At 72.5% G+C, this 56,623-nt stretch carries 47 protein-coding genes and 4 pseudogenes (1 of these 51 cut by a window edge); 20 read left to right on the top strand and 31 right to left on the bottom strand.

Going from position 1 to position 56,623, the window contains the following annotated elements:
* Window positions 1–19 precede the first annotated feature (19 nt).
* Window positions 20–1,594 (top strand): PQQ-binding-like beta-propeller repeat protein, encoded by a 1,575-nt coding sequence (locus DRB89_RS30300; protein ID WP_112452578.1) that lies wholly within the window; start codon window positions 20–22, stop codon window positions 1,592–1,594.
* 43 nt (window positions 1,595–1,637) lie between these two features.
* Here DRB89_RS30300 and DRB89_RS30295 read toward each other — a convergent pair whose 3' ends face one another.
* Window positions 1,638–3,215, bottom strand: coding sequence for a PfkB family carbohydrate kinase (locus DRB89_RS30295; RefSeq protein WP_112452579.1), 1,578 nt, complete (start codon window positions 3,213–3,215; stop codon window positions 1,638–1,640).
* A complete protein-coding gene (locus DRB89_RS30290) occupies window positions 3,205–4,779 on the bottom strand; it encodes a carbohydrate kinase family protein (RefSeq protein ID WP_112452580.1) in 1,575 nt (524 codons plus the stop codon). The genes DRB89_RS30295 and DRB89_RS30290 overlap by 11 nt, the downstream gene beginning before the upstream one ends.
* A gap of 170 nt (window positions 4,780–4,949) precedes the next feature.
* On the opposite strand from DRB89_RS30290, the gene DRB89_RS30285 reads away from it, so the two are divergent.
* Complete coding sequence (locus DRB89_RS30285; RefSeq protein ID WP_112452348.1) at window positions 4,950–5,273, top strand: putative quinol monooxygenase; 324 nt, start codon at window positions 4,950–4,952, stop codon at window positions 5,271–5,273.
* 26 nt (window positions 5,274–5,299) lie between these two features.
* Here DRB89_RS30285 and DRB89_RS30280 read toward each other — a convergent pair whose 3' ends face one another.
* The 3 genes from DRB89_RS30280 to DRB89_RS30270 form a co-directional block, all read right to left on the bottom strand.
* The gene (locus tag DRB89_RS30280; RefSeq protein ID WP_112452347.1) at window positions 5,300–5,743 is read right to left on the bottom strand and encodes a CBS domain-containing protein; all 444 of its coding nucleotides are present in this window, start codon (window positions 5,741–5,743) and stop codon (window positions 5,300–5,302) included.
* Window positions 5,744–5,891: 148 nt separating this feature from the next.
* Entirely contained in the window at window positions 5,892–6,305 is a 414-nt protein-coding gene (locus DRB89_RS30275; RefSeq protein ID WP_112452346.1) for an SsgA family sporulation/cell division regulator, read from the bottom strand.
* Between the two features lie 118 nt (window positions 6,306–6,423).
* Complete coding sequence (locus tag DRB89_RS30270) at window positions 6,424–7,032, bottom strand: TetR/AcrR family transcriptional regulator (RefSeq protein ID WP_112454208.1); 609 nt, start codon at window positions 7,030–7,032, stop codon at window positions 6,424–6,426.
* Window positions 7,033–7,148: 116 nt separating this feature from the next.
* Between DRB89_RS30270 and DRB89_RS30265 the strand changes: the two genes are divergently transcribed.
* Window positions 7,149–7,778 carry an NAD(P)H-dependent oxidoreductase gene (locus DRB89_RS30265; protein WP_112452345.1) on the top strand — a complete coding sequence of 210 codons (630 nt, stop codon included), beginning with the start codon at window positions 7,149–7,151 and terminating at the stop codon, window positions 7,776–7,778.
* A 378-nt stretch (window positions 7,779–8,156) separates the two neighbouring features.
* Entirely contained in the window at window positions 8,157–8,378 is a 222-nt protein-coding gene (locus tag DRB89_RS30260) for a DUF6243 family protein (protein WP_112452344.1), read from the top strand.
* A gap of 94 nt (window positions 8,379–8,472) precedes the next feature.
* Here DRB89_RS30260 and DRB89_RS30255 read toward each other — a convergent pair whose 3' ends face one another.
* Window positions 8,473–9,036 carry a winged helix-turn-helix domain-containing protein gene (locus DRB89_RS30255; RefSeq protein WP_239516398.1) on the bottom strand — a complete coding sequence of 188 codons (564 nt, stop codon included), beginning with the start codon at window positions 9,034–9,036 and terminating at the stop codon, window positions 8,473–8,475.
* Between the two features lie 756 nt (window positions 9,037–9,792).
* Between DRB89_RS30255 and DRB89_RS30250 the strand changes: the two genes are divergently transcribed.
* The 4 genes from DRB89_RS30250 (at window position 9,793) to DRB89_RS30235 (ending at window position 13,383) form a co-directional block, all read left to right on the top strand.
* Window positions 9,793–10,995 carry an acyl-CoA dehydrogenase gene (locus tag DRB89_RS30250; RefSeq protein ID WP_112452343.1) on the top strand — a complete coding sequence of 401 codons (1,203 nt, stop codon included), beginning with the start codon at window positions 9,793–9,795 and terminating at the stop codon, window positions 10,993–10,995.
* A 49-nt stretch (window positions 10,996–11,044) separates the two neighbouring features.
* Window positions 11,045–11,503: an Rrf2 family transcriptional regulator gene (locus DRB89_RS30245; RefSeq protein WP_112452342.1), complete on the top strand. Its 459-nt coding sequence runs from the start codon at window positions 11,045–11,047 to the stop codon at window positions 11,501–11,503.
* A gap of 159 nt (window positions 11,504–11,662) precedes the next feature.
* Window positions 11,663–12,622 (top strand): ABC transporter substrate-binding protein, encoded by a 960-nt coding sequence (locus DRB89_RS30240; protein WP_112451457.1) that lies wholly within the window; start codon window positions 11,663–11,665, stop codon window positions 12,620–12,622.
* A gap of 8 nt (window positions 12,623–12,630) precedes the next feature.
* Entirely contained in the window at window positions 12,631–13,383 is a 753-nt protein-coding gene (locus DRB89_RS30235) for an amino acid ABC transporter ATP-binding protein (RefSeq protein ID WP_162689006.1), read from the top strand.
* Between the two features lie 91 nt (window positions 13,384–13,474).
* Here DRB89_RS30235 and DRB89_RS30230 read toward each other — a convergent pair whose 3' ends face one another.
* Window positions 13,475–14,659, bottom strand: a complete 1,185-nt coding sequence (locus tag DRB89_RS30230) for a cytochrome P450 (RefSeq protein WP_112451455.1) — start codon at window positions 14,657–14,659, stop codon at window positions 13,475–13,477.
* The gene (locus DRB89_RS30225; protein ID WP_112451454.1) at window positions 14,649–15,389 is read right to left on the bottom strand and encodes a tRNA-dependent cyclodipeptide synthase; all 741 of its coding nucleotides are present in this window, start codon (window positions 15,387–15,389) and stop codon (window positions 14,649–14,651) included. Before DRB89_RS30225 ends, DRB89_RS30230 begins: the two co-directional genes overlap by 11 nt.
* Before the next feature lie 265 nt (window positions 15,390–15,654).
* Here DRB89_RS30225 and DRB89_RS30220 point away from each other — a divergent pair.
* Window positions 15,655–16,088 (top strand): annotated as a pseudogene (locus DRB89_RS30220) (hypothetical protein).
* Window positions 16,089–16,179: 91 nt separating this feature from the next.
* Here DRB89_RS30220 and trpS read toward each other — a convergent pair.
* The 4 genes and pseudogenes from trpS to DRB89_RS30200 form a co-directional block, all read right to left on the bottom strand.
* On the bottom strand, window positions 16,180–17,253 hold the full coding sequence (trpS, locus tag DRB89_RS30215; protein ID WP_112451453.1) for a tryptophan--tRNA ligase: 1,074 nt from the start codon (window positions 17,251–17,253) through the stop codon (window positions 16,180–16,182).
* Between the two features lie 227 nt (window positions 17,254–17,480).
* Window positions 17,481–18,230 (bottom strand): GntR family transcriptional regulator, encoded by a 750-nt coding sequence (locus DRB89_RS30210; protein WP_112451452.1) that lies wholly within the window; start codon window positions 18,228–18,230, stop codon window positions 17,481–17,483.
* 62 nt (window positions 18,231–18,292) lie between these two features.
* Window positions 18,293–18,622 (bottom strand): hypothetical protein, encoded by a 330-nt coding sequence (locus tag DRB89_RS43850; protein ID WP_204357853.1) that lies wholly within the window; start codon window positions 18,620–18,622, stop codon window positions 18,293–18,295.
* A gap of 101 nt (window positions 18,623–18,723) precedes the next feature.
* Window positions 18,724–19,008: pseudogene (locus tag DRB89_RS30200) on the bottom strand (glycosyltransferase family 2 protein); the annotation flags it as partial.
* Between the two features lie 123 nt (window positions 19,009–19,131).
* Here DRB89_RS30200 and DRB89_RS30195 point away from each other — a divergent pair.
* Window positions 19,132–19,932 carry a response regulator transcription factor gene (locus DRB89_RS30195; RefSeq protein ID WP_112451451.1) on the top strand — a complete coding sequence of 267 codons (801 nt, stop codon included), beginning with the start codon at window positions 19,132–19,134 and terminating at the stop codon, window positions 19,930–19,932.
* Entirely contained in the window at window positions 19,925–21,034 is a 1,110-nt protein-coding gene (locus DRB89_RS30190; protein WP_112451450.1) for a HAMP domain-containing sensor histidine kinase, read from the top strand. The genes DRB89_RS30195 and DRB89_RS30190 overlap by 8 nt, the downstream gene beginning before the upstream one ends.
* Before the next feature lie 42 nt (window positions 21,035–21,076).
* Here DRB89_RS30190 and DRB89_RS30185 read toward each other — a convergent pair whose 3' ends face one another.
* The 4 genes from DRB89_RS30185 to DRB89_RS30170 all read right to left on the bottom strand — a co-directional run bounded on the left by DRB89_RS30185 (window position 21,077) and on the right by DRB89_RS30170 (window position 24,389).
* Window positions 21,077–22,141 carry an NAD-dependent epimerase/dehydratase family protein gene (locus DRB89_RS30185; protein WP_112451449.1) on the bottom strand — a complete coding sequence of 355 codons (1,065 nt, stop codon included), beginning with the start codon at window positions 22,139–22,141 and terminating at the stop codon, window positions 21,077–21,079.
* 105 nt (window positions 22,142–22,246) lie between these two features.
* The gene (locus tag DRB89_RS30180; RefSeq protein WP_239516887.1) at window positions 22,247–22,840 is read right to left on the bottom strand and encodes a DM13 domain-containing protein; all 594 of its coding nucleotides are present in this window, start codon (window positions 22,838–22,840) and stop codon (window positions 22,247–22,249) included.
* Between the two features lie 126 nt (window positions 22,841–22,966).
* On the bottom strand, window positions 22,967–23,470 hold the full coding sequence (locus DRB89_RS30175) for a VOC family protein (protein WP_112451447.1): 504 nt from the start codon (window positions 23,468–23,470) through the stop codon (window positions 22,967–22,969).
* A 133-nt stretch (window positions 23,471–23,603) separates the two neighbouring features.
* Window positions 23,604–24,389, bottom strand: a complete 786-nt coding sequence (locus DRB89_RS30170; RefSeq protein WP_162688786.1) for a hypothetical protein — start codon at window positions 24,387–24,389, stop codon at window positions 23,604–23,606.
* 217 nt (window positions 24,390–24,606) lie between these two features.
* Here DRB89_RS30170 and DRB89_RS30165 point away from each other — a divergent pair, with 217 nt between their 5' ends.
* Window positions 24,607–26,331 (top strand): acyl-CoA dehydrogenase family protein, encoded by a 1,725-nt coding sequence (locus tag DRB89_RS30165; RefSeq protein ID WP_112453906.1) that lies wholly within the window; start codon window positions 24,607–24,609, stop codon window positions 26,329–26,331.
* Between the two features lie 79 nt (window positions 26,332–26,410).
* Here the strand turns inward: DRB89_RS30165 and DRB89_RS30160 are convergent, their stop codons facing one another.
* The 5 genes from DRB89_RS30160 to DRB89_RS30140 all read right to left on the bottom strand — a co-directional run bounded on the left by DRB89_RS30160 (window position 26,411) and on the right by DRB89_RS30140 (window position 34,159).
* Window positions 26,411–27,523 carry a substrate-binding domain-containing protein gene (locus DRB89_RS30160; protein WP_239516886.1) on the bottom strand — a complete coding sequence of 371 codons (1,113 nt, stop codon included), beginning with the start codon at window positions 27,521–27,523 and terminating at the stop codon, window positions 26,411–26,413.
* A gap of 110 nt (window positions 27,524–27,633) precedes the next feature.
* A complete protein-coding gene (locus DRB89_RS30155) occupies window positions 27,634–28,677 on the bottom strand; it encodes an ABC transporter permease (RefSeq protein ID WP_239516396.1) in 1,044 nt (347 codons plus the stop codon).
* Window positions 28,674–30,308, bottom strand: a complete 1,635-nt coding sequence (locus DRB89_RS30150) for a sugar ABC transporter ATP-binding protein (protein ID WP_239516395.1) — start codon at window positions 30,306–30,308, stop codon at window positions 28,674–28,676. The genes DRB89_RS30155 and DRB89_RS30150 overlap by 4 nt, the downstream gene beginning before the upstream one ends.
* A gap of 97 nt (window positions 30,309–30,405) precedes the next feature.
* Window positions 30,406–33,123: a SpoIIE family protein phosphatase gene (locus DRB89_RS30145; RefSeq protein ID WP_112463898.1), complete on the bottom strand. Its 2,718-nt coding sequence runs from the start codon at window positions 33,121–33,123 to the stop codon at window positions 30,406–30,408.
* 94 nt (window positions 33,124–33,217) lie between these two features.
* Window positions 33,218–34,159, bottom strand: coding sequence for a cyclase family protein (locus DRB89_RS30140; RefSeq protein ID WP_112451435.1), 942 nt, complete (start codon window positions 34,157–34,159; stop codon window positions 33,218–33,220).
* Window positions 34,160–34,315: 156 nt separating this feature from the next.
* On the opposite strand from DRB89_RS30140, the gene DRB89_RS30135 reads away from it, so the two are divergent.
* Window positions 34,316–35,545: a PP2C family protein-serine/threonine phosphatase gene (locus DRB89_RS30135; RefSeq protein ID WP_112451434.1), complete on the top strand. Its 1,230-nt coding sequence runs from the start codon at window positions 34,316–34,318 to the stop codon at window positions 35,543–35,545.
* Here the strand turns inward: DRB89_RS30135 and DRB89_RS30130 are convergent.
* Complete coding sequence (locus DRB89_RS30130) at window positions 35,493–36,878, bottom strand: MFS transporter (RefSeq protein WP_162688785.1); 1,386 nt, start codon at window positions 36,876–36,878, stop codon at window positions 35,493–35,495. The two genes, DRB89_RS30135 and DRB89_RS30130, sit on opposite strands and share 53 nt — an antisense overlap.
* Before the next feature lie 309 nt (window positions 36,879–37,187).
* Between DRB89_RS30130 and DRB89_RS45055 the strand changes: the two genes are divergently transcribed.
* Complete coding sequence (locus DRB89_RS45055; RefSeq protein ID WP_239516394.1) at window positions 37,188–37,343, top strand: hypothetical protein; 156 nt, start codon at window positions 37,188–37,190, stop codon at window positions 37,341–37,343.
* Window positions 37,344–37,577: 234 nt separating this feature from the next.
* Here DRB89_RS45055 and DRB89_RS30120 read toward each other — a convergent pair whose 3' ends face one another.
* Window positions 37,578–38,624, bottom strand: a complete 1,047-nt coding sequence (locus tag DRB89_RS30120) for a mechanosensitive ion channel domain-containing protein (protein ID WP_239516393.1) — start codon at window positions 38,622–38,624, stop codon at window positions 37,578–37,580.
* A gap of 51 nt (window positions 38,625–38,675) precedes the next feature.
* On the opposite strand from DRB89_RS30120, the gene DRB89_RS30115 reads away from it, so the two are divergent.
* On the top strand, window positions 38,676–39,245 hold the full coding sequence (locus DRB89_RS30115; protein WP_112452253.1) for a dienelactone hydrolase family protein: 570 nt from the start codon (window positions 38,676–38,678) through the stop codon (window positions 39,243–39,245).
* 91 nt (window positions 39,246–39,336) lie between these two features.
* Here the strand turns inward: DRB89_RS30115 and DRB89_RS30110 are convergent, their stop codons facing one another.
* The 5 genes from DRB89_RS30110 to DRB89_RS30090 all read right to left on the bottom strand — a co-directional run bounded on the left by DRB89_RS30110 (window position 39,337) and on the right by DRB89_RS30090 (window position 45,373).
* Window positions 39,337–40,257 carry a zinc metalloprotease gene (locus tag DRB89_RS30110; RefSeq protein ID WP_112452252.1) on the bottom strand — a complete coding sequence of 307 codons (921 nt, stop codon included), beginning with the start codon at window positions 40,255–40,257 and terminating at the stop codon, window positions 39,337–39,339.
* Between the two features lie 253 nt (window positions 40,258–40,510).
* A complete protein-coding gene (locus DRB89_RS30105; protein WP_239516392.1) occupies window positions 40,511–42,190 on the bottom strand; it encodes an alkaline phosphatase D family protein in 1,680 nt (559 codons plus the stop codon).
* Between the two features lie 153 nt (window positions 42,191–42,343).
* Complete coding sequence (locus DRB89_RS30100; RefSeq protein ID WP_112452251.1) at window positions 42,344–43,141, bottom strand: DsbA family protein; 798 nt, start codon at window positions 43,139–43,141, stop codon at window positions 42,344–42,346.
* 65 nt (window positions 43,142–43,206) lie between these two features.
* The gene (locus DRB89_RS30095) at window positions 43,207–43,902 is read right to left on the bottom strand and encodes a hypothetical protein (RefSeq protein ID WP_112452250.1); all 696 of its coding nucleotides are present in this window, start codon (window positions 43,900–43,902) and stop codon (window positions 43,207–43,209) included.
* Window positions 43,903–44,047: 145 nt separating this feature from the next.
* Window positions 44,048–45,373, bottom strand: coding sequence for a DUF2252 domain-containing protein (locus tag DRB89_RS30090; protein ID WP_112452249.1), 1,326 nt, complete (start codon window positions 45,371–45,373; stop codon window positions 44,048–44,050).
* A gap of 221 nt (window positions 45,374–45,594) precedes the next feature.
* Between DRB89_RS30090 and dnaE the strand changes: the two genes are divergently transcribed.
* Window positions 45,595–49,140 carry a DNA polymerase III subunit alpha gene (dnaE, locus tag DRB89_RS30085; protein WP_112463490.1) on the top strand — a complete coding sequence of 1,182 codons (3,546 nt, stop codon included), beginning with the start codon at window positions 45,595–45,597 and terminating at the stop codon, window positions 49,138–49,140.
* 67 nt (window positions 49,141–49,207) lie between these two features.
* Here dnaE and DRB89_RS43845 read toward each other — a convergent pair whose 3' ends face one another.
* Window positions 49,208–49,372, bottom strand: a complete 165-nt coding sequence (locus DRB89_RS43845) for a hypothetical protein (protein ID WP_204357925.1) — start codon at window positions 49,370–49,372, stop codon at window positions 49,208–49,210.
* 233 nt (window positions 49,373–49,605) lie between these two features.
* Between DRB89_RS43845 and DRB89_RS30080 the strand changes: the two are divergent.
* A pseudogene (locus DRB89_RS30080) lies at window positions 49,606–50,238 on the top strand (NYN domain-containing protein); the annotation flags it as partial.
* Window positions 50,239–50,565: 327 nt separating this feature from the next.
* On the opposite strand, the pseudogene DRB89_RS30075 reads toward DRB89_RS30080, so the two are convergent.
* Window positions 50,566–51,081 (bottom strand): annotated as a pseudogene (locus tag DRB89_RS30075) (helix-turn-helix domain-containing protein); the annotation flags it as partial.
* Window positions 51,082–51,218: 137 nt separating this feature from the next.
* Here DRB89_RS30075 and DRB89_RS30070 point away from each other — a divergent pair.
* On the top strand, window positions 51,219–51,590 hold the full coding sequence (locus tag DRB89_RS30070; RefSeq protein WP_112451416.1) for a hypothetical protein: 372 nt from the start codon (window positions 51,219–51,221) through the stop codon (window positions 51,588–51,590).
* Between the two features lie 33 nt (window positions 51,591–51,623).
* Here DRB89_RS30070 and DRB89_RS30065 read toward each other — a convergent pair whose 3' ends face one another.
* Window positions 51,624–53,561 carry a pentapeptide repeat-containing protein gene (locus DRB89_RS30065; RefSeq protein WP_112453892.1) on the bottom strand — a complete coding sequence of 646 codons (1,938 nt, stop codon included), beginning with the start codon at window positions 53,559–53,561 and terminating at the stop codon, window positions 51,624–51,626.
* A gap of 141 nt (window positions 53,562–53,702) precedes the next feature.
* Between DRB89_RS30065 and DRB89_RS30060 the strand changes: the two genes are divergently transcribed.
* Together DRB89_RS30060 and DRB89_RS30055 are read left to right on the top strand one after the other, a co-directional pair.
* The gene (locus DRB89_RS30060; protein WP_112451417.1) at window positions 53,703–55,847 is read left to right on the top strand and encodes an acyl-CoA dehydrogenase family protein; all 2,145 of its coding nucleotides are present in this window, start codon (window positions 53,703–53,705) and stop codon (window positions 55,845–55,847) included.
* 12 nt (window positions 55,848–55,859) lie between these two features.
* Window positions 55,860–56,623, top strand: the 5' portion of a protein-coding gene (locus DRB89_RS30055; RefSeq protein ID WP_112451418.1) for a lipid-transfer protein. It continues 424 nt past the right edge of the window; the window shows 764 of its 1,188 coding nt (coding positions 1–764); its start codon is at window positions 55,860–55,862; its stop codon lies beyond the right edge, outside the window.

Genomic DNA, 56,623 nt, shown 5'->3' with positions numbered 1-56,623 from the left:
GTCTCCGGAGGGTCCCTGTATGACTGCCGTACCCACTGTCCTGCGCGTTTTCGGCGACGGTCCGTTCGCCGAGGCGGGCGAGCCGGGCGCGGCCGTCACCGACGAGCGCTCGGGGCTGGTCGCGGTGGGCGGCGACGTGGGACGGCTCCGGTGGAACGGCCACGGCAGCGGAGAGCGGCGGTGGACCGAGCACCGGATCGGCGTGTACGAGCGGGACGGCCTGCGGTGCCGACATCTGGTGCCGTCCCGCCACCGGGTGAACTGCCTCGCCTTCCATCCCGTCCTGCCCCTCCTCGCGGTCGGCACCGGCTCGTACGACGGCGGCTGCCATTTCACCGGCGAGCTGCTGCTCGTCCACCTGGACACCGGCGAGACCGTGTCCGCGCTGGAGCACCCGCGCGAGGTGGTCCGGATGGAGTGGCGGAGCGCGACCGCGCTGAGTCTGGCCGTGGCGCCCGCGGACGACTGGGAGGACCCGCTGGCGCACGAACGGGCGCACCCGGCCGTGATCGAGCGCGCCGACTGGTCCGCTGTCGGGCACCAAGGCGTCTCCGCGGTGGAACTGGCGGCTCCGGCTGAGGAGTTCGACCGGGCGGACCCCGGCGCGGACGCCTCCTGGCTGCTCCTCGGCCTCGCGGGCTCCGCGGGCCGGGACTGGAGCCCGCGCACCCGGGTGCGGGCCGTCGAGGCCCTGCCGGACGGCCGGGTCCTGGCCGCACTGGACGGCGTACTGGCCGAGGCGTGGCTGCCGTCGGGCGAACGGCAGTGGGCCGTCGAGGACGAGGAGGGCGGCCGCGAGCTGCTCCTCGCCCCGGACGCGGCATCGGTGTGGGCCAACGCGGAACGCCCGCGCCGTCCCCACCGCACGGCACGTCCCGCCCCGCGGGTCGCCCGTCTCTCCGCCGACGACGGGCGCGTCCTGGAGAACCTGCCGGTGGAGGACGCGGTGACCCTGCTGAGCGGCGGCGGCCGTACGCTCCTGCGCGCCCTGGAGGGATACCGGGGCACCCGGCCGCTGACGGTCCTGGGCCCCGACGGCCTTGCGCAGGGGCCGGCCGTCACCGGTTTCGACCCGCTCAACCACGCCTTTCCCGTCCGCCACGCGAGCGCGCCGTACCTTCTGGTGGGCGCCGACCCGCACAAGCCGCATGCGGACAAGTGGATCGCGACGGTCGACGCGGACGGCACGCTCCGCCGGATCTGCCCGCATTCCCCGGAGCCCGGGGAGCACCACTTCGGCGGTCCGGCCGCCGAGACCGGCGGATCCCTGGTGTACGCGGGCACCGTCTTCCCCGAGGACGGGTCCTACGTCGTGCGCCGCTCCCTGGCCGACGGGGCCGTGCGGTGGCGGTTCCGGTCGGAGGTGCCCGCGACCGCTCTGGACACCGACGGGGAAGTGGTTCACGTCGCCGGCGCCGACGGCACGCTGCTGGCACTCGACGCCTCCGACGGCTCGGTGCGGTGGCGTACGCAGCTGCGGGTCCACGGCGCGGCGACCGTCGCGCTGTCGCTGGCGGCGGCCCCCGGCGGAGGACTGCTCGCCGGAACCGCCGACGGCCGGATCCTGCACCTCGCCGACCGGCCACGGCCCTGAATTCCGGCGCCGGCGGGCGGTGAACGGGCAGGCCGGCCCCCGGTCAGATGTGGGAGAATCCCTGGTTCTGAAGCGCCCGGTCCAAGTACCAGAACGTGCGGTCGATGGCGTGCCTGGGGAAGGTGCTCGTGTACGGCTCGGCGGGGAGCGGGACCGATTCGCATCCGTCCTCGGCCAGGACGATCACCCGGTCGAACCCGTAGTGGCCCTGGAACAGGCCGATCTCGTGGATCACGTTCTGGCGCGCGACGAGCTGGCCGTCGCCCGTCGCGTCCTCCGCGGTCAGCACGCAGATCGCGAAACTGCAGCGCTGCAGGTAGTCGGTGAGCGCCTCGGTGACCGGCCTGCTCCCCCAGGAGTCCGACTCGAACGAGTACACCGGCAGGCCGAACCGGCGCTCCACGAAGGACTTCACGGCGAGCCACTCGGGGCTGCGGCCGTGGGCGATGAAGACTCCCGCGGGAAGGGCCGCCGCGCGCCGGGCCGCGTCGTGGGAGCGGATGAAGTCCTTGGTGACGGCGGCCAGTCCGCCGTGGCCGTGACTGCCGACGTAGCGCAGCTTGTGCCGGGCCAGGGTCATGCCGAGCAGGGAGCCGAGCTCCACTTGCAGCCGGTCGCTCGTCAGGACCGCGAGCAGGCCGGCGGCGAACACGTCGCCCGCCCCGGTGGCGTCCTCGATCTGGTCGTCGGCCAGGACGATCTGCGGGTGGAAGTCCTCCACCGCCTTGCCGTTCTCGCTGCGCCAGACGTGGATCCCGGTGCGCCGCTTGACGACGATGACGCTCCTGTCGTTCGCGAGGCCCTGGAGGAGGTGCCCGGCGATGTCCTCGTCCGTGTCGCCGCCGTTCCTCCTGCCGAGCTCGTGGAACTCGCGGTGGTTGAGCATGAGGTACGCGGTCAGCCCGCAGATCCCGAGGACCTCCTCGGTCGGCAGGGTGCACCAGACGTGCCCGGGATCGAAGCTGATCAGTGTGGCGGGGCTGGCTTCCTTGACCGCGCGCAGGGTGGCGAGGAGGGCGGCGGGCGTGCGGTCGTCGAGGAACGAGGTGACGTGGACGACCCGGGCGGTGGCGAGGTACGCGACGACCTCGTCGAAGGAGCGCGCCAGGTGGTCGGCCATGGCGCTGTTGGCGCCGGCGTGGGTGAGGAGCGTCCGGTCGCCGTCCTCCGTCAGGGAGAAGCAGATGCCGCAGAGGTGGTCGTCGTCCCTGAAGACGAACGGGTGGTCCACACCGAGGCCGCGCAGTTGGTCGATCGCCGACAGCCCGGGGCCGGGTACCCGGCCGGCGACCCCGACGTAGCCCAGGTTCAGGCCCAGTTGGAGCTGGGCGAGCACGTTGACCGCGTTGTAGGCGGAGCCGCCCAGGGACGTCTGCAGCGTGGACGTGTTGATCGCTTCGAGCGCCGCGAAGACCGTGGCCTCGTCCACCGCGGTCTCCGTACCCCATTCGGGGACGGGTGCCTCGCCGTCGAGCAGTTCGGCGATCCGCGTGGTGAGCGGCCGGCGGTCCGGGCTCGCGTTCCTGTCGACATGGGTGATGTAGTCGAGGTTGAGCGCCCCGATCCCGACGACGTCCAGGGCGAAGCCGGACCGCGGTCGGTTCGTCGGATCAGCGGTCATGCGGATGTCCTCCCCGGGCCAGGATCCGTTCCCTGACCAGCATGCGTTCCAGTTCCACGAAGGTTGCGCCGATGCGGCCGGGAGCGAAGTCCAGGCGGATCAGGCCGGCGTTGTTGGAGAACTCCTCGCATCCTTCCTCCGCCAGGATGGCGACCTTGCCGAAACCGTAGTAGCCCTGGAAGACGCCCACCTGGTGAACGGCGCTCTCGCTGGCGCGCCGTTGACCGGCGGCCATCACCCGGGAGGCCGACAGGACGCAGATCGCGAACGCGCAGCGGCCCAGTTGTTCGCGCATCACCTGCGGGTGGCGGGCGTCCTGGCCGCGCGGGTGGTTGAGGGTGTGGACCGTCAGCCGGCAGTCGTCTTCCAGGAACGTCCGCAGGGCGTCCCACTGGGCGTCCTCGTCGTGGGCCACGAGGACGGCCCCGGGGCGGGTGCCGGGCGCCGTGAGCGCTTCGGTCGACTGGAGGAAGCCCTCCCGGCCGAGCACCGGCAGCGCGGACGTGCCGGTGTGCGCCTGGACGGCCCGCAGGCGCGAGAGGCTCAGGCCGAGGAAGGATCCGAGCTCGGCTTGGAGCCGGGTGGAGGCGAGCGCGGCGATGACCGACGCCGAGAACACGTCGCCGGCCCCGGTCGCGTCCTCGATGGCGCCCTCCCGGACCGGTCGGCGCAGTTGGAACCGCTGGGCGAGCACCCCCGTCGGCGCGGTCCGGAAGACCTCCACGCTGTCGTACCGCTTGGTGACGAACACGGTGCAGCTCGGGCCGCACCTGGCCAGCACCCGCTGGGAGAGGACCTCGTCCGACTCCCCCAGTGCGTACTCGCCCAAGGCCTTGAACTCCCTGTGGTTGACGAACAGCAGGTCGCTGAGGGCCAGGATGCCGTCCACCGCCCCGCTCCGGTTCTCCGCCCACGCGAAGCCCGGGTCGAAGCTCAGCAGCAGGGCCGGATTGATCCGGCGTGCCCGGCAGAGCACTTCGAGCAGCACCGGCGGGGTCAGCTCGTCCAGGAACGACGTGACGTGGACGATCCGGGCCTGCGCCAGGTAGTGGGCGATCTGCTCGCCGTTGCGCGTCAGGTGCTCGGCCATGAGGTAGTTCGCACCGGGATGGGTGAGCATCACCCTCTCGACGTCCTCCAGGTACGACAGGCAGACGCCGGCGAGCCGTTGCGGCCTGCGGGCGACCCAGCGCCGGTCGATGCCGAAGAGGTCCATCTGCCGTACGAAGGACAGCCCGGGCGTCTCGATCCGCCCGGCGACTCCCACGTAGCCCAGGGTCAGGCCCAGCCGCATCTGGGCGAGGGTGAAGGTGGTCAGCCACGCCGAGCCGCCCAGGGAGGCGTCCAGCGACGCGGCGCCGAGCCTGCCGATCGCCTTGGAGATCGCGATCTCGTCGATGGGGCCCTCGGTGTTCCACTCGAAGCGCGCGGTGGACTCGGAGACCCGGTCGGCCATGTGCGCCGACAGCCGCGAAACGCTCGCGATGTAGTCGACGTTGAGCGCCCCCACCCCGACGATCTCCGGACCGTGCCGCCTTGCGTCGGAGCGACTCGCAGCGTCCATGGCACCCCCATGCCGACCGGCCCACCGAATCCGTGGCGGAGACATACCCCGTCGGCGTGCGTCTCTCACCCGCGCGGGGCGGCGACGTCCGGGGGAGGGTGCGGCGACGTCTGGGGGAGGGTGCGGCGGCGACCGGGAAGCGGTGCGGCGGCCGCGCCTACAATGGCCGAATGATCTTCATTGTGGTCAAATTCCCCGTCAAGCCCGAGTACGTCGAGCAGTGGCCCCGGAAGGTCGCGGCCTTTACCGACGCCACCCGCGCCGAACCGGGCAACCTGTGGTTCGAGTGGTCCCGGAGCCTGGAGGAGCCGGACACCTACGTCCTGGTCGAGGCGTTCCAGGACGACGCGGCGGAGGCGCACGTCACCTCCGACCACTTCCGTGCGGCGCTGGAGACCATGCGCCCGCTGGTCACCCGTACGCCGGAGATCGTCAGCACCACCATCGAGGGCGCGACCGGCTGGAGCCGGATGGGCGAGCTGCAGGTCGACTGACCCTCACCGCTTTCACCGCTCGCCCCTCACCGCTCGCCCCCCTCCGACTCCGACTCCGCCGCCGCTGCCGCGATGGAGGCGAGCGGGGAGCCCGGATCCCGTTCCACTTCCAGGTCGCCCAGGGTGACTATGCCGACGAGCTCGCCGCTCTCGGTGCGCACCGGCAGGCGGCGCAGCGCGTGCCGGCGCATGAGGTCGACGGCCTGGTCGACAAGGTCGTCGGGCCCGACCGTGAGCGGATCGGTGCTGCATATCGCGCGCACGGTCGTCTCGGCGGGATCACGGTCCTCGGCCAAGGCCCGGATGACGAGGTCGCGGTCCGTGAGGATGCCGCGGAGCCGGCCCTGGTCGACGACCAGTACGTCCCCGATTCCGGCGTCGCGCATCACGCGCGCGGCCTCTGCCAGTGAGGTCAGCTGGTCGACCGTCACGGGGTTGCGCGTCATGACCTCGTGGACTCGTCGGGTCATCGCTCCTCCTGGTGCTGGAGGCGGCAGGGCGCCCGCCATGCGGCGCCTACCCTCCCCCGGGCGGCGCAAACCCGGTCGGGGCGACCCTGAGTCCCGGCGGCGATCGGCCGCTGACCTGCGGGTACGGGCGCCGGCGCGGTCGTGGATGTCAGCGGGCCAGGAACTCCTCAAGGAGCCTGTCGAGGTCGAGGGACTCCTCTCCTACGTCGGTGATCGCGTACGTCTGCTCCAGGAAGCCCGAGAGCGCGCGGGCCTCCACGAAGAGGACGGCGTTCCGCTCGCCGTCGGCACTGGGGCCCCGCAGGGCGACGCGGAGTTCGTCGTCGCCGCCGGGTGCCCGGTGGGGGCTGAAGGCGACGTCCCCCTCACCCACCGGGGTGTGGAGTCCCTCGGCCAGCATCTGCCGGTCGAAGTGCCAGCGGGCCAGGACGGTGGGCCCGTCGAAGAAGACCGCCTGGACCACGTACGGGTCTTCGCCGTCGTAGGAGAAACGGGCGCGGAGCGGTACACGGCACCGCTCCGCGTCGAGGCGGACAACGGTCTGGGCAGACACAAAGGACATCTACGGCCTCCGGGGTGGGATGCGCGGTGGCACGCGTGTGCCCCGCTTCACCCTTGTCACGCAGGTCCGATCGGGGGACCCGCCCGGCCGGGGGCCGCCTTCAGTGCGCCGGGGCCGGTCAGGCCCGACAGACGCGCTCGACCAGGTCCTGCCAGGCCCGGGCCATCCGGTCGACGTGGTCGGTGGGTTCCTCGTCCCGGGCGGCCGCCAGGTACAGCAGGAAGGGGCCTTCGAGGGCGGCGGTGAGCTGCACCGCCAGCATGTCGAGGTCCGCGCCGGGGAGGGGAGCCTGGCCGAGGAGCACGCGGATGTGGATCCTCGACATGCTGCGCTCTCCCGCCGGTACCGGCAGGGAGCCGTCGAGAGCGGCCCGGGCGATGGCGTGGTGCCGCAGCTGGAAGGCGATCCGGGCCCGGCCGTAGGCGACCAGCCGCTCCACCGGATCCGCCCCCGGCCCGAGCGGCTCGGGGCCCGACAACACCTCCTCCTGGAGGGCGCGTTCGGCGTCGTCCAGCAAGGCGTGGAAGATGCCCGCGCGGCTGCCGAACCTCCGGAACACCGTCCCCTTGCCCAGGCCCGCCCGCTCGGCCAGGGCGTCCATCGTCAGCTTCTCCACGCCGCGCTCGGCGATCATCTCGCGGGCGGTGGACAGCAGCAGCACGCGGTTGCGGACGGCGTCGGCGCGCTCGGCTCGGGGCGCTCCCACTGGCAGGACGGGTCGATTCACGAGGTCCACGCTACAGCGGGACTTCTAAACGGGGTAAAGTCCGTTTATGCTGGCTGACGGAGCCACCACCGGCCGACCATCCGGGACCTGCATCCCGCTGACCTGCGGAGACACCCATGACCTTGCTGCGTCTTGATTTCAGCCTCTTCCCCGACACCTCGGCCGGCGCCGAGATCGCCGACGTCGTGGAAGCCGAATGGACCGCCGCCCACCCCGGCGAGCCGGTCGTACGCCGCCACCTGGGGACCGACCCCCTTCCGGCCGACGCCTGGGCGCTGGCCACCGTGGCCGGGTTCACACCCGAACCCGCCCGCACCGACGCCCAGCGCGGAGCCCTCGCCCTGGCCGGCGCACTCACGGAGGAGCTCGCGGGCGCCGACGCACTGGTGCTCGCCGTCCCGCTGTACAACTACGGCGTGTCCCAGCACTTCAAGACCTGGGCCGACCTCGTCATCACGGGAGCGGGCGGCCCCACTCCGATCCTGGAGGGCAAGCCGGCCGTACTGGCCACCGTGCGCGGCGGCGGCTACGGCCCCGGCACCCCCCGCGACGGCTGGGACCACTCCACCCCCTACCTCAGGCGCATCCTCGCCGACGTCTGGCAGGCCGACCTCACCGTCATCGAGCGCGAACTCACCCTCGCCGCCACCACCCCGGGCATGGAAGGCCTCCGCGACCAGGCCTCCGAGCTCCACGCGCAAGCCCTGAAAGCCGCCCGCGACACGAACCTCGCCCCGGCCAGCTAGTGCTGTGACCGGAAAGGTCCACCGGGTCGCGGCGCCCGGCACGGCACCTCGCCGCGTTGTCGGACCACACCGGTACGGCCAGTACGAGGCGTGGTCCTCCGCCTTGCGATGCACCGCACCGGACACCACGACCCGGCAAACCTTCCCGGCCACAGCACTAGAGATCATCCCGGGGCGGCGAACGGGTTGGTGTGCGGAGCCGACGGAACCGGGTAACGTCTTTGTCATGTTCTTCCAGTTCTTCCAGGCGCCGATTTACGAGTGAGAGCGTGATGGGCTCCTGCTGACGTCCCTCGACGTCCTGACGTCCTTCGACGTCGCTGCCCGTCCCCCACCGATGAATCCGTAGATCACTTCACATCATTTCCGGGAGAACCCGTGACCGTCAGCAAGAACATCAACAACCCCGTGGGCATGGGCGGCGGCCAGCGCAAGAGGCTGTCCCGCGCCGAACGGCAGAACAACGGTCCGCACCGCAACCTCGACCGCAAGGGTGCCGCCGACCAGAAGGCGGAGCTGGTGCGCAAGATGCGCGAGAAGGCCGACGCGGCCGAGGGCGCCGGGCAGGCGGGCGACGCGGCCGACGCCGCACAGAGCTGACGCACAGCCGCCGCAGGGCGGCACCGCACGGAGCAGGGCCCGGACCGCGACGCGCGGTCCGGGCCCTGCTGCCGTTCGCGCACTTCCGCTCCGCTCACCGGTGATCGGGCACGTACTTGTAGCCGACCCGGCGCACCGTGGAGATGCGGTCCCGGTGGGCGGGACCGAGCTTGCGGCGGAGCCGGGCCACGTGGACGTCGACGGTTCGGCCGTCACCGATGTGCCCGTACCCCCAGATGCCGGAGATCAGGGCCTCCCGCGCGTGCACCGTGTACGGGTGGCTCACGAGGTGGGCCAGGAGGCTGAACTCCAGGTAGGTCAGGTCCAGTTCACGGCCGTCGACCTCGATCATCCGCCGGGCGTGGTCCACCCGGATGGCGTCGTCGGAGCGGACGGGCCCGAGCGGCAGGGCCGGTTCGGGTTCCGGTGCGGGAGCCGGAGCCTGCCCGGTCTCGAAGGGCTGGACCTCCGGGCGTATGCCGTGCGCGTTCATCAGGGCCACCGGATCGACGTTCGCCGGCAGGAACACGAGGTACCCGACGCGGCCGTCGCCCGTCCCGGCGGCGGGGTAGCCGGGCAGGCGGTCGCCGACCAGTTGGAGGCGGGGGGCCGGAGAACGGCGCAGGGCGGGTACGGGAACGGGAAGCGCGGTGGTCACGATGAGCCCCTTCGGCTGCACGGAGTGGGGTACGGATGCCGGATGTCCGGCCACGACGGGGCATGGGGGGCTCCGTGACGGGCCGACCGGGACGGCCGGCGCGCCGCACACACCGGGCGGGCCCGCACGGCACAGAGGGGCCGGGGTGCGGGGAAGCGCGGCACACGGAGGAGGACCGCGACCGGAACGCCGGTGCGCGTCGGAGGAATGCCCTGCGAAGAAGCCCTAGAAGAGTCGGCAGACGGCGCTGGCTACGCGACGGAAGTCAACGTGCCTGCGGCGTACCAACAACGGCTGCGACGGGGACATGGCCACATCGTGAGGTGCGCGACGGGCGCGCGTCAAGACTTCCCTACTAAGAAGATAGGAAATGATGGATGTTCACCGAAGCTGACGCACCGACCGGTACCGATAATGCGGTCAAACCCTCCTGAATGGGTCGTCGCACACCCTTTTGACTCTCCGTCATCTTTCATCCCAAGACGGAAGCGTCCACCATGCGGTCACACCCTTGCCCGGAGGGCCACTTGGGGCGAGTATCCCTATCAATCCGATGGGAAAGGTGGGAATGCGACCGGCACCCCCGCCCGTGCCCGTCACCTCACCCGTGACCACCGGCCGACGCCCGCCGACGCCCGCCGACGCCCGCCGACAACGTTCCGGAGTATCCGACATGACCACCGCCATCCCGCATGGCACCGCCGTCCGCCCGGTCCCCGCGCCACTCACCCGCACCCGGGCCTGTCGGTGACGCCGGTGCCGACGACACCGAGCACCGCCGGCCGCCGGCCCGCCGACGAGCGGCGCCGCACGCTCCTGCGGACCGCGCGCGATGTGGCGGACGACCTCGCCGCCGACGCCATCGCCCGTGACCAGGCGGGCGATTCGCCGACCGACGAGTTGGCCCGGATCCGCGAGGCCGGCCTGCTGGCAGCCCTCACCCCGCCCGGGCCGGGCCGCGGGACGGACTGGCGCACCGGATGCGCCGTCATCCGGAAGATCGCCACGGCGGACAGCTCCATCGGCGACGTACTCGCCCGCCACTACGTCCACGCCTGGAGCGGACGCTTCTACGGGAGCCACCAGGACCCGGCCGCCTTCGAAGAGGAGTCGGTGCGCGAGCAGTGGCTGTGGACCGGCGCGATCCGCACCCCCGCGCCCGACGACGTCACCGACGGACCGCGCCTCACCCCGAGGCCCCGCAACACCGGCTACCTGCTGACCGGCCGCCGGTTCGTGGACACGGCCGCGGCCGTTTCCGACCAGCTGGTGGTGGACGCCGTCTGCGCCGCGACCGGCGACGTCCTGGTCGTACGCATCGCGCCCGGTACGCGGGGCGTGACCGTCGAGCCCGCGCACGACCGCCTCGGGCAGCGCGTCGCGGGCGCGGGGCAGGTCGTGCTCGACCGGGTCTCCGTCACGCCCGAGCAGGTGCTGGACCATCGGCCGTACGACGAGGAGTCGACCGCCCCGTTCACCGCGCTCGCCGAGCCGGCGCTCCAGCTCGCCCTGTGCCACGTCGGCCTCGGCATCGCCGAGGGCGCCCTCACCGAAGCACGCGACCTCAGCAGGGGCGGGCGCGCGTACCGGCTGCCCGGTGAGGACCCGGACCTCTTCCTGACGTACGGGGAGCTCGCCTCTGCCGCCCAGACGGCCACCGCCATGGTCGACCGGGCCACAGAGGTGATGGCGCAGGCCCTGGACACGGGTGCGCGGCTCGACGACGAGGAGCCCGCGGGCGTCGCCGCGCTGGTCGCCACGGCCGAGACCGTGACGTCGAAGGCGGCCCTGCACATCACCGCGCGGGTGCTGGAACTCGCCGACGCCCCCGGCCTGGACCGCTTCTGGCGCAACGCCCGCGTCCTGACGGCCCACCACCCCGCCGCACACCGACTGCGCTCCATCGGCGAGCACTACATCAACGGCTCCCACCGGGCGATGGCCGCGACCTTCCGCTGACCCGGGGCGCCCGGACGCGGGCCGACTCCGGGTGCGGGATAATGCCACCATGCGGATTTCAGCCAGGGCGGACTACGCGGTACGTGCCGCACTGCAGCTTGCCGCGTCGCAGGACGACGGCCCGGTCAAGGCCGAAGCCATCGCCGACGCGCAGGACATCCCGCACAAGTTCCTCGAGGGCATCCTCAACGACATGCGCCGGGGCGGTCTCGTACTGAGCCAGCGCGGCGGCAACGGCGGCTACCGGCTGGCCAAGCCCGCCCAGTCCATCAGCATCGCGGACGTCATCCGCGTCGTGGACGGACCGCTCGTCTCGGTGCGCGGGGTCCGCCCGCCGGACCTGTCCTACACCGGTCCCGCCGAGGCCCTGCTCCCCCTGTGGATCGCACTGCGGGCCAACGTGCGCGAGATCCTCGACGGCGTGTCGCTCGCCGACGTCGCGTCCTCGGACCTGCCGGCCGCCGTGTCCGAGCTGGCCCACGCCCCGGACGCCTGGACCAATCCCTGACCTCCGGCCCCATCCGCACCCAGGCGGTCACCTCCAAGGTCAGCGCCGTGAGCGCCGCCCCCACGGTCCGCACCCTAATCACGGAGCGCCCGACGTCCCTTAAACCTGGGCCCCCGCCCGTCTCCTCGCCACGCCCCGCCACGGAAAGGCCTCCCCGCTGTGAACCTCCCCGGGAACGGGATCCGCACCCGCCTGCGCACCGCCGCCCTCCTCGCCCTGCTGCCCGTGTCGGCGCTGACGGCCTGCGGCTCCTCCGGCGGAGCCCCGGCGGTGGCGGGGGCCCAGGTCTCGCCCGCCCCGGCCGACGACCCCGTCGCCGGCGTGCGGGCGGTGGACTCGATCGCCGCCCTGCTCCCGCCGGAGGTCCGCAAGGCGGGCACCCTGCGGGTCGGCGGCTCCGTCGGGGCCCCGCCCTCGGCCTACTACCCGAACGGGCAGGACAAGCCGCCCGCCGGCCAGGACATCGACGTGGCCGACGCGGCGGCCAAGGTCCTCGGCCTGCGGCTGGAGCGGCAGGACGCCTCCTTCGAGACGATCCTCCCCGCCCTCGGCAGCGGCAAGTACGACTTCGGCACGGGCAACTTCGGCGTCACCACCGAACGCCTGAAGACCATCGACTTCGTCACCTACGTCAACGACGGCCAGGGCTTCGCCGTCAAGACCGGCAACACCGCGCTCACCACGCAGGTCTCCGACCTCACCCAGCTGTGCGGGCTGACCATCGGCACCGGGGCGGGCACGACGTTCGAGAAGACCCTCACCGCGCAGAAGGGCGTGTGCGCCACGGCGGGCAAGAAGCCGTACGAGGTCAAGGTCTTCTCCGAGACCGGGGCCGTCACCACCGCCCTGCAGCAGGGCCGCATCGACGTCGTCATGTCGACGATCAACGGCCTGCGCTACCAGGCGGCGCAGCCCGCCGCGCAGACCACCTTCCTCGGCGAGTACCACCGGCTGGACGTCGGCTTCGCCTTCAAGAAGGGCTCGGCGCTGACCCCGGCCTTCCAGGCAGCCGTCAACGAGCTCATCAAGAACGGTACTTACGCCCGGATCCTGCAGAAGTGGGGAACCACCGCGTCCGCGATCGACACCTCGCGGATCAACCCGGCCGAGCACACGTGAGCGACTTCATGGTCGACGTCCGCGCGGTCCACAAGAGCTTCGGGCCGCTGGAGGTGCTGCGCGGCGTCGACCTGCGGGTGCGCGCCGGTGAAGTCACCGTGATCCTCGGCCCGTCGGGCTCGGGGAAGTCCACGCTCCTGCGCACCATCAACCACTTGGAGAAGGTCGACCGCGGCTGGATCAGTGTCGACGGCGAGCTCATCGGCTACCGCGGCGCCCGGGGCAAGCTCTACGAGCTCAAGGAGAAGGAGGTCCTGAGGCAGCGCACGCACATCGGCTTCGTCTTCCAGAACTTCAACCTCTTTCCGCACCTCACCGTGCTGGACAACGTGGTCGAGGCCCCGGTCTCCGCGCTGCGCCGGCCGAAGGGGGAGGCGCGGGAAGCGGCCCTGCGGCTGCTGGAGCGCGTGGGCCTGGCCGACAAGGCCGGCGCTTACCCGCGGCAGCTGTCCGGCGGGCAGCAGCAGCGCGTGGCCATCGCCCGCGCGCTCGCGCTGGAGCCCAAGGTGCTGCTCTTCGACGAGCCGACCTCGGCGCTCGATCCGGAACTGGTCGGCGAGGTCCTGGACGTCATCAAGGACCTGGCCCGCGCCGGAACCACCATGATCGTGGTGACCCACGAGATCGGCTTCGCCCGGGAGGTCGCCGACACCGTCGTGTTCATGGACGAAGGGGTCGTCGTGGAACAGGGTCCGCCCGAAGCCGTCCTGGACGCCCCGCGGCACACCCGCACCCGCGCCTTCCTCGCCAAGGCCCTGTGACGGACCCCGGCCCGAGGGCCGGGCAGGGCGCCCTGAACAGCCCCGGCCGGAACATCCGGCCGGGGCTGTCGGCGTACCGGGTGCGGTCCTGCTACCAGAGGACGGGGAGCCGCTCGGGCAGGCGCTTCATGAAGCGGGTGCGCCAGACGAGCTGGTCGACCGGCACCGCCAGCTGGAGGTTGGGCATCTTCTCCAGGAGGACCTCGATGGCGATCTCGGTGTGCCGCTTCCCGAGGGCGGTGGCGGGGCAGTAGTGCTGGCCGCCGCCGAAGGAGAGGTGCGTGGCGGCGTTTTCCCGGTCGATGTCGAAGGCGTGGGGATCCGGGAACACGGCCGGGTCGGTGTTGGCGGCCTCGACCAGGACGAGGAGGAGCTCGCCCTTCTTGACCTCGACGTCGCCCAGGGTGAGGTCCTCGAGCGCGAGCCGGGGCAGACCGTCCGCGATGGAGAGGTTGACCCGCAGGAGTTCGTCCACGGCGGCGGGGATCCGCTCCGGGGACTCGCGCAGCTCCTGCCACACGTCCGGGTTCTGGAGGAGCGAGACGATCGCCATCGTCAGGAACCCCATGGTGGAGATGACCCCGGCGCCGAACAGTGTGACGCCGACCGTGGCCAGCATCTCGTCGGTGAGGTGGTCGTACTGGGAGTCCTTGCGCAGGGCGGCGAGCTCGGCGATGAGGCCCGTGGTGGAGGGGTCGTCGAGGCGCTCCACCATGTAGGCGATGTCCCGGTCCCAGTTGAGCTTGGCGCCGGTGACGGGGCAGGCCGAGTTCATGAACGCGATGTCGAGGCTGGCGGCCAGGCGCGGCGCATCGGCCTCGGGGATGCCGAGGATGCGGCAGTGCAGGTTCTCGGCGTACGGATTGGTGAACTGGCCGCGCAGATCGACGGGCGCACCGTGCACGAGGAGGCTGTCGATCAGCTCGGAGGCGTGGGCGCGCATCCAGTCGGTGAGCCCGTCGGTCTTCGGGTTGATCGCCTTCAGGACGGCCTTGCGCAGCCCGGCGCCCGTGATGTTGCCCATGTTGTTGACGACCTCGGGCGGGATCGTCAGCGCGTACTGGCGGGGTACGCCGGGCGCCGACGTGTCCTTCAGGCTGAACCTGGGGTCTTCGAGGACCTGCTTCGCCAACGGATAGGACGAGACGAGCCAGGCTTCGTCCCCGGCTATCGTGCGGACCCGCTTGACCGGCTCGTCGCGGAGCTCCTCGATCTCGTGGGGGAGCTGGTCGCCGCGTGCGGAGAACGGGAAGTCCAGAAGGGTGTCAGCGGGCATCGGGGTCTCCTTCGGCGGGGGTGATCACGGCGTGGCCCTGGTTGCGCGAGGCGCGCAGACCATAGCCGCGTGAGTAGAGCAGTTCCGCCATCGGCAGGAGCTGGTGGTAGCAGTTGAGGGAGGACGGCACGCCGAGGATGGCGGGCGTGTCGAGGAAGAGCGGCGCTTCCGCGCAGACGTACTTCAGGCAGACTTCGCGCTGCCGGGTGGTGGCCGCCTTTCCGTCCAGGACTTTGGAGGAGAGGAAGCTGTCGACCAGGGAGTCGCAAGTGGTGCGGAACTCCGGGTCGTTGTCCAGCAGGTTGGTCAGGTGGCTGTGCAGGGCCCGGTACGCGGGGATGTCGGTGAGGGCCGACATCGGACGGGCGCGCAGCCGGACGCCGGTGGGGTCGGTCTCGGCGGCGGCGTTGTTGACCTTGGCGCGGACGCCGCGCAGGTTCTTGACCGCCTTGCGGCGGGCCTCGTCCGGGTCGTAGCCCAGGGCCTCGTACATGTCGGCCACGTGGAGGTCGGTGTAGATGATGTCGACCTGCTGGAAGTTGCGCATTCCCCATTGGGCGAGGTCGAGGACGCGCTGGGCCGAGAAGTAGCTGTTTCCTGGTGAGATGCCTATGACGGCGTGATCGCCCTCATGGTGGATCACCTGGCAATGCGGGGTGTACGGCCGGACTGTGAAGACTTCGGTCGCTGTCGTCAACAGGTGTCGGGTCCTTTGTGCCGCTAGTCCCATGGGGCCTTGTGCCCAAGGTGTGGCGGCGACGTCACGGACCGTACCCGAACGGTGGGCGGCATTCCATGGCTTCTGGTCGGTAACTCACCTGTCGGACAGCACAGTTGACTAGGGCATCGATATATCGGTACCAGACCGGCGGGTCGCGGGGGGTCCGACACAATCGGAATGATCGCTTCCCCCCAGGCCTCGAACGGTGGGCCGGTACAGTCGATTTGGGCCGCGCACGGCCCCCGACGGGAGCCCCCTCACCGAGGAACCACGCATGGACCAGGCCCACGCACCCTTCCGACTCCTCCCCGGCGCGGCCGCGTCGCCGGTGATCCTGCACGTCCCGCACTCCTCGCGCTTCGTACCGGAGCCCGTCCGCCGCGGCATCCTGCTGGACGACCGTGCGCTCGAGCGGGAGCTGGACCACATCACCGACTCCCACACCGCGGACATCGCGGCGGCCGCCGCGGCGGGATCCGCCGTCACGCCGTGGCAGTTCGTCAACGATTCGGCGGCACGGGGCTCGATAGCCCCTTCGCCGGCACGTACGTACCGCTGGAGCACTACGGCAAGGACGACCGGGTCGGCGCGCTGATGATCGAGATCCGCCGGGACACATACATGACCGAACCGGGCGGCCCCGCCGGCCCCGGCCTTCCCGCGCTGACGGCGGCGCTGACGGAGCTCGTGGACGGCCTCTTCCCGTAGCGCTGCCGCTGGGCCCGTCGGCTCGGGTGGGCGGGGCGGCCGGCAGCCCGGGGCCCCCTCGGCCACCCGGCCGGGCCGGCGCCCGGTGCCGTCAGTACGCCATCCCCATGGCGGCCCGGACCTCGGCGAGGGTGGCCTCCGCGACGGCGCCCGCCCGCTCGTTGCCGGCGCGCAGCACGTCGCGTACGTGGTCGGGGTCGGCCGCGAGCTCCGCGCGGCGCGCCCGCAGCGGTGCGAAGCGGTCGTTGACCGCTTCGGTGACCGTCTTCTTCAGCTGCGCCGCGCCGCCGTCGCCGATCTCCTCCGCGACCGCCCGAGGGTCCCGCTCCTGGCACAGGGCGGCGAGCAGGACGAGGCCGGAAACCTCGGGGCGGGTGGCCGGGTCGTAGGTGATGCGCCGGGACGCGTCCGTCTTGGCGCTCCTGACCAGGGCGGCGGTCTCGTCGGCGGTGGCCGACAAACCGATGGCGTTCCCGCGCGACTTGCTCATCTTGGTGCCGTCGGTGCCGAGCAGCAGCGGAGCGGCGGACAGCAGGGCGTCGGGCTCCGGGAAGACCGGACCGTCCTGGCCGTAGCGGTCGTTGAAGCGGCGGGCGATGGTGCGGGTGACTTCCAGGTGGGGGAGCTGGTCCTGCCCGACGGGGACCAGATCGGCCTTGCAGAACAGGATGTCGGCGGCCTGGTGCACCGGGTAGGTGAACATCAGCCCGCTGACCGATGCCTGCCGGGAGTGGGCGATCTCGTCCTTGACGGTCGGATTGCGGCGCAGTTCCGCCACGGAGACCAGGGAGAGGAAGGGCAGCAGCAGCTGGTTGAGGGCGGGCAGCGAGCTGTGGGTGAAGATCGTGGACCGCTCCGGGTCGATCCCGGCCGCCAGGTAGTCGAGCACGAGGTCCTCGACGTGCCGGGCGAGGTGTTCGGCGACGTCCCGGTCGGTGAGGACCTGGTAGTCGGCCACGATCACGAAGGTGTCCACGCCCAGGTCCTGGAGTCTGACCCGGCCCTGCAGGGTGCCGAAGTAGTGCCCCAGGTGCAGCCGTCCCGTCGGCCGGTCGCCGGTCAGCACCCGGAACCGGCCCGGATCGGCGGCGATCAGCCCTTCCAGCTCGGTGCTGCGCCGCCGTGCGACCGACAGGTCCGGGGCCGGGGTCGTGGACGTACTCATCGGCGGATTCCTCCTGCGTGCGCGGTGCCGTGGACGTGGGTGGCTCGGGGCGGCACCCAGACCGGCCGCCTATACCAGAGGCAGACCAGATGGTTCCAGGTATACGCCCCAAGGCGGTGCAATTCCACCTCGCGGGTGTGAAAAAGGGCGGATGGCGCGAGAGTGTGGACCAAGGGCCCGCCAGGGACGGTCGAGGGTCAGTCGGCCGAGGGTCGGCCGGCCGAGGGTCACCCCAGGGTCAGTCGTACCTCGTGGCGGTCGCCCCGGTAGGTCTCCCGGGTGTCGGCGCAGGGAGCGCCCTCGGCGTCGAGCGACAGGCGGCGCGTGTTCAGGACGGCCGAGGGGCCGCTCAGGTCCAGCAGGCGCTCCTGCTCGGCGTCGGCGAGGGCGGCGCGGGCCGTGTACCGGGCGCCCACGGGGACGTGCCCGGCGGCGGCCAGGACGCCGAAGAGGGAGGCGGTGGTGAAGTCCGCCCCCGCGACGGCCGGTGCGACGGCGAGCGGTACGAGGTCGTGCGTCACGCACACCGGCAGGCCGTCCAGGAAGCGCAGCCTGCGCAGCTCGAACAGCTCGGCCCCGGTGGTGATCCGGAGCCGCTCGGCCTCCTCGGAGGCGGCCGGCCGGGTACGGGCGCCCAGTACGCGCGCGGTGACCGCGCGGCCCAGGCTCCGGTTCACCCCGCCGAAGCCGGCCAGGGCCGCGGTGTCCGCGGAGTGGCTGAAACCGACCCGCCGCACCCGCCAGCCGCGCCGCTCGGAGGACTCGACCAGTCCGTCCTCCTCCAGGGCCTTGAGGGTGCGGCGCAGGGTGGAGCGGCTGATCCCGAGCTGCTCGCACAGGTGCCGCTCGGAGGGCAGCCGCTGGTCCGGCGCGAGGGCGCCGGCCGCGATGGCGTGCGCCAGGGCCTGCTGGGCCAGGACGTACGGCGGCTGGCCGCCACCGGACGACACGTGGGTGAACACGGGCTCCACGGGCATGGCGGGCTCCCACTCTGCCGGGACGGGCGGCGGTCCGGAGGGCGACGAAGGTGTGGGCGAGCCTAGACCGTCCGTCTCGCGGGAGCGGCGTGCCGTGCGGCGGCTCGCCGCCGGACCGGGGCCGTCACCAGGACGAGGGCGGCCGCTGAGCCGTACGCGGTGCTGCTCAGGGCCGCCTGGTAGCCGACCGTCGGGCCGAGGACGTACACCGCGGCGCCCGCGAGCGCGATGCCGAGCCACTCCCAGCGTCCGTCCAGGGCGACGAGCGCGATCAGGAGCAGCGCGTACCAGGGGTAGCCGGGGGTGAGGAGGGCGAAGGCCCAGCCGGTGACCAGCAGGGCGCCGCTCCACGGCCGCCGCGGATCCCCGCGCCACATCACGTACAGGGACACGGCCGCGAGGACGGCGACCAGCGCGGGGAAGGCCCAGGAGTCGGGCAGGACCAGGCGCAGCAGGGAGTAGCGGGATCCGGCCGAGGGGTCGTCGTAGCCCGGCCGGGGTCCATGGAGGCGTCGCAGTCGCAGAAGCACACCAGTTCGGCGCGCGCGGCCAGCAGCCCGGCGTGGCAGGCGGCGCCGAAGCCGCGCCGGGTCTCGTGCACGACGGTGGCGCCGAGGGCGCGGGCGATGGCCGCCGAGCCGTCGGTGGAGCCGTTGTCGACGACGACGGCCCGCCACCCGGCGGGCACCCGCGCCAGCACCCAGGGAAGGGCTTCCGCCTCGTCGAGACAGGGCAGTACGAGGTCCGCGAGGGGCGGACGGCAAGCAGAAGGAGTCACCCTCCACACCGTAGGAACCGGAAGGCGGCGAAGGGCACCGCAAGACCTTACGAAACGCGGACACCGCGCCCCACGGCAGTGGGCCCGGGTCCACACGGCGCGGCGCGGTGTCACTCTGGAGGCATGGCATCCAGCAGCGAAACCGACCGCGGCCCGGCCCGCGGCGACGTCACGGGCCGCGTCCTCGTGGTCGACGACGATCCGACCGTCTCGGAAGTCGTGGCGGGCTACCTGGAGCGGGCCGGATTCACCGTGCACCGGGCCGCGGACGGCCCGGCCGCGCTGGAGGCCGCCGCCAGGCACCGGCCCGACCTCGTGGTCCTCGACCTGATGCTGCCCGGCATGGACGGCCTGGAGGTCTGCCGTCGGCTGCGGGCGCAGGGGGACGGAAGGCGTCCCGTGGCCGTGGTCATGCTCACCGCGCGCGGTGACGAGGACGACCGGATCCTGGGCCTCGAAGTCGGTGCGGACGACTACATGACCAAGCCCTTCAGCCCGCGCGAACTGGTCCTGCGCGTACGGTCGGTCCTGCGCAGGTCGGCCGCGGCGGCCCCGGCCGACGAGCCCTTGCTCGTGGCGGCCGGTCTGACGGTGGACCCGGCGGCCCGCCGGGTGACCCGGGACGGAGTGGAACTGGCCCTCACCCTGCGGGAGTTCGACCTCCTCGTCCACTTCCTCCGGCACGCCGGCCAGGTCTGCGACCGGGAACGGCTGATGCGCGAGGTCTGGGGCTGGGACTTCGGCGACCTGTCCACCGTCACCGTCCACGTCCGCAGGCTCCGGGCCAAGATCGAGCGGGATCCGGCCGATCCACAGCTGATCCGGACCGTGTGGGGCGCCGGATACCGCTTCGAAGCGGGGCCCTGCCCGGTCGGCCCGGCCGGGGGCGCGGCCGGTGCCCGTGGGGAGGACGGCCGTGCGTGACCTGCTGCTGATCGCCCTGTACGCCTTCCTCGGCGCGGGAGCCGCCGGGCTGCTCGGCGCCGTCGCGCTGCGGATACTGCGCCGCCGGAGCGTCGCCGTGTCCCTCGCGGTCGTCGCGGCGGTCGCCGTGTCCGCGATGCTCGCCGGGACGCTCGCGGTGGCATGGGCGATGTTCCTCTCCTCCCACGACCTCTTCGTGGTGACCACGGTCGTCGCGATGGCCGCGGCCGTGTCCCTGGGCACCGCGCTGCTGCTGGGCCGGCAGGTCGTGCGGCGCTGCCGGGAACTCGTGGCCGCGGCGAAGGACTTCGGGGAGGAGGGCACCTTCACGGCTCCCGTCGTGCCCGCCCCCGCCGAACTCGCGGCGCTGAGCCGCGAATTGGCCCTCACCGGTGAGCGGCTCGCGGCCTCGCGCGAACGGGAGCGGGCCCTGGAGACCTCGCGGCGCGAGCTGGTGGCCTGGATCTCGCACGATCTGCGGACCCCACTGGCCGGGCTGCGCGCGATGTCGGAGGCGCTGGAGGACGGCGTGGTGGCCGATCCGGCCCGCTACCACCACCAGATGCGCGCCGAGGTGGACCGCCTCAACTCCATGGTCACCGACCTGTTCGAGCTGTCCCGCATCCACGCGGGCGCCCTCTGCCTCGCACCCACCCGGATGTCCCTCTACGACCTGGTCGGCGACGCGCTCGCCGGCGCGGACGCCCTCGCCCGCGAACACGGGGTGCGCCTGGCCGGCGGAAGCGTGGCCCCGCTGCCGGTGGAGGTCGACGGCAAGGAGATGACCCGGGTGCTGTCCAACCTGCTGGTCAACGCCATCCGCCACACCCCGGCCGACGGCACGGTCGCGATCGCCGCCGAACGCCGCGCGGACGCGGTCGTGGTGTCCGTCACCGATGCCTGCGGCGGCATCCCCGAGGAGGACCTGCCCAGGGTGTTCGACACCGGCTGGCGGGGCTCCCGGGCCCGCACGCCCCCCTCGGGCGCGGGGCTCGGCCTGGCCATCGTCCGGGGCATCGTCGAAGCCCACTCCGGGCACGCGGACGTCCACAACGTGCCCGGTGGCTGCCGCTTCGAACTGACCCTCCCGGCCCCCGCGTAGGCCGTACCGGCGCGGGGCCCCTGCCGGCGCCCCGCGCCGGGCTCAGCCCGCCGAGCCCGCCGACGCGCGCTGCCCGGCCAGGGCGAACGCGGCCATCCCCTCCGCGAAGCCGACCTCCGGGCGCCAGCCCAGCTCGCGGCGCAGCCGGGCGGAGTCGGCGGTGATGTGCCGGACGTCGCCGAGGCGGAACCCGCCCGTCACCACCGGGGCGGGGCCGCCGTGCGCGGCGGCCAGCGCGGCGGCCATCTCTCCGACCGTGTGCGGTTCTCCGCTGCCGGTGTTGTAAGCCGTCAGCGTGCCCGCCTCCCGTGCGCCGACGGCCTCCAGGGCCACCGCGTTCGCCGCGGCCACGTCCGTGACGTGGACGAAGTCCCGCCGCTGCGCGCCGTCTTCGAAGACCTGGGGGGCCTGGCCCCGGGCGAGCGAGGAGCGGAAGAAGGAGGCGACGCCGGCGTACGGGGTGTCGCGCGGCATGCCCGGCCCGTACACGTTGTGGTAGCGCAGCGACACCGCCCGGCCCTCCGTGCACCGGGCCCAGGCCGCCGCCAGGTGCTCCTGGGCGAGCTTCGTGGTGGCGTACACGTTGCGCGGATCGGTGGGCGCGTCCTCGCCGACCAGGCCCGGCGCGAGCTCGGCCCCGCAGTCGGGGCAGCGCGGCTCGAACCGGCCGGCGGCCAGATCCGCCGTCAGCCGGGGCCCGGGGCGGACCACCCCGTGGCGCGGGCACTCGTACCGGCCCTCCCCGTAGACCACCATCGACCCGGCCAGTACGAGCTCCCGGACGCCGGCGGCCGCCATCTCCGCCAGCAGCACCGCCGTCCCGAGGTCGTTGCAGGCGACGTACTCCGGGGCGTCGGCGAAGTCCTTCCCGAGCCCGACCATGGCCGCCTGGTGGCACACGGCGTCCACCCCGCGCAATGCGGCCCGCACCGCGCCGGCGTCCCGTACGTCCCCGTGCAGGAACTCGGCGCCGGGCAGCGGTGGCGTACCGGGATGGGCGGCGGGCAGCAGGGCGTCGAGGACCACGGGTTCGTGCCCGCGGTCCTCGAGGGCGGTGACGATGTGGGAGCCGATGAACCCGGCTCCTCCGGTGACGAGTACGCGCATGCCCGGGACGTTACGCAGCGTGCGATCCCCGCGGGGTCTCCCACGCGCGCACGTAAGACTTCCGTCATACGGGGAGGGCGGGAGCCCGGCGGGCCGCCGGCGGCGTCACGCCGGGCCCAGGGCCGCGGCGCCGAAGGAGACGTCGAAGCGGTCGCACCAGATGGTGACGCTGCTGTAGTCGGCCAGGTCCACGCCGGCCGGGACCTCGTAGTTCTGGTCGCCCTTGTTGCCCTTGAGCTTGCCCAGGCTCACGTACTTGCCGTCGTCGAAGACCGACCAGCCCGCCACGCCCTCCTTGACCGGGGCATCGGTCAGCCAGACCCGCAGGTCGGGACCGTTGCTGGTGTCGAGGTTCTCCAGGCGCAGGGTACGGGAGCCGTCGGGGAGGAGGAGCAGCTTCGCCGTGCCCGTGGTGGCGTGCTCGTGGCTGATCAGGGTGCCCAGGGCGAGGGTCCGCGGGCCCGCCGGTGCGTCGGAGGGCCCGCCGGCGGCCGGGGACGGCCGTGAGGCCGGGGGCGTCACGCCCGTGCCGGTCGGAGCCGTGCTCGGCGGGGCCGCGTTCGGCAGGGACGCGTTCGGCGGGGAGGCGTTCGGCAGGGCCTCCCTGACGGTCTCGTCCTGCCACAGCTTCCACGGCTGGAACCAGTACGAGCCGATGCCCAGCGCCGCCACCGCCGCGATCAGTGCCCCGGCCCGCACCCGGCCCCGCCGCTTCTTGTCCGCCACGTGCGTCTCCGTCTTCCGGGCGGGCCGCCCACCGGTCCGCTCACCGCATTCAACGCGGAGGCGGCACCGGGCGCCATGCCCGCCCTGATGACGAAGTTCTTACGCCTCGGGCCGGGGCGGTGCGGCGTCCGGCGCGGAGCCCAGGGACCGCGCGGCTTCCTCGGCCCGCCTCTCCATCTCCTGCGGCGGAACGTCCTCCACGTGCGTCGCGACGTTCCAGCGGTGGCCGAAGGGGTCCTCGAACTGCCCGGTGCGGTCGCCGTAGAACTCGTCCTTGACCGCCGACAGCTGCGTGGCGCCCAGGCCGAGGGCCTTGGCGAAGACGGCGTCCACGTCCTCGACGTACACGTGCAGGGTGACCGGAGAGCCGCCCACCGTGTTCGGCGAGCGGAACCCGAGGTCCGGGTACTCGTCCGCGAGCATGATGACGGAGTTGCCCAACTCCAGCTCGGCGTGGCCGATCCTGCCGTCGGGCGCGGGCATCCTCATCCGCTCGGTCGCGCCCAGCACGGAGACGTAGAAGTCGATCGCCGCCGCGGCTCCGTCGACGCAGAGGTAGGGAGTGATCCGCGGATATCCCTCGGGAACGGGCTTGACGGTCACCGGGCACCGCCTTTCCGGACAGTGACGATCACCGCAGACCGCCGTCTGCGACCACTGTCGTCCCGGACCCGCGGATCGCCCGCCCACGCCGCGCGGCAGCCCGCTGCCGGATGCCCCGAACGGCTGAGGCGGGTCAACGGGGGTCCGCGACGCCGCCGGCCGGGTCGGCCGGGACGCCCGCGTCGGTGGACCGCAGCAGGCGCAGGAACGCCTTCACGCCCGCGATGATCTCCTGGTTGTCGGTGAGGCGGTTCACCGTGGACTCGAACTCCCTGCCCAGCGCGGCGATCCTGCGGTTCGTCTCCTCGGTCCGCTCGTACGAGCCCATGGCCAGCGCGTCCACGGTGCGGCGCAGCTCGGCGAGGGCCCGGTACTGCTCCTCCGCCTTGTCCTCCAGGGCCCGCGTCCCGGCCTCGGCGCGGTTCAGCCGGGCGTGCAGTTCGACGACGTCGTCCCGCGGGTGGGTGACGTCCTTCAGGAGGCTGCCCAGGCGCCGCCGGAGCTGGCCGAAGTACGCGCCGGCCGGCCGGAAGAAGGTGCTCAGCAGGAAGAACGCGGCGAACCAGTAGCCCGTGAACTCGCCCGTCGCCCACGTGACCGCGAGGACGACCGCCACCGTCAGGACGTGGCCCGCGACCGCCACCCGGAGCATCGTGCGCGCGATGCGCGCGGCCTCGGCGTCCCGGGCCGGGGAGACCTCCATGCCCTTCTCACGGCTCACCGCGATCTCGGCGAGCACCGCGTGCGCGCGGAAGTACAGGTTCCAGGGCAGCGTGAGCAGGAGCAGCAGCCACAGGAGGCTCAGCGCGCCCGCCCCGACGGCGAACACCACCGCGGGCGGTGCCCCCGCCACGTAGGCGAAGACCAGTGCCGCGGCCGCCGCCACGACGGCTGCCGCCACCCCCAGAGACCTGCCCATGCCCCCGCCTCCCGTCCGAACGCCCGGACTGCCCATGGTCCCCGGCCCGGTGCGGGCAGGCCATGAGTAGGCGTACTCAGGTTCGCGGCAGGGGAGTCCGAGGACGGATCCCCCCGGCCCGCCGCTTCCCTCGGACAGGTTTCCCCGGGCCGAAGCCGGGGGAGGGTGGGGCGGGCCTCGCACCCCGCACCCCGCATCGTCCGGAAGGCGAATGACCATGAGCGACCCGCTGCTGTTCAACCCGCGCACCTACGACCCGGCGCACTTCGACCCCGAGACCCGCAGGCTGCTGCGCGCCACCGTCGACTGGTTCGAGGCCCGCGGCAAGCGCCGGCTGATCGAGGACTACCGCACGCGCGCCTGGCTCGCGGACTTCCTCGCGTTCTCCGCGAAGGAGGGGCTCTTCGCGACCTTCCTGACCCCGGAACCCGCCGCCGGCCAGGACGGGGCCGACAAGCGCTGGGACACCGCGCGCATCGCCGCCCTGAACGAGATCCTCGGCTTCTACGGACTCGACTACTGGTACGCGTGGCAGGTGACCATCCTCGGTCTCGGCCCGGTCTGGCAGAGCGGCAACGCCGCCGCCCGCGACCGTGCCGCGCAGCTCCTCGCCGAGGGCGAGGTGTTCGCGTTCGGCCTGTCGGAGAAGACCCACGGCGCGGACATCTACTCCACCGACATGCTGCTGACCCCCGAGGGCGACGACGGCTTCCGCGCCACCGGGTCGAAGTACTACATCGGCAACGGCAACGCCGCCGGACTGGTCTCCGTCTTCGGCCGCCGCACCGACGTCGAGGGCCCCGACGGCTACGTCTTCTTCGCCGCGGACAGCCGCCACCCCGCCTACCACCTCGTGAAGAACGTCGTCGACTCCTCCAAGTACGTCAGCGAGTTCCGCCTGGAGGACTACCCGGTCGCCGCCGCCGACGTCCTGCACACCGGCCGCGCCGCCTTCGACGCCGCCCTCAACACCGTCAACGTCGGCAAGTTCAATCTCTGCACCGCCTCGATCGGCATCTGCGAGCACGCGATGTACGAGGCCGTCACCCACGCGCAGGGCCGGATCCTCTACGGCCGCCCCGTCACCGCCTTCCCGCACGTGCGCCGGGAGCTGACCGACGCGTACGTCCGCCTCGTCGGGATGAAGCTGTTCAGCGACCGCGCCGTCGACTACTTCCGCTCCGCCGGCCCGGACGACCGCCGCTACCTGCTGTTCAACCCGATGACCAAGATGAAGGTGACCACGGAGGGCGAGAAGGTCATCGACCTGATGTGGGACGTCATCGCGGCCAAGGGCTTCGAGAAGGACACCTACTTCGCCCAGGCGGCCGTCGAGATCCGCAGCCTGCCGAAGCTGGAGGGCACGGTCCACGTCAACCTCGCGCTGATCCTCAAGTTCATGCGCAACCACCTGCTGGAACCGGCCGACTACGCACCCGTGCCGACCCGCCTCGACGCGGCCGACGACGCCTTCCTCTTCCGCCAGGGACCGGCCCGCGGCCTGGGATCCGTACGCTTCCACGACTGGCGCCCCGCCTACGAGGCGTACGCCGCCCTGCCCAATGTCGCCCGGTTCCGCGAACAGGCCGACGCCCTGTGCGAGTTCGTCACCAGGGCCGCCCCGGACGAGGCGCAGAGCCGCGACCTCGACCTCCTCCTCTCGGTCGGCCAGCTGTTCGCACTGGTCGTGCACGGCCAGCTGGTCCTGGAGCAGGCCAAGCTGACAGGCTTGGACGAGGACGTGCTGGACGAGCTGTTCGGCGTCCTCGTACGCGATTTCTCCGCGCACGCGGTCGAGCTGTACGGCAAGGAGTCCGCCACCGCCGACCAGCAGGGCTGGGCGCTGGGCGCGGTCCGCCGGCCGGCCGTCGACGCCGACCGCACGGCGCGGGTCTGGGCCCGGGTGGAGGCCCTGGCCGGGGCGTACGAGATGGCGCTCTGACGCGTCCGGTCGCCGTACGGGCCGCACCGCCCGTACGGCCCCTACGGCCCGTGCGTCAACCCGCGGTGACCCGGGTCGGTCACTGCCCGTGCCAGATCCGCTCGTACGCCTCCCGGTAGCCCCGCGGGTCCCAGGACGTGGCCCCGCCGCTGTTCTCGGCCGTCACCACGTGGACGGGTGCCACGTACCCGCTCGCGGGCCCGCCGGCGAAGGCACGGTTGAACTCGTCGACGATCTGCCACCCCTGCTGCGACAGCGGTTCGGGGACGGTGGCGGCCTGGAACCGCCGGCTGTTGATGCGCTGGAAGGCGGAGGGGTCGCCGTCCCCCGCGCCGATGTTGAAGGGCGGCCCGGCTCCGGGGCGCCCGGCGCCGCGCAGCGCGGGGGCGGCGTCGGCGAAGTAGAGGTCGTTGATCGCGACGGAGTGGGTCCACCGGTCCCGGAAGCGGGAGATGAGGGAGGAGACCTGCTGCGGGGTGCGCTGGCTCGCGTCCGGGATGGGGATGTTCTCGGTCGCCAGCAGCGTCACCCCGGGACAGGCCGCGAGCCGCCGTTTGATCAGCTCGGACTTGTTGTGGGCGAACGGGATGGAGTCGTCGGTGAAGACGACGACCCCGGCGCCGCCGTCGGACCCGGCGATGACCCAGTCCGCGCTGACCCGTCCGACCTCCTCCACCTTCGTGGTGATGTTGGTGAAGAGCCGGGGACTCGTGCTCGGTCCGGGGGAGTCGACCGCGTGCCAGCCGATCAGCGGGATTCCCGCGGCCCCGGCCCGTGCCACCTGCTGCGCCGTGAGCCGGGGATCGAAGCCGCCGATGACGATGCCCGAGGGTGCCAGGGTGACGGCCTGGCTGAGCGCGGCCTGGATGCCGGCGGGGGTGCCGTCCCCGTCGATCACCCGGACCTGCCAGCCGATGGCCGCCGCGGCCTCGCGGACGCCCTTGGCGACTCCGGCGACACCGGGGTTGGTCATGGTCTGGGCGACGTAGACGACGGTCTTGTCGGGCACCGCCCGGGGGCCGGTCGTGGGCCCGTTCCAGGACAGGTCCGTCCGCTCGGCCCGCTGGACGGACTCCTTCGCCTGCGCCAGTACGGCCGGGCAGCCGGCGCCGGCCGACGGCGAGGCCGCGCCGGAGGCCGGGGACGACCCGCCCCCGCAGCCCGCGGCGAGGCCGGAGGCGGCCGCCCACAGGGCCGCGGCCGCGAGGACGCTGGTGCGGTTGCGGTTCGGGTACACGGTGCTCCTGACCGGGAGGTGCGCTGGGGGCCGGGCGATGGTGCGAGGGGTGGTGACGGGGGCGCTTACGGGCCGCCGGCCGCCGGCGGCTCCGATGGCGCGGGCGGTTCGTGGGGCGGGCGCCGGTCCGTCGCGGCCCGCGCGCGCAGCCGCCGCCTGGCCGCGTAGCCGGCCAGACCGACCGCCATCAGCAGGGTGCCGCCGTTGAACAGCGGGGTGGCCCAGAACTGGGCGCCGAGCTGGCCGATCCCGGCGAGCCCGACGGCCAGCACGCTGACGGCCACGAGGGTGCCGAGCGCGTTGGCGCGCCCCGGCTTGACCGTGGTGGAGCCGAGCAGCGCGCCGACGAAGGCGGGCAGCAGGTAGTCCAGGCCGACGCTCGGGTTGCCGATCTGCTGTTGCGCGGCCAGCAGGACCCCGGCGACGCCCACGACCAGGCCCGATCCGGCGAAGGCGTAGACGGAGTACCTGCGGGTGGGGATGCCGATGATGGCGGCGGCACGGGGGTTGGAGCCGACGACGTACAGGTACCGGCCGAACGGCAGCCGTTCCAGCACCACCCACAGGACGGCGGCGGCCGCCAGCACGTAGAAGGCGGGCAGGGGCAGGCCGAGGAACCGGGAGTCGTACAGGCCGGTGAAGGAGGCCGGCAGGCCCTCCGGGCCGGGCACGATCCGGCTGCCGTCGGTGAGCCATCCGGTGAGCGCGTACATGATGCTGCCGGTGCCGAGGGTGGCGATGAAGGAGTCGATCCGGGCGAACTCGACGATGACCCCGTTCAGGGCGCCGATCAGCGCCCCGCCGAGGACGACGGCGAGGCCGGCGACCGGCCAGGGCGTCCCCTCCTCGACGATCAGGTGCATCACCAGGACGTGGGCCAGGCCCAGCCCGTAGCCGATGGACAGGTCGAACTTGCCGATGGCGATCGGGATCGTCGCACCGAGCGCGAGGAGGGCGGGGATCGACTGGTTGGACAGGATGGAGGACACGTTCTCCCGGGTGGGGAACGTGTCCGGCAGGGCGATGGAGAACGCCACGAAGAGCAGGGCGGTCAGGGCCGGCAGGCCGTAGTGCCCGATGAGGTGCCCCCGCGGGGACCAGGAGGTCACCGGTCCGTCGTGCTTCCGGTGATCGCGGGCATGGCCGAGGCGGCGCGGGTGAGCTCGGCGGGCGTCAGGGCGGCGCCCGACAGTTCGGCCGCCACCGATCCGCGGACGAGGACCAGCGCGCGGTGACAGAGGTCCGCGACCTCCTCGAAGTCGGTGGACACCAGCAGGACCGCCAAGCCCTCGGCCGCGGCCTCGTCGAGCAGCCGGTGGATCGACGCCTTGGCGCCGACGTCCACGCTCGCCGTCGGCTCTTCCAGGATCAGCAGTCGCAGCCGCCCGCGCAGCGCCCGGCCGAGGACGACCTTCTGCTGATGGCCTCCGGACAGGGTGGCCAGGGCCGCCTCGCTGTCGCGGGGGCGCACCGAGAACCGTTCGATCAGGGCGTCGGCCTCGCGCCGCTCCCGCCGGGGAGCGAGCCAGCTCCAGGCCGGCACACCGGCGGCCCGGGGGTTGGCCAGGAGGTTCTCCCGGACCGTCAGATCGGGGGCGCAGCCCTCCTCCTGGCGGTTGGCGGGTACGAGGCCCACCCCCCGGTTCAGGGCGTCGGCCGTGGTGCGCGGACGGTACGGACGCCCGTCGAGCAGGGCCCGGCCGCCGAGCATCGGCAGCGCGCCGGCCAGGGCGCGGCCCAGGTGCATGTGGCCGGCGCCGGTCAGCCCGACCATGCCGAGGATCTCTCCGGGCGCCAGATCCAGGCTGACGGGCCCGGTGCGCCGCGTCGTCACGGCGTCGAGGCGCAGTACGGGAGGCCCTCCGGCGGCCGGGCGGCCGGAGACCGGACGGCCGGAGGCCGTGCGGCCCGCGGTCACCGCGGCGGCGGGCCCGCGCCGGGCCGGCGGACCGCCCGCGATGTCGCGGACCAGACGGGCGGGGCCGTACCCGGCGAGCGGCCCCGAGCTGACGAGGCGTCCGTCGCGCAGGACGGCGAACGTGTCGGCGACCCGGTACACCTCGTCGAGCCGGTGGCTCACGTACAGGACGGCGTGTCCCCGGTCGCGCAGGGTGTGCAGGACGTCGAAGAGCCGGGCGCAGTCCGCGGCGGGGAGCGTGGCGGTCGGCTCGTCGAGGACGAGGAGTTCGGCCCGGCGTGCGAGCGCGCGGGCGATCGCGACGAGGGAGCGTTCGGCGGGTGCCAGGTCCGCGATCCGGGCGTCGGCGTCCAGGTGTCCGGCGACGGTCCGCAGGGCCTCGTCGCAGCGCTCCCGGGTCCGGCGCCAGGAGATCAGACCGTGGCGCCGGGGGTAGCCGGTCCCCAGGGCGATGTTCTCGGCGACCGTCATCCACTCGATGAGGCCGAGGTCCTGGTGGATGAAGGACATCTTTCCGGAGGCGGCTTCGGAACGGAGCGGGTGCCCGTCCACCGTCACCTCGCCCTCGTCCTCCCGCTGGACACCGGCGAGCACCTTGATGAGCGTGGACTTCCCGGCGCCGTTGGGACCGAGGAGGGCGAGCACGCTGCCGCGGTGGAGGTCGAGGCTGACCGCGTCCAGCGCCACGGTGCCGCCGAACCGCTTGCCGAGACCGCGCATCCGGACGAGCGGCTCCCCGCCGGAAGGCCCGCCGGAGGGCCCGCCGGAGGGCCAGGGGCGGCCGCTCGCCGAGGTGTCGGAAGTGTCATGGGCGTCATGCACGGGACGTCTCCGGGGCTGACCTCGGATCCCCCTCTCGGAGGGTGGGACAGGCAGGATGCTACTGGCAGTCACGGTGCAATTGCGTGCATGACGGACCCTATGCCGCGTCCAGGGCGCATTCGGCCCAGATGACCTTGCCGCGGGGCGTGTAGCGGGCACCCCAGGACTGGGCCAGCTGTGCCACGAGGAACAGGCCGCGCCCGCCCTCGTCCGTGGTGGCCGCCCGCCGCAGGTGCGGGGCGGTACTGCTGCCGTCGGACACCTCGCAGATCAGCGCGCGGTCGTGGATCAGGCGGACCTGGATCGGCTCGGTGCCGTAGCGGATGGCGTTGGTGACCAGCTCGCTCAGCACCAGCTCGGCGGCGAACGCGAGCTCGTCCAGCCCCCAGTCGGCCAGCCGGCGCGTGGCGGCGGCGCGCAGCGCGGACACCCGCTCGGGGTCGGCCGGCAGGTCCCAGACCGCGATCCGGTCGGCGGGCAGGGTGCGGGTGCGGGCGACGAGCAGGGCGATGTCGTCGGAGGGGTGCTCGGGAGCCATGGCGTGCATGACCGCCTGACAGGTCTCCTCGGGGCTCCGGCCCGGGTGGGCCAGGGTGCGCCGCAGCCGGTCGAGGGCCACGTCGATGTCGCGGTGGCGGTCCTCGACGAGCCCGTCGGTGTAGAGCACGAGGGTGCTGTCCCGGGGGAGCGTGATCTCGGCCGTCTCGAAGGGCAGGCCGCCCAGGCCCAGCGGGGGGCCCGCGGGCAGGTCGGGGAAGCTCGCGGTGCCGTCCGGATGGACCAGGGCGGGCGGGAGGTGGCCGGCCCGGGCCATGGCGCACTGCCGCGAGGTGGGGTCGTAGACGGCGTACAGGCAGGTGGCGCCGACGATGCCGGTGCTGCCGGTGGCGTGGTCGTCCCCCTCCTCCCGGTCCAGACGCACCAGGAGGTTGTCCAGGTGGGTGAGGAGTTCGTCGGGGGCGAGTTCCAGTTCGGCGAAGTTGCGCGCCGCGGTCCGCAGCCGCCCCATTGTGGCGGCGGCGTGCAGCCCGTGGCCGACGACGTCGCCCACGAGGAGCGCGACGCGGGCGCCGGACAGGGGGATGACGTCGAACCAGTCGCCGCCCACTCCGGACTCGGCGGGCAGATAGCGGTGAGCGACCTCGACGGCGTCCTGCTCGGGCAGGCCGCGGGGGAGCAGGCTGCGCTGGAGCGCCAGGGCCAGGGTGTGCTCCCGGGTGTAGCGGCGGGCGTTGTCGATGCACAGGGCGGCGCGGGCCGCGAGCTCTTGGGCCAGCCGGCTGTCGTCGTCCGCGTACGGGGCGGGGTCCTGCGCGCGGTAGAAGCTCGCGATGCCCAGCAGGACGCCGCGGGCCAGCAGCGGCACGGCGATCAGGGAGTGCACGCCGCGCGCCATGATCCGGCGGGCGCGATCGGGGTCCTGCGCGATCCAGCCGGCCGCGGACCCCAGCTCGGGTTCCAGGAACGTGCGGCTCTCGGTCAGGCAGCGCATGACGGGATTAGCGGCGCCCAGCCGTACGTGCTGACCCGCCGGGTAGAAGGGGCAGTCGTCGCGGATGCCGTGGACCACCGTCCGGTACAGGTCCGTCCCGGGACCGGCGGGGTCGTCGCCGCGCAGTACGGCCTCGGGCAGGTCGACGGTGACGTAGTCGGCCAGGGCCGGGACGGCCATCTCGGCGAGCTCGTGGGCGGTGCGGCCCACGTCCAGGGTGGTGCCGATACGGGTGCTGGCCTCGGCCAGCAGCTCCAGGCGGCGCCGCGCCTCGACGGCGTACTTCCCGACCTCCGGCTCGCCCACCAGGACCAGTCCGCGGACCGCGGCGGGCCGCTGCGCGGTTGTGGGCGCCGGTGGCCCGTCGTTGTTGAGCACGGCCTCGACGACCATGCCCGCCACCCCGGAGCGGCTCGTCACCGGGTGGCTCAGCAAGGTGGCCCCTCGGCCGTGGGGGAGTGCCACGTCGACGACGGCCCGCCGGAACGAGGAGATCAGCTCGCTCGCCCGGTCCTTGAGGATCGTCTGATCGCGCGGATCCAGCGCGGGACCGGTCGGCTCCCGCAGCCCGGTCGGTCCCTCCGGACCGGTCAGTCCCTCCCTGCCGGTCGGTCCCTCCGGACCGGTCAGTCCCTCCCTGCCGGTCGGGCCCCCCGGTCCGTCCGGCCCGGCGTCCAGGTACGCCCGCAGCAGCTCGCGCTCGCGCCGCGAGCTCTGCTCCGTCATCCGCCGCTCGATCGTCCCGGCCGCCCGGCGGAGCAGGACGGCGAGGGCCGGGTGCTCGTAGGTGTGCGGGTAGCCGAAGCAGAGCACGCCCGCGATGTGCCCGCTGAGCTGGTCGCGGATGGGTACGGCGCAGCAGGCGTTCGACTGGGCGCGTTCGGCGAAGTGCTCCGCGCCGAAGACCTGGATGGGGCCGCGTTCGGCCAGCGCGAGGCCGATGCCGTTGGTCCCGGCGAAGCGCTCGGCGAAGACGAAGCCGGGCACGCTCTGGATGGGGGGCAGGCTGCGGGCCAGGGAGGCCTCGCCGAAGCGGCGTTGGAGCACCGTGCCGTTCGCGTCGGTGACCGAGATGTTCATCTGGCTGTCGGAGAACCGGGACTGCAGTGCGTCGAGGACGGGTCCGGCGGCCCGTACGAGCCGGCTGTCCGGATCGAAGTCGTCCCGGTAGGGCAGCTCGGCCCCGTCCGGTGACAGGCCCAGCAGCCGGCAGCGCCGCCAGGAGTTCAGGATCGGGCCGCGCACGCCGGCCTCGACCGGCTCGCCCCCCAGGAACCGCTCACGGGAGCGTGCGGGGCCGATCTGCTCTCCCGTGACCCCCATCTGCATCACTTCCCCTTGCCGATGCCGCGCTCGGCCGTCCCGGGACGAAAGTTGAATCAGTGTGCTTTGAGTATATTCCTGGGGATTTGATGCTTCACAGGAGAGCGACCGGACTGACCGGCGATCCCGTCCCGCCGGGAACGTTCAGGGGTGTCACGACGATCATGAACTCGTGGCGCCCGGCGTGCGCGCACGCGGCGGCCAGCGCCTCCAGGTCCAGGTTGTCCAGCAGCGGCACCCCCATGGCCGCGATGGCGAGGGCGTGGACCGGGGAGTGGAGGCCCTCGACCGGGGACGGCCGGACGTCGCTGTCCCCGTCCGCGCCGAGCAGGCTGATCGCACGCTCGGCCAGCAGCGGCATCGCGTCCACGTGGAAGCCCGCGCTCGCCGCGTCGACGTCCCAGGGGCCCAGTTCGCGCCGGCGCCTGAACCGGCCGGAGCGCAGCAGCACGGCGCATCCCTCGTCGATCCGGACGCCGAGCGCGCGCTCGGCGTCGATCACGTCGCGGGCGCGGACCGCGTGCCCGGGCTCCAGCCAGTCCACCCCGAGGACGGCGGGCAGGTCGAGGAGGACGCCCCTGGTCACGAGCGGGCCCAGCGCCGCCACCGAGCCGAAGCGGGCCCCGCCGGAGCCGATGGCCTCGCGCGCCGGGCGGCCCCCGTAGAGCAGCCCCCGGTAGGCGATGTGCGACAGCGCGTCCAGGTGGCTGACGGCCTTGCCGTGGTAGTCGACGCCGAGGAAGTCCTTGTGGGTGGCCGGTTCCGGAGGCTCCACATCGCCGAGGTCGGACATGTAGTGCAGGGCGGGCTTGGCGTTGTCGGGGCCGGGCCGGGTGTTCCAGGGCAGCCCGAGGGGCACCGCCGTACCGTCCCGGACCAGGGCCGCGGCCCGCCGTACGTGGTCGGGGGTGACCCGGTTCCAGGCGCCCCGGTCGGCCGGGGTCCACCGGCCCCACGTACGGACCGAGGCGAAGAGGGCGTCGAATTCCGCACGGGAGACCCGGGGAACCTCCGCGGGGTCGGTGCTCACGGGCATGCGGCGCTCCAGACTCGCGGGGCGGCGGGCCGGCCCGCCGTTTGCGCATCCCTACCCGCTCCGGCGCAGGCCGGGCCGCTCGGGCCGGGAAGACACCCCCAGGGGACGGACGGACAGGAGTGGCGGCCGCGGGTCCGGGCGAGGCAGGCTGTACTCATGAGGGCGCCCTTGCGCTCGCCCCCGGGACCGGGAGCCGGCGGTCACCACCAGGTCCTTTTCACGCTCGCGGTGTGCTTGCCCTTCGCGCTCGCCCTGCTGGTGCTCCTCATCGAGCTCACTCCCGCGCACGTCGTGTACACCGGCCCCCTGTTGGTCGCGACACCCGCTCTGGCGGCCGTGACGATGGGTCCCACGGGCACGCTCGCGGCCGCGGGGGTGGCCGTCGGCGTCAGCGTGACCACCGCCACCCACAACCACGCCTGGGGCGGCCAGCAGGTCTACACGAACTTCGTCGCCCTGTTCCTGGTGTCCGTGGCCAGCGTCATCACGAGCCGCGCGGCGCGCACCCGCCGGGAGAACGAGCTCAACCAGATCCGCCGCATCGCCGTGGCCGCCCAGGAGGTCCTGCTGCGGCCCGTACCGGCCCGGCTGGGCTCCGTGCGGGCGGCCAGCATGTACCTGGCGGCCGAGACGGGCGCGCAGATCGGCGGAGACCTGTACGACGCGGTCCAGACCCGGTACGGGGTCCGGATGATCGTCGGGGACGTCCGGGGCAAGGGGCTGCCCGCGGTACGCGCCGCCGCGGTCGTGCTCGGCGCGTTCCGGGAGGCGGTGCACTACGAGGACGACCTGGTGGAGGTCGTCAACCACTGCGGAGAGGCCCTGCGCCGGGACGCCGTCGTCATGGGCGCGGGCGCGGGCCCGGAGGGCGCCGACGACGCCCTCCGGGAGTCCTTCGTCACCGCGCTCGTGGTCCAGATCCCCGACGGCCCCCACGTCGTGGTGATCAACCGGGGCCATCCGCCCCCGCTGCTGCTGTGCGACGGCGCCGTACGGTCCCTGGTGCCCACCACCCCGCTGCCGCCGCTCGGCCTCGAGGAGTTCATCACCGGCCCTCCGGGGCGGCCGGACACCTATCCCTTCGCACCGGGGGACCGGATGCTGCTGCACACGGACGGCGTCATCGAGGCCCGGGACGCGGACAACGCCTTCTTCGACCTGCCCGAGGCCATGAAGACGATGCGCGGCCACACCCGGCAGGACTTCCTGGAGGGCCTGCGCGAGGGACTGCTGCGCCACACCCGGGGCTCTTTGGCGGACGACGTGGCGGTCATCCTCGTCGACCGGCTCGAAGAGGACCGGCTCGAAGGCGACCGGCTCGAAGGCGACCGGCTCAGGGACGACCGGCTCGAAGACGGGGCCGGACCAGGCGGCGTACGGCCATGACGACCACCGCCGAGGCGAGGATGCCCACCCCGCCCAGCCGCAGGATCGCGTCGTAGGCCTCCTCGGGCGAGCGCTGCGGCGTCATCGCCGAGATCCCCGCGGCCGTCCCGGCCAGCGCGATCGCGCCCAGCGTGACCAGGAACGTCAGCAGTACGCCCGACGCCTCACCCGCCCTGGCCGGCGCGACGATCTGCTGGGTCGCCACGCTGGAGTAGGTCCAGCCAAGCCCCAGGCCCAGGCCGCACCACGCGAACACCGGTACGTACAGCCACCAGGCGGTCGCCTGGGCCAGCGCGTACATCCCCGTGCCCGCGACGGCCGCGGCCAGCGCCATCACCGTGGTCGGCGCCATGTGCCGGCCCAGGCGCGCCCCGAGCGGCCCGCTGAGGGCCACCAGCAGGGCCGGGGCCAGGAAGACCGTGCCGGCCAGCAGCGGCGAGAGCCCGCGCACGCCCTGGAGGTAGAGGGTGGCGAGGAAGACGGTGACGCCATAGCCCATGTTCGTGAGCGAGCCCATCGCGGTCACCAGGACGTACGGGACGTCGCGGAACAGCCGCAGGTCGATCAGCGGGTGCCGGGCCAGCCGCTCCCGCACGAGGAACAGCCCGCCGGCCACGACGGCCCCCGCGAACAGGAGCAGGACGCGGGCGCTGTCCCAGCCCCAGGCGTCCCCGCGCTCCACGGCCATGGTGAGGGCGGCCAGGGCGCACACGATCAGGGCGCAGCCGAGGAGGTCGAGCTCGCGCGGCGCCGAGACGTCGCGCGAGTCCGGGACGTAGGCGAGGGCGACGAGCAGCGAGATCAGGCCCAGCGGCGCCATCAGCCAGAAGATCCAGCGCCAGCCGGGCCCCTCGGTGAACCCTCCGCCCACGAAGGGCCCGAGCGCGGTCCCGATGTTGGCGACGCCGAACACGCCGCCCAGCGCCTTCGCGCGGGTCTGCTCGGGAAAGGTGTTGGTGATCACGGACACGGCCACCGGGAAGACGAACGCGGCGCCCACGCCCTGGGCGATCCGGGCCGCCACCAGGGGACCGAGGCCGGGCGCCAGCGCGCACCCCACGGAACCGGCCGTGAACAGGGCGGTCCCGGCGAGCAGGGTCCCCCGCCGCCCGAAGACGTCCCCCACCCGGCCGCCGACGATGAAGAAGCAGCCGATGGCGAGCATGTACGCGGACAGGGTCCACTGCGCCGCCGACACCGTGACGCCGAGTTCCTCGGAGATCCCGGGAAGGGCGAGGTTGAGGGCGAAGAAGTCGAGCTGGATGCAGAACAGGGCGACGGCGACCGCGACGAAGGCTCCCGTCCGCGCTGCCGCCGAAGACTCGGCGCGCATGGGCGCGCTCCTCTCAGCCGACGTCGAAGCCGACGTCGACGCCGTCGGAGTCGGGGGCACCATCGACGGCCGCACGCATGCCCTCACCCCATTGTGGGGCGGCCCGCCGGGGCCCGCATCCGGACCACGGGCTTCGCCGTCGCCGCCAACGGGCCCCCGTTGGTTTCGCGTTGGTCGCCGGTTGGCCGCCACCGGCAGCCTCAAGGCGTACGGGAACACCGGTCCACGAGATACGGAGCCCTGGGCGCGGCGGCCGTCGCGCCGGCCGCGACCGAGGCCCCGGCCGGCTGCAACAGCGGAGGGCTGTGCGTGGACTGGAACACCGACTACCGGGGCGGCGTGCAGACCGTCTACCAGAACAACACGGATCTCACCGGCTACGCGAACTTCAAGAACGCCCTGCACGGTTCGGCCTTCAACAACGGCAACAGCTGCAACGTGACGCTGTACAAGGCCACGGGCTAACAGGGCACGCCCTGGCACCTGGACCGCGGCCCCGGCTGGCTGGACATCCAGGACAACCTGATCACCATCGCGTCCAACAAGTGGTGCCTGTACCAGACCGATGGGTTCCAGGACACGGACCGCAGCCGTGGCACTGCTCCTGGGTCTCGGTGCCGCCGGATGCTCGGCATCCGGCGGCACCGCCGCCCCCGGCCCCCCCGGACCCGTCCCGGGCTCCGCCCCGGCCCCCGCGCCTCAATCGCCGGTGGGGCCGGATCCGTCCGGTGGGGGCGCCGCCTCCGTGGTGGCGATGTGGGGGAGGGCGTACGGATGGTGGGTCACCAGCCAGGTGATCAGGCGCTCGCGGACCGCGCAGCGCACGGTCCACACGTCGTCGGCGTCCTTCGCCGTGACCACCGCGCGGACGTGGATCGTGTGCGGCGTGGTGTCCGTGACGGCGAGGGAGCCCGTGCGGCCGTCCCATTCCGGGACGTCCTTCAGGATCCGTTGGAGCTGCTCGCGCATCAGGTCCACCGGGGCGCTGTGGTCCAGGTGCCAGAACACGGTGCCCGTCATCTGCGCGCCGCCGCGCGACCAGTTCTCGTAGGGCTTGCCCGTGAAGTACGACACCGGCATCGTGATGCGGCGCTCGTCCCAGGTGCGGACGGTGAGGAACGTGAGGGTGATCTCCTCCACCGTGCCCCATTCCTTGTCGACGACCACCGTGTCGCCGATCCGGACGGTGTCGCCGAAGGCGATCTGGAGTCCGGCGAAGAGGTTGCCCAGGGCGGACTGGGCCGCGATGCCCACCACGATGCCGAGGACGCCCGCCGAGGCCAGCATCGAGGTGCCGACCGTCCGCATCTCGGGGAACGTGAGCAGCAGCGCCCCGATCGCCACCACGATCACCACCGCCGTGACCACCCGCTGGATCAGCGTGACCTGGGTGCGGACCCGGCGGACGCGGGCGTCGTCGGGGGTGTCGGCCGCGTAGCGGGCGTAGACGGAGTCCACGATCGCCGTCGTGACGCGCACCAGCAGCCACGCGGCCGAGGCGATCAGGACCAGGGTCAGCGCGTGGCCCCAGCCGTCCGCGCGGTGGCGCAGGCCCTGGAGCAGCGAGGCCGCCAGGACCACCTGGAACGGAGGGCGGCAGCGGCGCAGCAGGCCCCACAGCGGGGTCTCGCTGTGCCGGGCGTCGGCCCGGCGCAGGAGCAGGTCGAGCAGCCATCCCGCGATCAGGGTGAGGGCCAGGGTGCCGGCGACCGCCGCGACCGGGCGCAGGAGCGAGTCCGTGTCCATGGACGCCAACCGTAGCCGGACGGGGTCCGGGGGAGCTGGCACGATGGAGGCATGAACATCATGCTTTTCCATTCGACCTACGGGCTGCGGCCCGCGGTGCGGGAGGCGGCCGACCGGCTGCGCGCCGCCGGGCACGAGGTCCAGGTGCCGGACCTCTTCGAGGGACGCACCTTCGAGACCGTCGAGGAGGGCATGGCCCACCGGGACGGGATCGGCCGTGACGAGCTGCTCAAGCGCGCGGTACTGGCTGCGGCCCCCCACTCCGACCAGGGGCTGGTCTACGCCGGCTTCTCCTTCGGCGGCTCGCTCGCCCAGCACCTGGCGCTCGCCGACGCGAAGGCCCGCGGGCTGCTGCTCCTGCACGGGACGGCCGACCTGGAGGACGGCCTCTTCATCGACGACCTGCCGGTGCAGCTGCACATCGCGGATCCGGACCCCTTCGAGCCGCACGACTGGCTGACCGCCTGGTACCTGGGCATGCGGAAGGCCGGGGCGGACGTGGAGGTCCACACCTACCCGGGGGCCGGGCACCTGTTCACCGACCCGGGGCTGGACGACTACGACGCCGAGGCCGCCGAGCACGCCTGGACCGTCGCCCTCGGCTTCCTCGACGGCCTGTAGCCCGGGGGAACGCACGGATGGGGCCCCCGCGAGCGCGGGGGCCCCATCGTCGTGCGGGCCTCTTGCGGGCCCGTCACGCGTGCGCCGGACGTCAGGCGCGGTACGCCGTCCACATGCTCTTCATGCGGGTCACCTGGCCCGCGGTGAACTGGTACATGCAGGAGTCGTACGTGTAGTCCATGAAGTTGTGGATCGGGTCGACGCCCGCCTTGGCGGCGCAGCTGTCGCGCCCGGTCGGGCACTCGAAGGCCGCGCTCTTCTCGGCCGGGGTGTCGGAGACGGAGTCGCCGCTGCCGTTACAGCCGCCCTGGAAGGTGTGGTAGAGCCCGAGCCAGTGGCCGACCTCGTGGGTCGCGGTGTCGCCCTCGTTGTAGTTGGCGGCGGAGCCGCCGGGCAGCGAGGTGTCGAGGACGACCACGCCGTCCATCTTGGGCTGGGAGGCGTAGGAGCTGGGGAAGGTGGCCCAGCCCAGCAGTCCGCCGGAGAGGTTCGCGGTGTAGAAGTTCAGGGCGCCCGCACCACCCTGGCGCAGGGTGTTCTTCATGTTCTTCTCGGCCGTGGAGCCGGAAGCCAGGTTGTACCAGGAGGCGTTGTCCGTGTAGTCGGTCGCCGCCAGGGTGAACTGGTAGTTCGTGTTGGCGTTCCCGGTGCCCTGGCCGCCGTAGGCCGCGTTGAGGACCGCGAGCTGCTTGGTGATGTCGGTGGACGTCAGCTTTCCGGTGGTGCCGGAGTGGATGACGTGGAAGTACACGGGGATGCTCGTCACGGCCTCGGCGACGCGCAGGCTGCGCGGCTCCTTCGAGGTCTTCGCCAGCTTCGCCTGGAGGTCGGCGTCCATGGCCTTGGACTGGGCCTCGGTGACCTCGTTCGGCTCGGCCGCGTGCTGGTCCTTCGGCCGCGCCACGCGGGCGTTGGCCGCTCCGGCGGACTCCTCGGCGCACACCTCGGCGCCGGTCTTGGCGGCGGCGAGCGGGGTGAAGGCCAGGGTTCCGGCCAGGACGGCCGTACTCATCAGGCGACGGCGAAGAAGGGGGGATATGCGGGCAACTGCGCGCACGTGTGCTCCTCGAGGTGGGGTCTCGGTGGGGGCTTTCAGGCCGAAGATCACTTCGGATGGCGCGAAGCTTATGGGTTGATGACGCGTACAGGTCAAGGGTCTTGCGTTAAATATTTGTTGCTTCTGACGCCGAAAGGGCGCCTGGTCTGCACCAGACGCCCCTTCGGACAAGAGATTTGACGGTATGTCAGTGTCGGGCCCGCATGGGTCAGCGGACGGGCTGGTCCGCCCGCTCCACCTTCTGCGTTCCGTTCAGCGTCCGGTACGAGCGCTGCCAGGCGGCCGTGGCGTCCTGGCGCCGCTTGTCGGAGATCGTGTAGTAGTCCATCTGCGACCGCTCGGCCGTCACGTCCAGCACGCCGTATCCGTGGGCGTCCATGTCCAGCCACTTCACGTGCCGGTTGGCCGCCTTGATCGCCGTCTCGGCGACCAGCGAGACGGTGTCCGCCGGGACGTGCAGGAGGTCGTCTATGTTGTCGGAGGTCACCGACGTCACCACGAACTCCACGCCCGCCGACCGCGACCACGGGTAGGTGGCCGCCGCCACCGGGACGTCGTTGGCCCACGCCATGTGGATGTCGCCGGTCAGGAAGACGGTGTTGCGCACGCCCCGGTCCGTCAGGTGGCCCAGCAGCTCGCGGCGGTCGTCCGTGTAGCCGTCCCACTGGTCCACGTTGACCGCGAGCCCGCCCTTGGGCAGGCCGAGCAGCTCGGCGAGCGGCTCCAGCAGGTGCGCGGGCAGGGAGCCGAAGGCCACCGGCGAGATCATCACCGAGGTGCCCACCAGCTTCCAGGTGGCCTGCGAGCCCGCCAGCCCCGCCTTCAGCCAGTCCAGCTGCGCCCGGCCGGTGATCGTGCGCTCCGGGTCGTCCACCGCGCCGCTGCCGATGCCGGCCTGCTGCGAGCGGAAGCTGCGCAGGTCCAGCAGGTGCAGGTCGGCGAGGGTGCCGAAGCGCAGCCTGCGGTAGACGGTGCCCTCGGTGGAGGTGCGGACCGGCATCCACTCGAAGTACGCCTGGCGGGCGGCCGCCGCGCGGGCGGCGAAGTCGCCCTCGGTGGCCGGGTCGTGGTTCTCGGCGCCGCCGGCCCAGCTGTCGTTGGCGATCTCGTGGTCGTCCCAGATCGCGATGACCGGGTGGGCCTGGTGCAGGGCCTGGAGGTCGGGGTCCGTCTTGTACTTGCCGTGGCGCGTGCGGTAGTCGGCCAGGGTCAGGATCTCGTGCGCCGGCTCGTGCTGCCGTACGACGTACTTCGGCTCGGGGTAGCCGCCGGTCTTGTACTCGTAGAGGTAGTCGCCCAGGTGCAGGACCGCGTCCAGGTCGGCCCGCGCGGCCAGGTGCCGGTACGCCGAGAAGTAGCCCGACTCCCAGTTGGCGCAGGAGACCACGCCGAAGCGGACCCCGGGGGTGGTCGTCCCGTCGGCGGGAGCGGTGCGGGTCCGCCCGACCGGGGAGAGCGACCCGCCGGCGCTGAACCGGTACCAGTACGCCGTCTGCGGCCGCAGCCCGCGCACGTCGGCCTTGACGGTGTGGTCGCGGGCGGCACTCGTGGCGACGGAGCCGCCGGCGACGACCCGGGAGAAGGCCTTGTCCTCGGCGATCTCCCAGCCCACCTGGAGGGCGGGCCCCGCGCCGGAGCCCGGCACGGCCCCGGGGACCGGGGTGACACGGGTCCACAGCAGGATCCCGTCGGGCAGCGGGTCGCCCGAGGCGACGCCGTGCGCGAAGGAGGGGGCGCCGGCGCCCGCGGCCGCGCGGGCCGGGCCGGCGGCCAGCGCGGTCATCGGGGCGAGGGCGGCGGTGGCCGCCGCGGCCAGCACGACGGTGCGGCGGCGGGGGTTCGGCGCGGACGCCGAATCCGGTGCGGAAGAGGAGAGTTGACTGGTCACGGATGGTCATATTACCGACGGGTACAGCCGGTGGAGAAGCCCTGTGAAAGCAACAGGCGGGCGAACTCTGGGAGTTCGCCCGCCCGCGCGGTGGACCGGTCGTTCCGGGCCGGTGGTGGAGCCTCGGTCAGCGGGGCTCCGGCCGGTGGAGCGTCAGCCGGCCAGCGCCTTGTCGACGGCCGTCGTGAACGCCTCGGGGGTCTGCGGCAGCGGGTCGATCTTCTTGCCGTCGATCTTCAGGGTGGGCGTGCCCGTGACACCGCTCTTGTCGAAGGTCTTGGACATCTCCAGGGCCCACCGGTTGTACGTGCCGTCCTCGACGGCCTTCTTGAACTCGGCGTTGTCCTTGAGTGCCGGGACCTGGTCCGCGACCGTCAGCAGGTAGGCGTCCTTGCCGAACTTGTCGTCCTTCTCCTCCGGGTGGTTCGCCGCGGAGTAGAGGGCCGTCTTGTACTCCAGGAAGGCCTCGGGGCTGACGTTGAGGGCCGCGCCCAGCGCGCTCAGGGCGTTCTTCGAGCCGCTGCCCGGGATGCCCTTGTCGATGAAGGTGGCGCCGATGTACTGGATCTTGTACTTGCCGGCGTCGAGGTCCTTCTTGACCTGCGGGCCGATGGCCTGCTCGAAGGTCGCGCAGACCGGGCAGCGCGAGTCCTCGTACAGCTCCAGCGTCTTCTTGGCGTCCGCCTTGCCGACGATCACGGTCGTGCCGTTCTCGCCCGAGGTGTTCTTCGGCGCGACCAGGGCCGCGTCCGCGGCCTTGTCCCACTCGCCGGGCTTGTTCGCCTGCACGACCAGGTAGCCGACGCCTCCGACGAGGGCGAGGGCGGCCGCGACGCCGGCCGCGACGAACACCTGGCGGCGGGCCCTGGCCTGCTTGGCCTGCTTCTCGCGCTCGGCGCGCAGCTTCTCGCGGGCCGCCGCCTTGTTCGCCTGGCTGTTGCGTGCGCTCATGGTGATCTCCGTGGGGTGTGGCTTCGGAGCGAAGCCGGATGGAAGGGCGGACTGCCATGCGTACGTCAGGCGCGGGCGAGCGCGCCGTGTACGCGGGGAGGTCCCCGCCGTCCCACGGAATGTGCCGGGAAGCGCGTACGGGCCGCGGTGCCCGCGGGCGTCGGCCGCAGGGCCCGCCGCGGAGTCGGGCCGAAGGCCGCCACCACTTTGGCCGAGGCCAGCCGCAGCGGCCGGAAGGCGCAGGCGGCGGCCGCGTCCAGCAGTCGTCCCAGTGCCCGCTCCCCGTGCCGCAGCCACACCGAGGCGACCAGCCCGACGCCTACGTGCGCGCCCAGCAGCAGCCAGGGCGTCCACGGTCCGGGCGCGGCCAGGAGCGCTCCCGGGTCGGCGGCGGCCCCGCCCGCCTCGGCCAGCGGACCGCCCAGGGGCGAGCCGCCGCACAGGTCGGCGAGGCCCATGGCGCGCAGCGGGCCCGAGACGGGCCCGCCGGCGGGCCCGTAGCAGAGGTGCTGGCCGGAGGTGAAGACGGTGTCGGCGGCCAGCTCCAGCGGTACGAGCAGGCCGGCGATGGGGCCGAGGCCCCGCTCGCGCCCCGCCAGGGCGTAGGCGATCGCGAACACGGCGGCGAAGGCCCCGCCCACCAGGGCGGGCGGCAGCGGGGTCCGGGACATCAGGACGTGCGAGCCGGCCGAGAGCAGCACGACGAACGCGCTGAACAGCGCGGCCCGCAGCCCTCGTGGTCCCACCCCGGATATGTCCATCGCCGCGAGTGTGCCACGAGTCCCTGTGAGGACGGGGCGCAGGTCCCGAAAGGGGCGCGGAACGCGCCTTTCGGGAGGGATCGCGGCTTTCACCCCCCGTCCGGTACCCGCCCCCCGTCCGGTACCCGCCGCCCGGCGCACGGTCCTACGGAGTGATCCGCCCGTTGCGGAAGAGGTCCACGAAGATCTGGTGGTCGGCGCGCGCCCGGGCCCCGTAGGCGTGGGCGAAGTCCACCAGCAGCCGGGCGAAGCCCTCCTCGTCCGCGGCGATGGCCGCGTCGATGGCCCGCTCGGTGGAGAAGGGGACCAGTGTCTGGCCGCTCTGCTGCTCGTCCGCCGCGCCGTGCATCGTCGCCGTGGCCCGGCCGAGGTCCGCGACCACGGCCGCGATCTCCTCCGGGTCGTCCAGGTCGGACCAGTCCAGGTCCACCGCGTACGGGGAGACCTCCGCCACCAGCTGCCCCGCCCCGTCCAGCTCGGTCCAGCCCAGCCACGGATCGGCGTGCGCCTGGAGGGCGCGCTGCGAGATCACCGTGCGGTGCCCCTCGTGCCGGAAGTAGTCCCGCACCGCCCGGTCGGTGACGTGCCGGGACACGGCCGGGGTCTGCGCCTGCTTGAGGTAGATCACGACGTCGTTCTCCAGGGCGTCGCTGTGCCCCTCCAGCAGGATGTTGTACGAGGGCAGGCCCGCCGAGCCGATCCCCACGCCCCGGCGGCCCACCACGTCCTTGACCCGGTAGGAGTCCGGGCGGACCAGGGACTCGTCGGGGAGGGTCTCCAGGTAGCCGTCGAAGGCGGCGAGCACCTTGTAGCGGGTGGCCGCGTCCAGCTCGATGGTCCCGGGGCCGGGGGAGAAGCGGCGCTCGAAATCGCGGATCTCGGTCATCGAGTCGAGGAGCGAGAAGCGGGTGCGCCGGCGGGCGTCGCGCAGGGCGTCCAGCAGCGGGCCGTCGGCGGTGTCCAGGGTGAAGGAGGGGACCTCCTCGTTCTTGGCGCCGGTGGCGAGCGCGTGGATGCGCTCGCGGTAGGCGGCCGCGTACGTCCGCACCAGCTCGCTGATCTGCTCGTCGCTGAGGGCCTTGGTGTAGCCGATCAGCGCGACGGAGGCCGCGAACCGCTTGAGGTCCCAGGTGAACGGGCCGACGTACGCCTCGTCGAAATCGTTGACGTTGAAGACCAGACGGCCGTTCGAGTCCATGTAGGTGCCGAAGTTCTCGGCGTGCAGATCGCCGTGGATCCACACCCGGCCGGTGCGCTCGTCCAGGTACGGGCCGCCGTGCCGCTCGCGCTCCAGGTCGGCGTAGAAGAGGCAGGCCGTGCCCCGGTAGAAGGCGAACGCGGAGGCGGCCATCTTCCGGAACTTGACCTGGAAGGCGGTCGGGTCGGCGGTGATCAGCTCACCGAACGCGATGTCGAACACGTCGAGTATCTGCTCGGCGCGCTGCTCGTCGGTCGTCTCGGGAACCGCCATGGCGGGTGCCTCCAGGTGGCGCGGGGTGGATCGCATTTTCGATCATGCATTTCGGACACTGCCGTTGGTCGTGCAACGCATGACCGTACCGGTCAGTGCCCGCCCACCCGTCACCCGACCACCTCCCCTCATCGAGCGCTTCGCGCGCCCCCTCCGTCTGTCACCCGGGAGACGTAGGATTCAGAGCTGCCGCCCCTCTCTCCCCGCCGGAGGCCCCCACCGTGACCAAGACGCCGTTCACGCACCTGCACGTCCACACCCAGTACTCCCTGCTGGACGGTGCCGCGCGGCTCAAGGACATGTTCAACGCGTGCAACGAGATGGGCATGACGCACATCGCCATGTCCGACCACGGCAACCTGCACGGGGCCTACGACTTCTTCCACACGGCGAAGAAGGCCGGGGTCACGCCGATCATCGGCATCGAGGCCTACGTCGCCCCGGAGTCCCGGCGCAACAAGCGGCGCATCCAGTGGGGCCAGCCCCACCAGAAGCGCGACGACGTCTCCGGTTCCGGCGGCTACACGCACAAGACGATCTGGGCGGCGAACTCCACCGGCCTGCACAACCTCTTCCGGCTGTCCTCCGACGCGTACGCCGAGGGCTGGCTCACGAAGTGGCCGCGCATGGACAAGGAGACCATCTCCCAGTGGTCCGAAGGCCTGATCGCCTCCACCGGCTGCCCCTCCGGTGAGCTGCAGACCAGGCTGCGCCTCGGCCAGTTCGACGAGGCCCTGAAGGCCGCCTCCGAATACCAGGACATCTTCGGCAAGGACCGGTACTTCCTGGAGCTGATGGACCACGGCATCGAGATCGAGCGCCGGGTCCGCGACGGGCTGCTGGAGGTCGGCAAGAAGCTCGGCATCCCGCCGCTGGTCACCAACGACTCGCACTACACGTACGCGCACGAGTCGGCCGCGCACGACGCCCTGCTGTGCATCCAGACCGGCAAGAACCTCTCCGACCCGGACCGCTTCCGCTTCGACGGTACCGGCTACTACCTCAAGTCCACGGAGGAGATGTACGCCGTCGACTCCTCGGACGCCTGGCAGGAGGGGTGTCGCAACACCCTCCTGGTGGCCGAGCAGATCGACACCACCGGCATGTTCGAGGCCAAGAACCTCATGCCGAAGTTCGAGATCCCCGAAGAGGGCTACACCGAGATCACCTGGTTCAAGGAGGAGGTGCGGCGCGGCATGGCCCGCCGCTACCCGGGAGGTGTTCCCGAGGACCGGCAGAAGCAGGCCGAGTACGAGCTGGACGTCATCATCCAGATGGGGTTCCCGGGCTACTTCCTCGTCGTCGCCGACTTCATCATGTGGGCCAAGAACCAAGGCATCGCGGTGGGCCCCGGCCGTGGCTCCGCCGCCGGCTCGATCGTCGCCTACGCCATGGGCATCACCGACCTCGACCCGATCACCCACGGCCTGATCTTCGAGCGGTTCCTGAACCCCGAGCGCGTCTCCATGCCCGATGTCGACATCGACTTCGACGAGCGCAGGCGCGTCGAAGTGATCCGGTACGTGACCGACAAGTACGGCGACGACAAGGTCGCCATGATCGGCACGTACGGAAAGATCAAGGCGAAGAACGCCATCAAGGACTCCGCCCGGGTCCTCGGCTACCCGTACGCCATGGGCGACCGGCTCACCAAGGCGATGCCCGCCGACGTCCTCGGCAAGGGCATCGACCTCAACGGCATCACCGACCCCTCGCACCCGCGCTACGGCGAGGCGGGCGAGATCCGGGCGATGTACGAGAACGAGCCGGACGTGAAGAAGGTCATCGACACCGCCCGCGGCGTCGAGGGCCTGGTCCGCCAGATGGGCGTGCACGCCGCCGGCGTGATCATGTCCAGCGAGCCGATCGTCGACCACGCTCCGGTCTGGGTGCGGCACACGGACGGCGTGACCATCACACAGTGGGACTACCCGCAGTGCGAGTCGCTCGGCCTGATCAAGATGGACTTCCTCGGGCTGCGCAACCTCACGATCATGGACGACGCCGTCAAGATGGTGAAGGCCAACAAGGGGATCGACCTCGATCTCCTCGGCCTGCCGCTCGACGATCCCAAGACGTACGAGCTGCTCTGCCGCGGTGACACCCTCGGCGTCTTCCAGTTCGACGGCGGGCCCATGCGCTCCCTGCTGCGCCTGATGAAGCCCGACAACTTCGAAGACATCTCCGCCGTGTCCGCCCTGTACCGGCCGGGCCCGATGGGCATGAACTCCCACACGAACTACGCCCTGCGCAAGAACAAGCAGCAGGAGATCACCCCGATCCACCCGGAGCTGGAGGAGCCGCTCAGGGAGATCCTCGGCGTCACCTACGGCCTCATCGTCTACCAGGAGCAGGTCCAGAAGGGCGCCCAGATCATCGCCGGCTACTCGCTCGGCGAGGCCGACATCCTGCGCCGCGTGATGGGCAAGAAGAAGCCCGAGGAACTGGCGAAGAACTTCGTCATCTTCGAGGCGGGAGCCAAGGCCAAGGGCTTCAGCGACCAGGCGATCAAGGCGCTGTGGGACGTCCTGGTCCCCTTCGCCGGCTACGCCTTCAACAAGGCCCACTCGGCCGCGTACGGCCTGGTCTCCTACTGGACCGCCTACCTCAAGGCCAATTTCCCGGCCGAGTACATGGCGGGTCTGCTCACTTCGGTCAAGGACGACAAGGACAAGTCCGCGATCTACCTGAACGAGTGCCGCCGGATGGGCATCAAGGTGCTCCTGCCGAACGTGAACGAGTCGGAGCCCAACTTCGCCGCCCAGGGCGACGACGTGATCCTCTTCGGCCTCACCGCGGTGCGCAACGTCGGCACCAACGTCGTGGAGTCGATCATCAAGAGCAGGAAGGCGAAGGGGAAGTACTCCTCCTTCCCCGACTTCCTGGACAAGGTCGAGGCCGTCGTCTGCAACAAGCGCACCGTCGAGTCCCTGATCAAGGCCGGCGCCTTCGACGAGATGGGCCACACCCGCAAGGGCCTGGTCGCCCACCACGAACCGATGATCGACAACGTGGTCGCCGTCAAGCGCAAGGAGGCCGAGGGGCAGTTCGACCTCTTCGGCGGAATGGGTGACGAGAGCGCGAGCGACGAGCCCGGATTCGGCCTCGACGTGGAGTTCTCCGACGTCGAGTGGGAGAAGTCCTACCTGCTCGCCCAAGAGCGCGAGATGCTCGGCCTCTACGTCTCCGACCACCCGCTCTTCGGCCTGGAGCACGTCCTCTCCGACAAGACCGACGCCGGCATCTCCCAGCTCACCGGCGGCGAGCACTCCGACGGCGCCGTCGTCACCATCGGCGGCATCATCTCGGGCCTCCAGCGCAAGATGACCAAGCAGGGCAACGCCTGGGCCATCGCCACCGTCGAGGACCTCGCCGGCTCCATCGAGTGCATGTTCTTCCCCGCGACCTACCAGCTCGTCTCCACGCAGCTGGTCGAGGACACCGTCGTCTTCGTCAAGGGACGCCTCGACAAGCGCGAGGACGTCCCCCGGCTGGTCGCCATGGAGATGATGGTCCCCGACCTGTCGAACGCCGGCACCAACGCCCCGGTCGTCCTCACCATCCCCACCGTCAAGGTCACCCCGCCGATGGTGACCCGGCTGGGCGAGATCCTGCGCCACCACCAGGGCAACAGCGAGGTGCGGATCAAGCTCCAGGGGCCGCGCACCACCACCGTGCTCCGCCTCGACAAGCACCGGGTCAAGCCCGACCCCGCGCTCTTCGGCGACCTCAAGGTGCTCCTCGGCCCGTCCTGCCTGGCCGGATAGCCGCAGCGGTACGCGGGAAGGGCCCGCCCCGGTCGACCGGGGCGGGCCCTTCCCGTACGTGGAGGCCTCAGTTGTGGCCGAACTTCTTCTCCTTGCGCTTGCCCGCCATCTGCAGCGGGCTCGGCGCCGCCGAGGTGGTGGGCGAGGATTCCATCGAACTCTTCGCCGGATCCTGTGCAGCCGAGCGGTCCTCGGACTTGGCAGGCTGCTGGCGGTTCTTGTTCTTGGCCATGGGGAGCCTCCGTGGGGGGTCTAGGGGCCAGGGCCGCCTTCACACTCACACAACGCCGCATACGGCGCATTTTGGATCATTACCCCGCGTAGTCGGCCGCCTTCCCGGACGCCCCCGTGAGATCCGCCACGCCGATGATCGAGTTCCGGCCGTCAACGCCCTTGTGGTCGGGCAGACTCGGGGGACCCGCCGAGAAACACACCAGAGGACCCCCAGGGAAGAGGGTGGTACGCGTGGACCGCTGCGTCGTCCTGGTGGACGCCGGCTATCTGCTGGGCGCCGCCGCCAGCCTTCTCGCAGGGGAGCCCTCACGCTCCCGCATCACCGTGGACCATGCCGCCCTCATCCAGGGCCTGCGCGAGCGGGCCGAGGCGGACACCGAGCAGCCGCTCCTGCGGATCTACTGGTTCGACGGCGCACCCGACCGGGTCCCCCAGCCCGAGCACCGCCGGCTGCGCGTCATGCCCCGCGTCACCGTCCGGCTCGGCGCCCTGACCCGCAGCGACGGCCGCTGGGCCCAGAAGGGCGTCGACGCGGCCATGCACGCCGAGCTCACCGAGCTGGCCCGCAACCGCGCCTGCTCGGACGTCGTACTCGTCACCGGCGACGGAGACCTGCTGCCCGGGCTGATGTCGGCCAAGGAGCACGGGGTCGCCGTCCACCTGTGGGCCGTCCAGGCCGCCGACGGCGACTACAACCAGTCCGAGGACCTCGTCGCCGAAGCCGACGAGCGCCGCGTCCTGGACCGCACCTGGATCACCCGCGCCGTCCGCGCCCGCGACCTCACCGGACTCTGCGCCCCGCCGCCCGCGCCGCGCCCCGAGATCGCCGCCATCCTCTCCGCCCCGCTGCCCGAGGCCGCCCTCGCCGAGGCCGCGCGCGGCAACGGCAACCGCCCGCCGGCGCCCGTGGAGCCCGAGGAAGGCGGCGTACCCGCCCCCGCGTCGCCCGCCACCGCCAACGGCAAGACCCTCGGCGTCGGCCGCTCCCCCCTCTACGCACCCTCGCCGCCTACGCCGAGGCCATCGCCACCGGCCGCGAGCCCAATAGAACGCAGTGGTTTGCGGCCGGTGCGGTGATCACGACCGGCCGCACAGCGATCCGGCGGCCAGCAGCTCCTTGGCAGCGCGGGCAATGAACTGGCGGGTGGAGCCCGTCGCGGGCAGCGGCTCGGGCCGGGGCTGCACGGCGGTCAGCACCACGTACCAGCGCTTGCCCTCGCGCTTGACCGACACGGTCTTGACCTTGCCGACCACCGACCGGTGCCGGTGGACCTTGACGTGCCCGACGCCCTGGAAACGGACGCGGGCCGCATGGTCCGGGAGGGAGTCCCACCGGCAACCGTCGCCGTCCTTCGGGAAGTCGACGGTGTCGAACCAGTTCACCCCACGGAAGCGCGGGTATCCCGGCGTATCGCCGGACTTGACCCGGCGGAAGAACGCGGCGAACGCCTTGTCGAGACGGCGCAAGGTGGCCTGCCGGCTGGAGAACGACCACCGGCCGTGACGCTCCGGGTCGAAGGCCCTGATGTCCTTGAGCTGCGCGGACTGCATCCCGTACTTGATGCTCGTCTTCGAGGCGTGCCGGTAGGCGTCGCGGCGTTCCTGCAACGCGCCGTTGTAGACGCCGCAATGATCACGCAGCATCTCGCCGAGCGCGATCTCCTGCCGGAAGGTGGGCCGCAGGAGGAACTTGTACGCACGGATCACCCGGCCCACCCCCTTCCGGTCAAGGTGGACCAACATAGCGAAGGCCACTGACAACGCAGAGCACTCCGGCGCTCCGCGCCTCCGGGCCAAGGATCCATTCCCTCCCGGCCCAAAGTCCGGGATTCCCTGGAAGAAGGATGATGGAGGTCCTGCACGCGTCCGTCGACACCGCGCATCTGGCGCGGGCCGTCGCCGAGGGGGAGCGGGACCTCGCCGACGACCGGGTGGGCGCCGCGTTCCTGGTGTGCCCGGGGATGGGCGAGCTGGTCACCCCGGAGAGCCTGAAGGGGATCGGCCGCCCGGTCGCGGTCCGGTGGGGCGGGGCCGACGTCGTCACGCCCGCGGAATCCAACGCGCTGCGCTACCTCGGGGCCATCCCCGGTGCGGAGGGCCGCTCGGCCGGCGCGGACGTGGAGCACTACCACTTCGTCCGCGACGACGCCGACGGCGCGGAAGTGCGCCGCCGGGTGGCCGCCGAGGCCGTGGAGTTCTTCCGTACCCGGCTGTGAGGGCGAGCGGGGCGGGCGCCGCGAGGGGCGCGGTCAGCGTTTGACGCGGCCGCGGACCGCGAGGGCGGCGAAGCCGAGGAGGACGGGCTCGGTCAGCCGCGAGGCCATCTCGACGTAGGTGCCCGGCGTGGTCAGGTTCTGGCCCGAGGAGCGGAAGACCACCGAGTTCACCACCACGCGCAGGCTCTTCTCGAACCGCTTGGCCGTCAGCCGCTCGTGGAGCGGCCCCGAGGGGTTGACGGGGTCGGGGGTGTCGGTGGTCAGGCGGACGTTCTGGCCGACCACGCGGCCGGCCGACACGGACTTCGGATCGTTCTGCGGAAGCCCCCACACCATCATGACCAGCACCGTCGCGGTCATCGCGAGCCCGAGCCAGGCCAGGGCGCGCGAGGCGCGCAGCCCGTAGCCGGAGAGGGCCCAGTAGGCGGTGAGCAGGCCCCGTTCGGCGCGGCTGCGGGGGGAGCGGCGCTCCAGGCGGCGCATCTCCATCTCGGCGTAGTAGAAGTCGGCGGCTCCGGGCTCGTCCCTGCCGTCCTCGAACCCCTTGCGGAGCTGGCGGTAGAGCGCGGCCAGTGCGGCCGGCCCCGGCGGGGGTGCCGACGTCACGGTGGGGGGCGCGTCCGGGACCCAGCCGGCCCGCATGCGGCGCCGGTGGTGGGGCAGGGCGCGCCAGTGGTGCTCCTCGGCCAGGGCGAGCCGGTCGGTCCAGCGCAGCGGGACCAGCCTGCGCAGGTCGGTGCCCGCCGGGGTCCGGGCGAAGACGGTGTCGCCGCCCAGGCGGAGCTGGTCGAGGTGGAAGGCGCCGAGGAACCGGCAGGCGGACAGGTCGGTGCCGGTCAGGACCAGCTGGGCGGCGTCGATGCCCCGCAGGGACAGGACCCGTACCCGGTCGTCGGCGTTGCCGAGGCAGGATTCGTCGAGGTGGGCGAAGGGGGCGGCGTGGGCGGTGACCGCGATCGGCTGCGTGACCACGGCGTCCGACAGGTCGACGTCGGCGTACCGCAGGCGCAGGGTGGCCGTCGACTCCCAGACGGCGCGGGCGCAGGTCAGGGACCGGGCGGCGGCCTCGATCGTCACGGCGCGCCCGAAGGCGGCGCCCGACAGGTCGAGTGATCCGTGGCAGGCCAGCGGACCCAGCCGGTGGGCGGTGGAGAAGGACGCGTCCTCGAAGAGGCCGTCGGCGTGGAGCACGGCGCCGTCGAACAGGACGGCTCCGGCAAAGGAGGCGCGCTTGAACCAGGCGTCGGTGTGGAACGTCGCGCCGACGAACCGGGCCTTGGACTGGAACGCCGTGCCGTGGAAACGGACTTCGTCGGGGAACACCACCTCGTCGAACTGGGCTTCGGCGTGGAACACGGCTCCCGAGAACCAGGCGCCGGCTTCGAAGGTCACGCCGTCCACCTGGACCGTGGTGGTGAGGTTCGCGACCGCGCTGCCCGACCGGACGGCGACGGAGATCGTCAGGGAGCCGAACCGGACGTCTGTGTGGAACACCGTGCCGACGAACCGGGCACCGTCCCGGAACACCGCGCCCGAGAACCAGGCTTCGGCCTGGAACGTCACGTTGTCGAACCAGGCGAGGGCGCCGAACTCCGCGCCCCCGAAGTCGGCCACGGACGAGAAGGTCGCACCGTCGAAACGGGCTTCGGAGGCGAAGACCGCGTGGTCGAACGTGGCCCGGCCGAAGCGGGGCCGCCCCGTCGCGGGGTCCCGGAGGGCGTCGAAGAGCCGGTCGGCCAGGTTTCCGGTGAAGGTGACGCCCTGGTGCTCGACGTCGTCGCCCGCGGAGAGCGACGCCAGGTGCAGGGTGAGGTCGGCGGGCGCGAGGTGGGCCAGGCAGCGCGGTGGGCCCGCAGTCAGCGGGACCGCGACCTGCCGCCCCCGGCAGCCGACCGGATCGGCCGGGCTCGCGCCCTCACCGCAGTGCGGCCACACGGGCGTGCCGGGCGGAGGTGCGGGCGGCGACGTCATACCCGTGAAGACGACCGGAGGGTGCCGCACGGTTGCCCGCCCCCGCCGATCCCCGCGGCGTTCCCCGTGCGGGGTCAAATGCGAGAACACGTTTCAGTTCTGACCTTCCGTCAGAATGGAACGTGTTCTACTCTGCCGCGCATGGGCATCGGAATCACACAGGAACAGCGGGAGTTGGCCGCGGCCGTACGCGGCTGGGTCGCTCGGGCCGTGCCGCCCGAGGAAGTGCGCAAACTCCTCGACACCCCGCCGCAGACCGGCGCGCGCCCCGCCTACTGGGACGCGCTCGCCTCCTCCGGGCTGCTGGAGCCGCACCTGGACGGCGGGACCCTGCTCGACCTCACCGTCGCCGTGGAGGAAGCCGCCCGGGGCGCGCTGCCCGGGGCGTACCTGCCGAGCGCGCTGGCCTCCGTACTCCTGGACCGGGCCGGCGCCGAGCCGCTCGGCGGGCGGGTCGGCGCCGTCGCGCTCGGACCCGGGGACCTGACCGCCGTCGCCGTCGAGGGCGGCTACCTGCTCGACGGGAGCGCCCCGCCGGTGCTCGGCGCGGGCGAGGCCGACCTCGTCCTGCTCGCCGCCGAGACCGCGCACGGCACCCGCTGGTTCGCCGTGGACGCCGCGGCGCTGGACGTCCGCACCCACGAGAGCGCCGACCCGACCAGACCCACCGCCGGCGTCCGCGCCCGCGGGGTCACCGCCGGGCCCGACCGGCTCCTCGAACTCGACGCCGCGCTCGTCCGCGACCTCGCCTGCGTGCTCTTCGCCGCCGACGCCTGCGGCACCGCCGCCTGGGCCCTGCACACCGCGGCCGAGTACGCCAAGGTGCGCGAGCAGTTCGGCCGGCCCATCGGACAGTTCCAGGGCATCAAGCACCTGTGCGCCGACATGCTCGTGCGCGTGGAGCAGGCCCGGGCCCTGGTCTGGGACGCCGCCCAGGCGACCGAGGAGCCCGCCGAGGTCCGCTCGCTGGTCTCCGCCCTCGCCGCCGGGACCGCACTCGACGCCGCCTACTCCTGCGCCAAGGACTGCATCCAGGTGCTCGGCGGCATCGGCTTCACCTGGGAGCACGACGCCCACATCTACCTGCGCCGGGCCCTCGTCGCCCGCCAGCTCCTCGGCTCCGGCGACGGCCACCGGGTCCGCGCCGTACGGCTCGCCGCCGCCGGGGCCCGGCGCGAGCTGCGCCTCGAACTGCCCGCGCAGGCCGAGAAGCACCGCGCGAAGGCCCGTACCGCCATCGAGGACGCGCGCGGCCTCGACCCCGCCACCGCCCGCCGGGTCCTGGCGCCCACCGGGTACGCCGCCCCGTACCTCCCGGCCCCCTACGGGCTCGGGGCCGGGCCCGTCGAACAGCTCGTCGTGCAGCAGGAGCTCAAGGCCGCCGGGGTCAAGGTCGCCGACCTCGGCATCGCCACCTGGGTCGTCCCCTCGCTGCTGGCCTACGGGACCCCCGAGCAGCAGGAGCGCCACCTGCTGCCCACGCTGCGCGGGGACGTCACCTGGTGCCAGCTCTTCTCCGAGCCGGGCGCCGGCTCCGACCTCGCCTCGCTGCGCACCAAGGCGGAGCGGACCGCGGACGGGGACGGACCTGCGGACGGCGGCTGGATCGTCAACGGGCAGAAGGTGTGGACGAGTTCCGCGCAGAGCGCCGACTACGGCATCCTGCTGGCCCGGACCGACCCGGACGCCCCCAAGCACAAGGGCCTCGGCTACTTCATCGTGGACATGAAGACCCCCGGGATCGACATCCGCCCGCTCAAGGAGATCACCGGCGAGGCCCTCTTCAACGAGGTCTACTTCGATGACGTCCGGCTCCCGGCGGACGCGCTCGTCGGGGCGCCGGACGGCGGCTGGAAGGTCGCCCGCAACACCCTCGGCAACGAACGCGTCCACATGGCCGACCAGATGACCTTCGACACCGGCCTGGAGGCGCTGCTCGCGGGCTCCGCCGAACTCGAAGGCGCGTACCGCGTGCGGATCGGGGCGCTGGCCGCCGAGGCGCACGCCCTGGCCTGCATCGGGCTGCGCACCACCCTCCAGCAGGTCTCCGGGCTGGAGCCGGGCGCGGGCGCGTCCGTGCGCAAGCTCGTGCAGACCCCGCACCAGCAGCGGACCGCCGAGCTCGCGCTCGAACTGCTGGGCCCGGCGGGCGCGGTGAGCGAGGGGGCGGGCAAGCGGGCGGTGCACGGGATGCTCATGTCCCGCTGCCTGACCATCGCCGGAGGCACCACGCAGGTCCAGCTGAACGTCGTGGCCGAGCGCATCCTCGGCCTTCCCAGGGACTGAAGGGCAGCAGTGATGAAGTCGTACATCGTGGGCGTCGGCATGACGAAGTTCGAGAAGCCGGAGTCGCGGGACTGGCAGTACTGGGACATGGCGAAGGAAGCCGGGACGGCGGCGCTCGCGGACGCGGGCATCGACTACGGCCTCGTCGAGCAGGTGCCGGTGGGCTACTGCTTCCAGGCCTCCACGGCCGGCCAGCGGGCGGCGTACGAGATCGGGCTGAGCGGGGTGCCCGTCTACAACGTCAACAACAACTGCGCGACCGGCTCGACGGCGCTGATGATGGCGCGGCAGTTCGTCGAGGGCGGCATCAACGACTGCGTGCTCGCGCTCGGCTTCGAGAAGATGAAGAAGGGCGCGCTGGGCGGCGGGGCGGACGGTGGGGACTTCAAGACCTCGCCGGTCGCCCGGCACTACGGGATCATGGCGGCCGGGCACGGCTTCGAGATGTCGCCGCCGACCGCGCAGATCTTCGGGAACGCGGCCCGGGAGCACATGAAGCTGTACGGGACCACGGCCGCGCAGCTGGCGGCGGTCGGGGCGAAGAACCACCGGCACTCCGCGAACAACCCGAACGCGCAGTTCCAGGACGTCTACACGGTCGAGGAGATCCTCGCGGCGAAGACGATCCACGAGCCGCTGACCAAGCTCCAGTGCTCGCCGACTTCGGACGGGGCGGCGGCGGCGGTCGTGGTCTCGGAGCGGTTCGTGGAGCGGCACGGGCTGGGGGACCGCGCGGTGGAGATCGCCGCGCAGGCGATGACGACGGACACCGAGGC

The organism is Streptomyces sp. ICC4, assembly GCF_003287915.1.
GTDB lineage: Bacteria > Actinomycetota > Actinomycetes > Streptomycetales > Streptomycetaceae > Streptomyces > Streptomyces tritrimontium.
This window is presented reverse-complemented; position numbering and strand designations above follow the sequence as displayed.

Bases quoted from the DNA above. Each gene is read 5' to 3' on its own strand.
- DRB89_RS30210 (WP_112451452.1), bottom strand. From the start codon at position 18,230: ATGCCCGTGGAGCCCGTGTTCACCCACGTGTCGTCCGGTGGCGGCCAG.
- DRB89_RS30165 (WP_112453906.1), top strand. From the start codon at position 24,607: ATGAGCGACCCGCTGCTGTTCAACCCGCGCACCTACGACCCGGCGCAC.
- DRB89_RS30070 (WP_112451416.1), top strand. From the start codon at position 51,219: ATGATGGAGGTCCTGCACGCGTCCGTCGACACCGCGCATCTGGCGCGG.
- DRB89_RS30135 (WP_112451434.1), top strand. From the start codon at position 34,316: ATGAGGGCGCCCTTGCGCTCGCCCCCGGGACCGGGAGCCGGCGGTCAC.
- DRB89_RS30140 (WP_112451435.1), bottom strand. From the start codon at position 34,159: ATGCCCGTGAGCACCGACCCCGCGGAGGTTCCCCGGGTCTCCCGTGCG.
- DRB89_RS30290 (WP_112452580.1), bottom strand. From the start codon at position 4,779: ATGGACGCTGCGAGTCGCTCCGACGCAAGGCGGCACGGTCCGGAGATC.
- DRB89_RS30145 (WP_112463898.1), bottom strand. From the start codon at position 33,123: ATGGGGGTCACGGGAGAGCAGATCGGCCCCGCACGCTCCCGTGAGCGG.
- DRB89_RS30095 (WP_112452250.1), bottom strand. From the start codon at position 43,902: ATGGACATATCCGGGGTGGGACCACGAGGGCTGCGGGCCGCGCTGTTC.
- trpS (WP_112451453.1), bottom strand. From the start codon at position 17,253: ATGAGTACGTCCACGACCCCGGCCCCGGACCTGTCGGTCGCACGGCGG.
- DRB89_RS43845 (WP_204357925.1), bottom strand. From the start codon at position 49,372: ATGGCCAAGAACAAGAACCGCCAGCAGCCTGCCAAGTCCGAGGACCGC.
- DRB89_RS30100 (WP_112452251.1), bottom strand. From the start codon at position 43,141: ATGAGCGCACGCAACAGCCAGGCGAACAAGGCGGCGGCCCGCGAGAAG.
- DRB89_RS30185 (WP_112451449.1), bottom strand. From the start codon at position 22,141: ATGCGCGTACTCGTCACCGGAGGAGCCGGGTTCATCGGCTCCCACATC.
- DRB89_RS30065 (WP_112453892.1), bottom strand. From the start codon at position 53,561: ATGACGTCGCCGCCCGCACCTCCGCCCGGCACGCCCGTGTGGCCGCAC.
- DRB89_RS30285 (WP_112452348.1), top strand. From the start codon at position 4,950: ATGATCTTCATTGTGGTCAAATTCCCCGTCAAGCCCGAGTACGTCGAG.
- DRB89_RS30130 (WP_162688785.1), bottom strand. From the start codon at position 36,878: ATGCGCGCCGAGTCTTCGGCGGCAGCGCGGACGGGAGCCTTCGTCGCG.
- DRB89_RS30230 (WP_112451455.1), bottom strand. From the start codon at position 14,659: ATGCCCGCTGACACCCTTCTGGACTTCCCGTTCTCCGCACGCGGCGAC.
- DRB89_RS30265 (WP_112452345.1), top strand. From the start codon at position 7,149: ATGACCTTGCTGCGTCTTGATTTCAGCCTCTTCCCCGACACCTCGGCC.
- DRB89_RS30225 (WP_112451454.1), bottom strand. From the start codon at position 15,389: ATGGGACTAGCGGCACAAAGGACCCGACACCTGTTGACGACAGCGACC.
- DRB89_RS30300 (WP_112452578.1), top strand. From the start codon at position 20: ATGACTGCCGTACCCACTGTCCTGCGCGTTTTCGGCGACGGTCCGTTC.
- DRB89_RS30235 (WP_162689006.1), top strand. From the start codon at position 12,631: ATGGTCGACGTCCGCGCGGTCCACAAGAGCTTCGGGCCGCTGGAGGTG.
- DRB89_RS30115 (WP_112452253.1), top strand. From the start codon at position 38,676: ATGAACATCATGCTTTTCCATTCGACCTACGGGCTGCGGCCCGCGGTG.
- DRB89_RS30110 (WP_112452252.1), bottom strand. From the start codon at position 40,257: ATGAGTACGGCCGTCCTGGCCGGAACCCTGGCCTTCACCCCGCTCGCC.
- DRB89_RS30120 (WP_239516393.1), bottom strand. From the start codon at position 38,624: ATGGACACGGACTCGCTCCTGCGCCCGGTCGCGGCGGTCGCCGGCACC.
- DRB89_RS30275 (WP_112452346.1), bottom strand. From the start codon at position 6,305: ATGTCCTTTGTGTCTGCCCAGACCGTTGTCCGCCTCGACGCGGAGCGG.
- DRB89_RS30090 (WP_112452249.1), bottom strand. From the start codon at position 45,373: ATGGCGGTTCCCGAGACGACCGACGAGCAGCGCGCCGAGCAGATACTC.
- DRB89_RS30295 (WP_112452579.1), bottom strand. From the start codon at position 3,215: ATGACCGCTGATCCGACGAACCGACCGCGGTCCGGCTTCGCCCTGGAC.
- DRB89_RS30280 (WP_112452347.1), bottom strand. From the start codon at position 5,743: ATGACCCGACGAGTCCACGAGGTCATGACGCGCAACCCCGTGACGGTC.
- DRB89_RS30245 (WP_112452342.1), top strand. From the start codon at position 11,045: ATGCGGATTTCAGCCAGGGCGGACTACGCGGTACGTGCCGCACTGCAG.
- DRB89_RS30195 (WP_112451451.1), top strand. From the start codon at position 19,132: ATGGCATCCAGCAGCGAAACCGACCGCGGCCCGGCCCGCGGCGACGTC.
- DRB89_RS30060 (WP_112451417.1), top strand. From the start codon at position 53,703: ATGGGCATCGGAATCACACAGGAACAGCGGGAGTTGGCCGCGGCCGTA.
- DRB89_RS30170 (WP_162688786.1), bottom strand. From the start codon at position 24,389: ATGGGCAGGTCTCTGGGGGTGGCGGCAGCCGTCGTGGCGGCGGCCGCG.